54 protein-coding genes and 1 other annotated feature (1 of these 55 running past the window's edge) are annotated in these 57,671 nt (G+C 54.3%); of the genes, 31 read left to right on the forward strand and 23 right to left on the reverse strand.

Translation table 11 applies throughout. The features are described from left to right. On the reverse strand, positions 1 to 1,702 hold the 5' portion of the coding sequence (gene adhE, locus A6U95_RS19745) for a bifunctional acetaldehyde-CoA/alcohol dehydrogenase (RefSeq protein ID WP_065685687.1). The gene continues 974 nt to the left of window position 1, outside the view; only the first 1,702 of its 2,676 coding nucleotides appear in the window; the start codon lies at positions 1,700 to 1,702; its stop codon lies off the left edge, out of view. A gap of 519 nt (positions 1,703 to 2,221) precedes the next feature. On the opposite strand from adhE, the gene A6U95_RS19750 reads away from it, so the two are divergent. From A6U95_RS19750 to oppF, 7 genes are all read left to right on the forward strand, one after another. Further along, positions 2,222 to 2,866 (forward strand): YchE family NAAT transporter, encoded by a 645-nt coding sequence (locus A6U95_RS19750; protein ID WP_021181228.1) that lies wholly within the window; start codon positions 2,222 to 2,224, stop codon positions 2,864 to 2,866. Positions 2,867 to 3,545: 679 nt separating this feature from the next. Beyond that, entirely contained in the window at positions 3,546 to 5,183 is a 1,638-nt protein-coding gene (locus A6U95_RS19755; RefSeq protein ID WP_065685688.1) for an ABC transporter substrate-binding protein, read from the forward strand. A 152-nt stretch (positions 5,184 to 5,335) separates the two neighbouring features. Beyond that, complete coding sequence (gene oppA, locus A6U95_RS19760) at positions 5,336 to 6,973, forward strand: oligopeptide ABC transporter substrate-binding protein OppA (protein ID WP_065685689.1); 1,638 nt, start codon at positions 5,336 to 5,338, stop codon at positions 6,971 to 6,973. An 82-nt stretch (positions 6,974 to 7,055) separates the two neighbouring features. Next, positions 7,056 to 7,976: an oligopeptide ABC transporter permease OppB gene (gene oppB / locus A6U95_RS19765; protein WP_021181231.1), complete on the forward strand. Its 921-nt coding sequence runs from the start codon at positions 7,056 to 7,058 to the stop codon at positions 7,974 to 7,976. A 15-nt stretch (positions 7,977 to 7,991) separates the two neighbouring features. Then, positions 7,992 to 8,897 (forward strand): oligopeptide ABC transporter permease OppC, encoded by a 906-nt coding sequence (gene oppC / locus A6U95_RS19770; RefSeq protein ID WP_021181232.1) that lies wholly within the window; start codon positions 7,992 to 7,994, stop codon positions 8,895 to 8,897. A gap of 11 nt (positions 8,898 to 8,908) precedes the next feature. Next, entirely contained in the window at positions 8,909 to 9,901 is a 993-nt protein-coding gene (locus tag A6U95_RS19775) for an ABC transporter ATP-binding protein (protein ID WP_065685690.1), read from the forward strand. After that, positions 9,898 to 10,896: a murein tripeptide/oligopeptide ABC transporter ATP binding protein OppF gene (gene oppF, locus A6U95_RS19780; protein ID WP_065685691.1), complete on the forward strand. Its 999-nt coding sequence runs from the start codon at positions 9,898 to 9,900 to the stop codon at positions 10,894 to 10,896. The genes A6U95_RS19775 and oppF overlap by 4 nt, the downstream gene beginning before the upstream one ends. A gap of 61 nt (positions 10,897 to 10,957) precedes the next feature. Here oppF and A6U95_RS19785 read toward each other — a convergent pair whose 3' ends face one another. Together A6U95_RS19785 and cls are read right to left on the reverse strand one after the other, a co-directional pair. Then, positions 10,958 to 11,281, reverse strand: a complete 324-nt coding sequence (locus A6U95_RS19785) for an HI1450 family dsDNA-mimic protein (RefSeq protein WP_021181235.1) — start codon at positions 11,279 to 11,281, stop codon at positions 10,958 to 10,960. Between the two features lie 56 nt (positions 11,282 to 11,337). Continuing rightward, entirely contained in the window at positions 11,338 to 12,798 is a 1,461-nt protein-coding gene (cls, locus tag A6U95_RS19790; RefSeq protein ID WP_024487022.1) for a cardiolipin synthase, read from the reverse strand. Between the two features lie 236 nt (positions 12,799 to 13,034). Here cls and A6U95_RS30005 point away from each other — a divergent pair, with 236 nt between their 5' ends. Next, the gene (locus A6U95_RS30005; protein ID WP_004945296.1) at positions 13,035 to 13,211 is read left to right on the forward strand and encodes a YciY family protein; all 177 of its coding nucleotides are present in this window, start codon (positions 13,035 to 13,037) and stop codon (positions 13,209 to 13,211) included. Between the two features lie 48 nt (positions 13,212 to 13,259). Here the strand turns inward: A6U95_RS30005 and A6U95_RS19795 are convergent, their stop codons facing one another. Both A6U95_RS19795 and A6U95_RS19800 read right to left on the reverse strand, forming a co-directional pair. Beyond that, the gene (locus A6U95_RS19795; RefSeq protein ID WP_021181236.1) at positions 13,260 to 13,751 is read right to left on the reverse strand and encodes a Dps family protein; all 492 of its coding nucleotides are present in this window, start codon (positions 13,749 to 13,751) and stop codon (positions 13,260 to 13,262) included. Positions 13,752 to 13,961: 210 nt separating this feature from the next. Continuing rightward, entirely contained in the window at positions 13,962 to 15,446 is a 1,485-nt protein-coding gene (locus A6U95_RS19800; RefSeq protein ID WP_065685692.1) for an MFS transporter, read from the reverse strand. A 121-nt stretch (positions 15,447 to 15,567) separates the two neighbouring features. Here A6U95_RS19800 and A6U95_RS19805 point away from each other — a divergent pair, with 121 nt between their 5' ends. Then, a complete protein-coding gene (locus A6U95_RS19805; protein ID WP_065685693.1) occupies positions 15,568 to 16,125 on the forward strand; it encodes a TetR/AcrR family transcriptional regulator in 558 nt (185 codons plus the stop codon). 115 nt (positions 16,126 to 16,240) lie between these two features. On the opposite strand, the gene A6U95_RS19810 is transcribed toward A6U95_RS19805, so the two are convergent. Then, positions 16,241 to 16,537 carry a YciI family protein gene (locus tag A6U95_RS19810; RefSeq protein WP_021806591.1) on the reverse strand — a complete coding sequence of 99 codons (297 nt, stop codon included), beginning with the start codon at positions 16,535 to 16,537 and terminating at the stop codon, positions 16,241 to 16,243. 319 nt (positions 16,538 to 16,856) lie between these two features. Here A6U95_RS19810 and tonB point away from each other — a divergent pair, with 319 nt between their 5' ends. Next, complete coding sequence (gene tonB / locus A6U95_RS19815; RefSeq protein WP_065685694.1) at positions 16,857 to 17,603, forward strand: TonB system transport protein TonB; 747 nt, start codon at positions 16,857 to 16,859, stop codon at positions 17,601 to 17,603. A 48-nt stretch (positions 17,604 to 17,651) separates the two neighbouring features. Here tonB and yciA read toward each other — a convergent pair whose 3' ends face one another. Beyond that, positions 17,652 to 18,074 (reverse strand): acyl-CoA thioester hydrolase YciA, encoded by a 423-nt coding sequence (yciA, locus tag A6U95_RS19820; RefSeq protein WP_021181241.1) that lies wholly within the window; start codon positions 18,072 to 18,074, stop codon positions 17,652 to 17,654. Continuing rightward, entirely contained in the window at positions 18,074 to 18,613 is a 540-nt protein-coding gene (locus A6U95_RS19825) for a septation protein A (RefSeq protein WP_021181242.1), read from the reverse strand. Before A6U95_RS19825 ends, yciA begins: the two co-directional genes overlap by 1 nt. Before the next feature lie 222 nt (positions 18,614 to 18,835). Here A6U95_RS19825 and A6U95_RS19830 point away from each other — a divergent pair, with 222 nt between their 5' ends. Next, a complete protein-coding gene (locus tag A6U95_RS19830; protein ID WP_065685695.1) occupies positions 18,836 to 20,539 on the forward strand; it encodes a SulP family inorganic anion transporter in 1,704 nt (567 codons plus the stop codon). A 49-nt stretch (positions 20,540 to 20,588) separates the two neighbouring features. Here the strand turns inward: A6U95_RS19830 and A6U95_RS19835 are convergent, their stop codons facing one another. Beyond that, complete coding sequence (locus A6U95_RS19835; protein ID WP_024529248.1) at positions 20,589 to 21,383, reverse strand: YciC family protein; 795 nt, start codon at positions 21,381 to 21,383, stop codon at positions 20,589 to 20,591. A 41-nt stretch (positions 21,384 to 21,424) separates the two neighbouring features. Further along, positions 21,425 to 21,865 carry a YkgJ family cysteine cluster protein gene (locus tag A6U95_RS19840; protein ID WP_065685849.1) on the reverse strand — a complete coding sequence of 147 codons (441 nt, stop codon included), beginning with the start codon at positions 21,863 to 21,865 and terminating at the stop codon, positions 21,425 to 21,427. A gap of 295 nt (positions 21,866 to 22,160) precedes the next feature. Between A6U95_RS19840 and ompW the strand changes: the two genes are divergently transcribed. Continuing rightward, the gene (ompW, locus tag A6U95_RS19845) at positions 22,161 to 22,802 is read left to right on the forward strand and encodes an outer membrane protein OmpW (RefSeq protein WP_098930951.1); all 642 of its coding nucleotides are present in this window, start codon (positions 22,161 to 22,163) and stop codon (positions 22,800 to 22,802) included. Positions 22,803 to 22,844: 42 nt separating this feature from the next. Here ompW and A6U95_RS19850 read toward each other — a convergent pair whose 3' ends face one another. The 7 genes from A6U95_RS19850 to A6U95_RS19880 form a co-directional block, all read right to left on the reverse strand. Beyond that, positions 22,845 to 23,159: a BON domain-containing protein gene (locus A6U95_RS19850; RefSeq protein WP_024529251.1), complete on the reverse strand. Its 315-nt coding sequence runs from the start codon at positions 23,157 to 23,159 to the stop codon at positions 22,845 to 22,847. 225 nt (positions 23,160 to 23,384) lie between these two features. After that, the gene (gene trpA / locus A6U95_RS19855) at positions 23,385 to 24,191 is read right to left on the reverse strand and encodes a tryptophan synthase subunit alpha (protein WP_024529252.1); all 807 of its coding nucleotides are present in this window, start codon (positions 24,189 to 24,191) and stop codon (positions 23,385 to 23,387) included. Next, positions 24,191 to 25,381, reverse strand: coding sequence for a tryptophan synthase subunit beta (trpB, locus tag A6U95_RS19860; RefSeq protein ID WP_024529253.1), 1,191 nt, complete (start codon positions 25,379 to 25,381; stop codon positions 24,191 to 24,193). The genes trpA and trpB overlap by 1 nt, the downstream gene beginning before the upstream one ends. 38 nt (positions 25,382 to 25,419) lie before the next feature. Continuing rightward, positions 25,420 to 26,781, reverse strand: a complete 1,362-nt coding sequence (trpCF, locus tag A6U95_RS19865) for a bifunctional indole-3-glycerol-phosphate synthase TrpC/phosphoribosylanthranilate isomerase TrpF (protein WP_193569054.1) — start codon at positions 26,779 to 26,781, stop codon at positions 25,420 to 25,422. Positions 26,782 to 26,784: 3 nt separating this feature from the next. Continuing rightward, positions 26,785 to 27,783 (reverse strand): anthranilate phosphoribosyltransferase, encoded by a 999-nt coding sequence (gene trpD / locus A6U95_RS19870; protein WP_065685698.1) that lies wholly within the window; start codon positions 27,781 to 27,783, stop codon positions 26,785 to 26,787. Between the two features lie 16 nt (positions 27,784 to 27,799). Continuing rightward, positions 27,800 to 28,381, reverse strand: a complete 582-nt coding sequence (locus tag A6U95_RS19875) for a gamma-glutamyl-gamma-aminobutyrate hydrolase family protein (RefSeq protein WP_065685699.1) — start codon at positions 28,379 to 28,381, stop codon at positions 27,800 to 27,802. Further along, the gene (locus tag A6U95_RS19880; protein WP_065685700.1) at positions 28,381 to 29,940 is read right to left on the reverse strand and encodes an anthranilate synthase component 1; all 1,560 of its coding nucleotides are present in this window, start codon (positions 29,938 to 29,940) and stop codon (positions 28,381 to 28,383) included. Before A6U95_RS19880 ends, A6U95_RS19875 begins: the two co-directional genes overlap by 1 nt. 28 nt (positions 29,941 to 29,968) lie before the next feature. Beyond that, positions 29,969 to 30,073: a sequence feature (Trp leader region), on the reverse strand. A gap of 240 nt (positions 30,074 to 30,313) precedes the next feature. Between A6U95_RS19880 and A6U95_RS19885 the strand changes: the two genes are divergently transcribed. From A6U95_RS19885 to rluB, 3 genes are all read left to right on the forward strand, one after another. Beyond that, on the forward strand, positions 30,314 to 31,201 hold the full coding sequence (locus A6U95_RS19885; RefSeq protein WP_065685701.1) for a PHP domain-containing protein: 888 nt from the start codon (positions 30,314 to 30,316) through the stop codon (positions 31,199 to 31,201). Between the two features lie 48 nt (positions 31,202 to 31,249). Then, positions 31,250 to 31,870, forward strand: a complete 621-nt coding sequence (locus tag A6U95_RS19890) for an L-threonylcarbamoyladenylate synthase (RefSeq protein ID WP_024529259.1) — start codon at positions 31,250 to 31,252, stop codon at positions 31,868 to 31,870. Positions 31,871 to 32,023: 153 nt separating this feature from the next. After that, positions 32,024 to 32,932, forward strand: coding sequence for a 23S rRNA pseudouridine(2605) synthase RluB (rluB, locus tag A6U95_RS19895; RefSeq protein ID WP_024486388.1), 909 nt, complete (start codon positions 32,024 to 32,026; stop codon positions 32,930 to 32,932). Positions 32,933 to 32,979: 47 nt separating this feature from the next. On the opposite strand, the gene cobO is transcribed toward rluB, so the two are convergent. Further along, entirely contained in the window at positions 32,980 to 33,570 is a 591-nt protein-coding gene (gene cobO / locus A6U95_RS19900) for a cob(I)yrinic acid a,c-diamide adenosyltransferase (protein ID WP_024486387.1), read from the reverse strand. A 13-nt stretch (positions 33,571 to 33,583) separates the two neighbouring features. Beyond that, positions 33,584 to 34,345, reverse strand: coding sequence for a YciK family oxidoreductase (locus tag A6U95_RS19905; RefSeq protein WP_065685702.1), 762 nt, complete (start codon positions 34,343 to 34,345; stop codon positions 33,584 to 33,586). A 394-nt stretch (positions 34,346 to 34,739) separates the two neighbouring features. On the opposite strand from A6U95_RS19905, the gene sohB reads away from it, so the two are divergent. Next, a complete protein-coding gene (gene sohB / locus A6U95_RS19910) occupies positions 34,740 to 35,786 on the forward strand; it encodes a protease SohB (RefSeq protein ID WP_024529261.1) in 1,047 nt (348 codons plus the stop codon). 50 nt (positions 35,787 to 35,836) lie between these two features. Here the strand turns inward: sohB and A6U95_RS19915 are convergent, their stop codons facing one another. Continuing rightward, positions 35,837 to 36,088, reverse strand: a complete 252-nt coding sequence (locus tag A6U95_RS19915) for a YciN family protein (protein ID WP_021181261.1) — start codon at positions 36,086 to 36,088, stop codon at positions 35,837 to 35,839. 426 nt (positions 36,089 to 36,514) lie between these two features. Between A6U95_RS19915 and topA the strand changes: the two genes are divergently transcribed. The 3 genes from topA to acnA all read left to right on the forward strand — a co-directional run bounded on the left by topA (position 36,515) and on the right by acnA (position 43,361). Further along, positions 36,515 to 39,124, forward strand: coding sequence for a type I DNA topoisomerase (gene topA / locus A6U95_RS19920; protein WP_021181262.1), 2,610 nt, complete (start codon positions 36,515 to 36,517; stop codon positions 39,122 to 39,124). Between the two features lie 362 nt (positions 39,125 to 39,486). Then, positions 39,487 to 40,461: an HTH-type transcriptional regulator CysB gene (cysB, locus tag A6U95_RS19925; RefSeq protein ID WP_065685703.1), complete on the forward strand. Its 975-nt coding sequence runs from the start codon at positions 39,487 to 39,489 to the stop codon at positions 40,459 to 40,461. Positions 40,462 to 40,688: 227 nt separating this feature from the next. Continuing rightward, positions 40,689 to 43,361, forward strand: coding sequence for an aconitate hydratase AcnA (acnA, locus tag A6U95_RS19930; protein WP_065685704.1), 2,673 nt, complete (start codon positions 40,689 to 40,691; stop codon positions 43,359 to 43,361). 33 nt (positions 43,362 to 43,394) lie between these two features. On the opposite strand, the gene ribA is transcribed toward acnA, so the two are convergent. After that, entirely contained in the window at positions 43,395 to 43,988 is a 594-nt protein-coding gene (gene ribA, locus A6U95_RS19935; protein WP_065685705.1) for a GTP cyclohydrolase II, read from the reverse strand. A gap of 277 nt (positions 43,989 to 44,265) precedes the next feature. Here ribA and pgpB point away from each other — a divergent pair, with 277 nt between their 5' ends. After that, positions 44,266 to 45,030 carry a phosphatidylglycerophosphatase B gene (gene pgpB / locus A6U95_RS19940; protein WP_065685706.1) on the forward strand — a complete coding sequence of 255 codons (765 nt, stop codon included), beginning with the start codon at positions 44,266 to 44,268 and terminating at the stop codon, positions 45,028 to 45,030. A 15-nt stretch (positions 45,031 to 45,045) separates the two neighbouring features. On the opposite strand, the gene A6U95_RS19945 is transcribed toward pgpB, so the two are convergent. Continuing rightward, a complete protein-coding gene (locus tag A6U95_RS19945) occupies positions 45,046 to 45,840 on the reverse strand; it encodes a DeoR/GlpR family DNA-binding transcription regulator (RefSeq protein ID WP_059200948.1) in 795 nt (264 codons plus the stop codon). 379 nt (positions 45,841 to 46,219) lie between these two features. Here A6U95_RS19945 and A6U95_RS19950 point away from each other — a divergent pair, with 379 nt between their 5' ends. The 11 genes from A6U95_RS19950 (at position 46,220) to lapB (ending at position 57,140) form a co-directional block, all read left to right on the forward strand. Further along, positions 46,220 to 47,023, forward strand: coding sequence for a transketolase (locus A6U95_RS19950; protein ID WP_065685707.1), 804 nt, complete (start codon positions 46,220 to 46,222; stop codon positions 47,021 to 47,023). Between the two features lie 2 nt (positions 47,024 to 47,025). Then, positions 47,026 to 47,934, forward strand: a complete 909-nt coding sequence (locus tag A6U95_RS19955; protein WP_024529267.1) for a transketolase C-terminal domain-containing protein — start codon at positions 47,026 to 47,028, stop codon at positions 47,932 to 47,934. Positions 47,935 to 47,946: 12 nt separating this feature from the next. Beyond that, a complete protein-coding gene (locus A6U95_RS19960) occupies positions 47,947 to 48,747 on the forward strand; it encodes a GolD/DthD family dehydrogenase (RefSeq protein WP_065685708.1) in 801 nt (266 codons plus the stop codon). A 62-nt stretch (positions 48,748 to 48,809) separates the two neighbouring features. Continuing rightward, positions 48,810 to 49,742, forward strand: coding sequence for a D-ribose ABC transporter substrate-binding protein (locus A6U95_RS19965; RefSeq protein WP_024529269.1), 933 nt, complete (start codon positions 48,810 to 48,812; stop codon positions 49,740 to 49,742). 59 nt (positions 49,743 to 49,801) lie between these two features. Next, positions 49,802 to 50,419 carry a DUF2291 domain-containing protein gene (locus A6U95_RS19970; protein WP_065685709.1) on the forward strand — a complete coding sequence of 206 codons (618 nt, stop codon included), beginning with the start codon at positions 49,802 to 49,804 and terminating at the stop codon, positions 50,417 to 50,419. Positions 50,420 to 50,428: 9 nt separating this feature from the next. Next, positions 50,429 to 51,928, forward strand: coding sequence for a sugar ABC transporter ATP-binding protein (locus A6U95_RS19975; RefSeq protein WP_065685710.1), 1,500 nt, complete (start codon positions 50,429 to 50,431; stop codon positions 51,926 to 51,928). A gap of 10 nt (positions 51,929 to 51,938) precedes the next feature. Further along, on the forward strand, positions 51,939 to 53,003 hold the full coding sequence (locus A6U95_RS19980; protein ID WP_024529272.1) for an ABC transporter permease: 1,065 nt from the start codon (positions 51,939 to 51,941) through the stop codon (positions 53,001 to 53,003). Further along, positions 52,996 to 54,519, forward strand: coding sequence for an FGGY-family carbohydrate kinase (locus A6U95_RS19985; protein ID WP_065685711.1), 1,524 nt, complete (start codon positions 52,996 to 52,998; stop codon positions 54,517 to 54,519). Before A6U95_RS19980 ends, A6U95_RS19985 begins: the two co-directional genes overlap by 8 nt. Continuing rightward, positions 54,516 to 55,313 carry an SDR family oxidoreductase gene (locus tag A6U95_RS19990; protein WP_065685712.1) on the forward strand — a complete coding sequence of 266 codons (798 nt, stop codon included), beginning with the start codon at positions 54,516 to 54,518 and terminating at the stop codon, positions 55,311 to 55,313. Before A6U95_RS19985 ends, A6U95_RS19990 begins: the two co-directional genes overlap by 4 nt. A gap of 345 nt (positions 55,314 to 55,658) precedes the next feature. Continuing rightward, positions 55,659 to 55,961, forward strand: a complete 303-nt coding sequence (locus A6U95_RS19995; protein ID WP_024486501.1) for a LapA family protein — start codon at positions 55,659 to 55,661, stop codon at positions 55,959 to 55,961. Positions 55,962 to 55,967: 6 nt separating this feature from the next. Next, a complete protein-coding gene (lapB, locus tag A6U95_RS20000; RefSeq protein WP_065685713.1) occupies positions 55,968 to 57,140 on the forward strand; it encodes a lipopolysaccharide assembly protein LapB in 1,173 nt (390 codons plus the stop codon). A 91-nt stretch (positions 57,141 to 57,231) separates the two neighbouring features. Here the strand turns inward: lapB and A6U95_RS20005 are convergent, their stop codons facing one another. Further along, entirely contained in the window at positions 57,232 to 57,519 is a 288-nt protein-coding gene (locus tag A6U95_RS20005; RefSeq protein WP_065685714.1) for an Arc family DNA-binding protein, read from the reverse strand. Positions 57,520 to 57,671 lie beyond the last annotated feature (152 nt).

Consider the following 57,671-nt stretch of genomic DNA (forward strand, 5'->3'; position numbering starts at 1 on the left):
CTTCGAAGTGGGTTTCAGGATGTTCGTACAGCACCCACATGATTTTCGCAGCGTCCATCGGTGAACCACCACCCAGCGCGATGATCACGTCTGGTTTAAAGGAGTTCATCTGCTCGGCACCTTTACGTACGATGCTCAGCGTTGGGTCAGCTTCAACCTCAAAGAACACTTCAGTTTCAATACCGTGCGATTTCAGAACCTTGGTGATCTGATCGGCATAGCCGTTATTGAACAGGTAGCGGTCGGTAACGATGAAGGCGCGTTTTGCCCCGTCGGTAGCCACTTCTTCCAGCGCGATTGGCAGTGAGCCACGGCGGAAGTAGATCGATTTAGGAAGTTTGTGCCACAACATGTTTTCTGCTCGCTTCGCTACAGTTTTCTTGTTGATCAAGTGTTTTGGACCGACGTTTTCAGAGATGGAGTTACCACCCCAGGAACCGCAGCCCAACGTCAGTGACGGAGCGAGTTTAAAGTTGTACAGGTCACCGATACCCCCCTGAGAAGCCGGGGTGTTGATCAGAATACGTGCGGTTTTCATTTTGTCGCCAAAATACTCTACGCGTGCAGTCTGGTTATCTTGATCGGTGTACAGACAAGAGGTGTGACCGATACCGCCCATGGCGACCAATTTCTCGGCTTTGCTGACGGCATCTTCAAAATCTTTGGCACGGTACATCGCCAGGGTAGGTGACAGTTTTTCGTGAGCAAATGGCTCAGATTCGTCAACCAGTTTCACTTCACCGATCAGGATTTTGGTGCTGGCAGGCACTTTGATACCGGCCATTTCAGCGATTTTTGGTGCAGACTGGCCAACGATAGCGGCGTTCAGACCACCGTTTTTCAGGATGATGTCCTGAACGGCTTTCAGCTCTTTGCCCTGCAGCATGTAGCCGCCGTGGGAAGCGAAGCGTGCGCGCACTGCATCGTAGATGGAATCCACTACGATCACGGACTGTTCAGACGCACAGATCACACCGCTGTCGAAGGTTTTTGACATCAGGATGGAAGCAACAACGCGTTTGATGTCGGCAGTTTCATCGACTACAACTGGGGTGTTACCGGCACCAACGCCGATAGCCGGTTTACCAGAACTGTAAGCGGCTTTAACCATGCCTGGGCCACCGGTTGCCAGGATCAGGTTGATGTCTGGGTGATGCATCAACTGGTTGGACAGATCAACCGTTGGCTGGTCGATCCAGCCGATGATGTCTTTTGGTGCGCCAGCAGCAATAGCAGCCTGCAGCACGATATCTGCGGCTTTGTTGGTGGCGTTCTTGGCACGTGGGTGTGGGGAGAAAATGATGCCGTTACGGGTCTTCAGGCTGATCAGCGCTTTGAAGATTGCGGTAGAAGTTGGGTTGGTGGTTGGTACGATACCGCAAATCAGGCCAATTGGCTCTGCAATGGTGATGGTACCGAAAGTTTCATCTTCGGAGAGGATCCCGCAGGTTTTTTCGTCTTTATAGGCGTTATAGATGTATTCTGAAGCGAAGTGGTTTTTGATGACTTTGTCTTCAACGATACCCATGCCTGATTCTTCAACGGCCAGTTTAGCCAGAGGAATACGGGCATCTGCGGCGGCGAGGGCAGCGGCGCGGAAGATCTTATCAACTTGCTCTTGTGAGAAGTTGGCATACTCGCGCTGGGCTTTTTTGACACGTGCAACTAGCTCGTTCAATTCAGCGACATTCGTTACAGCCATGATGCTCTCCTGATAAATGTTAAACTCTTTCAGTAAATAAGCCGTTCGAGGAACTAGTATAGACATCTGTCAGGAAGGCGTCTGTTAGATCATGAGACATTTCCCGCAGTTAGCGACCCATACTGCTGATTTACTTAAAGAGCTTTACCAAGTGCAAGTTGGTAGTAGGCAAGCGAGACAGAAATCGGTATCCATACCTCATACTACCTTTTGACTACGACTAAGAGCTTAACTATTCCTGAGTAGATATTTTGTGATGTAAATCATAAAAATCGCAAGCTGACACCTTTCAGCTTGCTGTTGTTGAGAGTTATTATCAACAAGGTGATTGGTGATGACCTGATGATACTGAATAACAGCAGGTAACACACAAGGAATTAACAATAGCGAATTGTTTTGTAACATTCTGTTGGGGTAGGGAAAAATGCTGGCCGGGTGGATGGATTAGCTGGCGCAATTCCATTACATTAGCGCGCATCGGCAGTGTCTCTTTTTACAGCTATTTATGCGGAGTTTTTCGTGGGCCAATCTCTGTTGGATTTTTCCGGCTACATCAAGTTCTTTGTCGGCCTGTTTGCGCTGGTCAACCCGGTAGGTATTCTGCCGGTGTTTATCAGCATGACCAGCTATCAGGCCGAGGTCGGGCGTAACAAAACCAACCTGACGGCTAACCTGTCGGTGGCGATTATTTTGTGGACCTCGCTGTTCCTGGGTGAGGGCATATTGCGTATGTTTGGTATCTCCATCGACTCTTTCCGTATTGCCGGCGGCATTTTGGTGGTGACCATCGCCATGTCGATGATCAGCGGCAAGCTGGGTGAAGACAAACAGAACAAGCAGGAAAAGTCAGAGAGTGCGATCCGTGAAAGCATCGGGGTCGTTCCCTTGGCGCTGCCGCTGATGGCCGGGCCGGGTGCCATCAGTTCCACCATTGTCTGGAGCTCTCGTTACCACAGCTGGCAGAACCTGTTAGGTTTTACCGTGGCGATCGCTTTGTTCGCTTTCTGTTGTTGGCTCTTGTTCCGGGCAGCTCCGCTGCTGGTGCGTTTGCTGGGGCAAACCGGCATCAACGTCATTACCCGTATCATGGGGTTGTTGTTGATGGCGCTGGGTATAGAATTTATTGTCACCGGCATCAAAGCCATTTTCCCTGGGTTGTTATAACCTTAATAAAGCCGCGGATAATCCTGTTTGCGGCTTAAGTTATTTTTAATTTTTCAAATTATCTCAGCTGATGCATTATTAAAGTGCATAACCTGCCTGCTTTTCATTCTATTGCCCCAGCCTGTGGCACAAATCTCACTTTATCGGTTGATAAAGCACCAAGATGTTATTTTCTCCACTTTTAAAATCCGAGTGACGGGGTTTTTGTCTCCCTATGGGTAAAATTGTTGTTAATTTAATCACATCATTCTGTAGGGCTTGTCTCCGTTTCACACAGGTGTTATTAGTGATTAACCACGCATAGGCAGGTGTTTATTCTCTGAACGGCATTTTTGTTAACTGAATGTTTCTTTTGAGTGGTTTTTTTCATCCTGGAAGAAAAGGTTAAAAGTGAAGCCGCTATTTATCCAATAAAATCATGGCATTAATCGTTGTCTAAGCAGGTGGGAAGGCTAGGTGTCTGTAGGGCTATGGGATAATAAAAGAGAAATGCTTAACATTTCTGTAAAAATTATTAGCTATGAATTTTTGCTTCTGCTAATTTCCGAGCAACTTATCAGAAGGAAAAATCTTATCTTTGGCGCGCCAAGTAGGAATGATTTTTGCTGGTATCCGTATATTTAGCCCGCTTGATAACTATTTCACAATTATTGCTTAGCCGTGAAAAGGAGCCTGTACTATGCCGCAAACCACGAAGCATCAACCGTTGACCGTTATCATCGCCGCCGTGTTGGGGATGATCGCCAGCCAAAACCTGCAGGCCGTTGAGGTTCCGGCCGGTGTGCAATTGGCACCACTGCAGCGCATGGTGATCAACAACGGTTCAGAAGTCGCTTCGTTGGATCCGCATAAGGTCGAAGGAACGCCTGAAAGCAATATTATCCTCAACCTGCTAGAAGGGTTGGTCAGCACCGATGCCAATGGCCATCTGGCCCCTGCGGTGGCGGAAAACTGGGAAAATACCGATTACCAGACGTGGACTTTCCACCTGCGTCCAGGGGCGGTATGGAGTGATGGCTCTCCGGTGACCGCGCAGGATTTCGTGTATAGCTGGCAGCGGCTGGCGGATCCTAAGACCGGTTCCCCTTATGCCAGCTATCTGCAATACGCCCGAATTGAACATATTGACGCTATTCTTGCCGGTAAGAAACCGCCTGAATCGCTGGGTGTCAGCGCCATTGATGAGAAAACGTTGAAGGTGACGCTCAGTGAGCCGGTGCCCTATTTTGTCAGTATGCTGTCCCATACCTCAATGAAGCCGGTCAAACAGTCGGTAGTCGAGAAATTTGGCGATAAGTGGACACTGCCACAGAACTACGTGGGCAACGGGGCATATCGCTTATCTGAGTGGGTCGTCAACGAACGTATCGTGCTCGAACGCAGCCCGAGCTACTGGAATAACAGCAAGACGGTGATCGAGCAGGCCACGTTCCTGCCGTTGTCCTCCGAGGTCAGCGACATTAACCGCTACCGCAGCGGTGAAATCGATATTACCAATAGCGCCATCCCGCCGAATCTGTATGCCAAAATGAAACGCGAGATCCCAGAACAGCTGCACGTTAACCCTTACCTGTGCACCTTCTATTACGAGATCAACAATCAGCGTGCGCCGTTTACCGACGAGCGCGTACGTGCGGCAGTCAAGTTGACGCTGGATCGCGACATTATTGCCAACAAGATCATGGGCCAGGGCCAAATCCCCGCCTACAGCTTTACGCCAACCTTTACCGAGGGGGGTAACTTCAGCCAGCCTGAATGGGCAGGGTGGACGCAGGAAAAACGCAACGAAGAAGCGAAGAAGCTGCTGGCGCAAGCAGGGTTCAACGCTGAGAAACCACTCAAATTTACCCTGTTGTATAACACCTCCGATCAAAATAAGCAGCAAGCCATCGCTGCTGCCTCAATGTGGAAGAAGAACCTTGGCGCCCAGGTCACATTGCAAAATCAGGAATGGAAAACCTCGCTGCAGAGCCGCCATGAAGGGCAATTTGATGTGGCCCGTGCCACCTGGTGTGGTGATTACAATGAACCGAGCGCGTTTCTGAATATGCTGCTTTCCAACAGCAGCAATAACACCTTCTTCTATAAAAGCCCGGCGTTCGATGCGCTCATGGCCAGCACCCTGCAAGCGCCTGACGCTGCTGCACGCGGGGCCATTTATCAGCAGGCGGAGACCTTGCTGGACAAAGATTCTGCGCTGATCCCGGTTTATTATCGGGTCAGTGCGCGGCTGGTCAAACCTACGGTTGGCGGTTTCACCGGCAAAGACCCGCAAGACTATATCGATCTGAAAAACTTTTACATCATCAAACAGTAATCAAGGGTATTTCCGGCGGTGATAGCAGCCGGTAATACACAGGAAAGGCAGCGCCGTTTCGTTCCACGGCGTCCAGCTATAGCAACCCCCGGTTAACGGGCAACGCAGCTCCCACGACGGAGTTGTGATAATAAAAACTGGAGTTTATACACATGACCAACATCACGAAGAAGTCCCTGCTGGCAGCAGGCATTATTGCGGCGCTAGGCTTGACGGCGGCAGGAACTGCTTTTGCGGCCGATGTGCCAGCGGGCGTTCAACTGGCAGACAAGCAGGAAATCGTTAAGAACAACGGTTCCGAAGTACAATCCCTTGACCCGCACAAGATCGAAGGCGTGCCTGAAAACAACGTCACTCGCGATCTGATTGAAGGCCTGGCGAATAACAGCGTGGACGGTTCAGTGGTGCCGGGTGTCGCAGAAAGCTGGGATAACAAAGATTTTAAAGTGTGGACCTTCCACCTGCGCAAAGACGCCAAATGGTCGAACGGTGAGCCGGTAACGGCACAAGATTTCGTGTATAGCTGGCAGCGCTTGGTTGATCCGAAAACGGCTTCTCCTTATGCCAGCTATCTGCAATATGCCCATGTAGAAAACGTAGATGACATTATCGCCGGTAAAAAAGATAAATCGACCTTGGGCGTGAAGGCCATCGACGATCATACCTTCCAGGTGACGCTGACCGAGCCGGTTCCATATCTGGTAGAAATGACCCCGCACTACGCCATGAAGCCGGTGAATAAAGAAGCGGTAGAGAAGTTTGGTGAAAAGTGGACCTTGCCAGAGAACTACGTGAGCAACGGCGCATACAAGCTGAAAGACTGGGTGGTAAACGAACGTATCGTGCTGGAACGTAACCCGCAATACTGGGATAACGCCAAAACTATCATTAATAAAGTCACCTTCCTGCCGATCGCTTCAGAAGTCACCGACGTCAACCGCTACCGCACCGGTGAAATCGACATGACCTATAACAACATGCCGATCGAACTGTTCCAGAAGCTGAAAAAAGAGATCCCGAACGAAGTGCACGTTGATCCCTACCTGTGTACTTATTACTATGAAATCAACAACCAGAAAGCACCGTTCACCGATGCTCGCGTACGTGAAGCGCTGAAGCTGGGGATGGATCGCGACATTATCGTCAACAAGGTGAAAAACCAGGGCGATCTGCCAGCTTACAGCTTTACTCCTCCTTACACCGACGGTGCCAAGTTGACCCCGCCAGAGTGGTTTGGCTGGACGCAGGAAAAGCGTAACGAAGAAGCCAAGAAACTGCTGGCCGAAGCCGGTTATGGCCCGGGTAAACCGCTGACCTTCTCGCTGCTGTACAACACCTCCGATCTGCACAAGAAGCTGGCCATTGCCGCTGCGTCTATCTGGAAGAAAAACCTGGGTGTGGACGTGAAGCTGGTGAACCAGGAGTGGAAAACCTTCCTGGATACCCGCCATCAGGGCACTTATGACGTGTCACGTGCTGGCTGGTGTGCGGACTACAACGAACCAAGCTCCTTCCTGAACATGATGCTGTCTGACAGCAGCAGTAACACCCCGCACTATAAGAGCGCAGAATTCGACAAGCTGATGGGCAACGTCTTGACGGCGAAAACCAAAGAAGAGCGAGCCGATCTGTATCAGAAAGCCGAAGTTCAGCTGGATAAAGACTCTGCTATCGTTCCGCTTTATTACTATGTGAATGCTCGCCTGGTGAAACCTTACGTGGGAGGTTACTCAGGCAAAGATCCACTTGATAACGTTTACGACAAAAACCTGTACATCATCAAACATTGATGCGGCAAGGGCTGGCGGCACAGGTCGCCAGCCCATTTCAAGACAATAAGCCGTTATCAGGCTGAAGCACAGGGCTAGGGCAATGCTTAAATTTATCTTTCGTCGCCTGTTAGAGGCGATCCCGACACTATTTATACTCATCACCATCTCTTTCTTTATGATGCGCCTCGCACCCGGCAGCCCGTTTACCGGTGAGCGTGCTCTGCCACCTGAAGTGTTGGCCAACATTGAAGCCAAATATCACCTTAACGATCCGATCTGGAAACAGTACGGGCACTATTTGGTGCAGCTGTCGCAGGGTGATTTTGGCCCTTCATTCAAATACAAAGATTATTCGGTTAATGACCTGGTCAAGGCCTCGTTCCCCGTTTCAGCCAAACTGGGATTTGCCGCTTTCGTTCTTGCGGTGGTGCTGGGGGTGAGCGCAGGGGTTATTGCCGCGTTGAATCAGAACACCAAGTGGGACTATACGGTGATGGGGTTCGCCATGACAGGTGTGGTGATCCCCAGCTTTGTTGTCGCCCCCTTATTGGTGCTGATATTCGCCATTACCTTGAAGTGGTTGCCCGGTGGGGGCTGGAACGGTGGGGCGCTGAAATTTATGATCCTGCCGATGGTGGCGCTGTCTTTGGCCTATATCGCCAGCATCGCGCGTATCACCCGTGGCTCGATGATTGAAGTGCTGCACTCCAACTTTATCCGTACCGCCCGCGCCAAAGGTTTGCCGATGCGCCGCATCATTCTGCGCCATGCGTTAAAACCTGCGTTGCTGCCGGTGCTGTCCTATATGGGGCCAGCGTTTGTTGGGATTATCACCGGTTCGATGGTGATTGAGACCATTTACGGCCTGCCAGGAATTGGTCAGCTATTCGTTAACGGTGCGCTGAACCGTGACTATTCGCTGGTGTTGAGCCTGACCATTCTGGTCGGTGGCTTGACCATCCTGTTTAACGCGATCGTCGACGTGCTGTATGCCGTGATCGATCCCAAAATCCGTTACTAAGCTGGAGCACGCAAGATGTTGACGAAAAAGAACAGCGAAGCTCTGGAAAACTTCAGCGAACAGCTGGAAGTTGAAGGGCGTAGTCTGTGGCAGGACGCTCGCCGCCGCTTTATGCACAACCGTGCGGCGGTGACCAGCCTGTTTGTGTTAGCGCTGATCACCCTGTTTGTGATCTGTGCCCCCTGGCTGTCGCAGTTTGCTTATGATGACACCGATTGGGCAATGATGTCTGCCGCGCCTAACCTGGAGTCCGGGCACTATTTCGGTACCGACTCCTCAGGGCGTGACCTGCTGGTGCGCGTGGCTATTGGTGGCCGTATCTCGCTGATGGTGGGGGTAGCTGCGGCGCTGGTGGCCGTAGTGTTGGGCACTTTGTACGGTTCCCTGTCTGGCTATCTGGGCGGCAAGACCGACTCGGTGATGATGCGCTTGCTGGAGATTTTGAACTCCTTCCCGTTCATGTTCTTTGTGATCCTGCTGGTGACCTTCTTTGGGCAAAACATCCTGCTGATCTTTGTGGCGATCGGCATGGTGTCGTGGCTGGATATGGCGCGTATCGTGCGCGGGCAGACGCTCAGCCTTAAACGTAAAGAGTTTATCGAAGCGGCGCTGGTGTGCGGCGTATCGACCCGCAATATCGTCCTGCGGCATATCGTGCCAAACGTACTGGGTGTGGTGGTGGTATACGCCTCGCTGCTGGTGCCGAGCATGATCCTGTTTGAATCCTTCCTCAGCTTCCTGGGGCTGGGCACTCAGGAGCCGTTGAGCAGTTGGGGCGCATTGTTGAGCGATGGTGCCAACTCGATGGAGGTCTCGCCGTGGTTGCTGCTGTTCCCAGCCTGTTTCCTGGTTATCACTCTGTTTTGTTTCAACTTTATCGGCGATGGCCTGCGTGATGCCCTCGACCCGAAAGATCGTTAAGGAGTGCAACCATGAGCATTAATTCTCAACCACAAAACGGACTGCTGCTGGACGTCAAAGATCTGCGTGTGACGTTCGGTACGCCAGACGGTGATGTGACTGCGGTGAACGATCTCAACTTCGATCTGCGCGCGGGTGAAACCTTAGGCATCGTCGGGGAGTCGGGTTCCGGCAAGTCACAGACGGCATTTGCGTTGATGGGCCTGCTGGCCAGCAATGGCCGCATCGGCGGCTCGGCAAAATTCAACGGACGTGAAATTCTCAATCTGCCAGAAAGCCAGCTCAACAAGCTGCGGGCCGAAGAGATCTCGATGATCTTCCAGGACCCGATGACCTCATTGAACCCTTATATGCGGGTTGGTGAGCAGTTGATGGAAGTGCTGATGCTGCATAAGAAAATGAGCAAAAGCGAGGCGTTTGAAGAGTCGGTCCGCATGCTGGATGCGGTCAAAATGCCGGAAGCCCGTAAGCGTATGCGTATGTATCCGCATGAGTTTTCCGGCGGGATGCGCCAGCGTGTGATGATCGCCATGGCGTTGCTATGTCGGCCAAAACTGCTGATTGCCGATGAGCCAACCACGGCGCTAGACGTTACCGTGCAGGCACAGATCATGACGCTGCTAAACGAACTGAAGCGTGAATTCAATACGGCGATCATCATGATCACCCATGATTTGGGCGTTGTTGCCGGGATCTGTAACAAGGTCTTGGTGATGTACGCTGGCCGCACCATGGAATACGGCAGCGCCCGCGATGTGTTTTATCATCCGAGCCACCCCTATTCTATCGGGCTGCTCAATGCGGTGCCGCGTTTGGATGCCGAAGGTGAAGCGTTGATGACCATCCCTGGTAACCCGCCGAACCTGCTGCGTTTGCCAAAGGGCTGTCCGTTCCAACCGCGTTGTCCGTATGCGATGGAGCAGTGCGCGAGTGCTCCGCCATTGGAGCAGTTTGGTGAGGGGCGCCTGCGCGCCTGTTTCAAGCCAGTGGAGGCGTTGGTATGACCGCAACCGATAAAAGAGTGCTGCTGGAAGTCGCAGACCTGAAAGTTCACTTTGATATTCATGATGACAAGCAGTGGTTCTGGCAGGCACCTAAAACGCTGAAGGCAGTGGACGGTGTCACCGTGCGCCTGTTTGAAGGCAAAACGCTAGGGGTGGTAGGGGAGTCAGGCTGCGGTAAATCCACCTTCGCACGGGCAATTATCGGCCTGGTGAAGGCGACCAGTGGCCGCGTTGCCTGGTTGGGCAAAGATCTGCTGGGCATGAGCGATGCCGACTGGCGCAAGACGCGCAGCGATATTCAGATGATTTTCCAGGATCCGCTGGCCTCGCTGAACCCGCGTATGACTATCGGTGAGATCATCGCCGAACCGCTGCGTACCTATAATCCGAAAATGCCGCGTCAGGAAGTGAAGGATAAGGTTAAAGCGATGATGTTGAAGGTGGGCCTGTTGCCGAACCTGATCAACCGTTATCCGCATGAATTCTCCGGCGGGCAGTGCCAGCGTATTGGCATCGCCCGCGCCTTGATCCTGGAACCGAAACTGGTGATTTGTGATGAGCCGGTCTCCGCCTTGGACGTGTCTATTCAGGCGCAGGTGGTGAATCTGTTGCAGCAGTTGCAGCGCGAGATGGGGTTATCGCTAATCTTTATCGCTCACGATCTGGCGGTGGTTAAACACATTTCCGATCGGGTGCTGGTGATGTATCTGGGCCATGCGGTGGAGCTGGGCACTTATGATGAGGTCTATCATAACCCGCAGCACCCCTATACCAAGGCGCTGATGTCGGCGGTTCCGGTGCCGGATCCTGACAAGGAGAAGGAAAAGCAGATCCAACTGCTGGAAGGGGAGCTGCCATCACCGATCAATCCGCCTTCGGGCTGTGTGTTCCGCACCCGCTGTCCGATTGCCGGGCCGGAATGCGCTAAAACGCGTCCATTGCTGGAAGGCAGCTTCCGTCATGCGGTATCGTGCCTGAAAGTCGATCCGTTGTAATGGGTTGATTAATAATAAAAAAACCTGCCATTTGGCAGGTTTTTTTATACCGTTAACCGGCTTATTCTTTCCACAAAATGTGGCACAGCTTGTTATCTTTCTCGCGACAGATCAGTACGCGGGCAAAGACATCGTTGATAGGTTCGCCATCGCTGTCCGCCAGGCCGATCACCACCTCGGCAAAGAAGTCCGGATTCAGATCGTAATCCACGTGCTCTTGCCAGTCTTCTGCCGGATCGTACAGCTCGGCACCGCCGCGCTCTTCAAACTGTAAATTGAACAGCAGAATATCCGCGGGATCCAGATTGTCGCCGGCCAGCTCCAGGAAGATGTCGTAGGCTTGTTCCAGCGTTTCATCTTCGGTAAGGCGATTATTCAAGTCCATATAAAAATCCTGATAACAAATGATTTGAGGTTATTAAACCATGCTCGTTGCCGCTTTTACAGCAACGGGCTGAAAAAGTAAAACAGGCGTTCGACCAGGCGGTGCCAGTACGGGCGCTTTAACCATTGCTTGGCGTCCAACAGCTGCGAGCGGGCGATGTAATCATCTTGCACACAGGCCAGATCGGCACCAAAGCCGCTGTCGTCAATCACCAGGGTGATCTCAAAGTTCAGCCACAGGCTGCGCATATCCAGATTGACCGTGCCGACCAGACTGAGCTGGCCATCGACCAACACGCTCTTGGTGTGCAACAGCCCGCCTTCAAACTGATAAATCTTCACGCCCGCTTCCAGCAGCTCCGAGAAGAAGGCACGGCTGGCCCAGCGCACCATCATTGAGTCGTTGTCGCGCGGAACGATAATGCTGACGTCGACGCCACGCAGCGCTGCCGTGCAGATGGCGTGCAGCAGATCGTCGCTTGGAACCAGGTAGGGAGTGGTCATGATCAACTGCTCACGCGCGGAATAGACCGCCGTCAACAGCGCTTGATGGATCATCTCTTCCGGGAACCCCGGGCCGGAGGCAATAACCTGGATGGTGTGGCCGCTTTCCTGTTCAAACGGCATGATATTCACGTCTGGCGGCGGTGGTAGAATGCGCTTGCCGGTTTCGATCTCCCAGTCACAGGCGTAAACAATACCCATCGTGGTTGCCACCGGGCCTTCCATACGTGCCATCAGGTCGATCCATTGACCAACCCCGGCATCCTGCTTGAAGAAGCGCGGATCGACCATATTCATACTGCCGGTGTAGGCGATGTAATTGTCGATCAGCACCACTTTGCGATGTTGCCTCAGGTCCATACGCCGCAGGAATACGCGGAACAGGTTAACCTTGAGTGACTCAACCACTTCAATACCGGCGTTACGCATCATGCTGGGATAAGGGCTGCGGAAGAACTGTACGCTGCCAGCCGAGTCCAGCATCAAACGGCAATGTACGCCACGGCGTGCGGCGGCCATCAATGATTCGGCGACCTGATCGACCAGCCCACCTGGCTGCCAGATGTAAAACACCATCTCGATATTATGGCGTGCCAGTTCGATATCACGCACCAGGGCATTCATCGTTGAATCGGTGGTCGTCAGCAGCTGTAGCTGGTTGCCTTTGACGCCATCGATACCCTGGCGGTGGTGGCAAAGCTGGAAAAGCGGGCGGGCCACTTCACTGTACTCGGTAGCAAAAATCCGGCTGCTTCCTTTAAGCTCATTCAACCAGCGAGCGGTTGAGGGCCACATGGCCTTGGCTCTCTCTGCGCGGCGCTTGCCAAGGTGCAGTTCGCCAAAGGATAAATAAGCAACGATACCGACCAATGGCAGAATATAGATCACCAGCAGCCAGGCCATGGCCGAAGGCACGGTGCGTCGTTTCATCAGAATACGCAATGTGACCCCGGCGATAAGCAGCCAGTAGCCAAACACCAAGAGCCAACTAATTACGGTATAAAAGGTTGTCATAAAGGCAAAAATTTCCGTTCGTAAGCCACCAATAATGAGTGTACGCACAGAACAACAAAGGTGAAACCTTTTCTCGGTAGTTAAGTTACATAAAAATGATTGACGAAAGGGACTTGCTGAAAATAAAAACCGTACTTTCTGTCGCCTGTGAGAGGGATACGGTGATGAACGCACGACTTGGATCGCGCGTTGAAAGGGCTATAATGCCCGCGGTTGGCATTGATGGGTAACGTAAAATGAGACGCAGTAGAAATGAAGTGGGCCGCTGGAGGATGTTACGGCAGAGCCAGCGGCGCAGGCACCGTTGGCTGGAGCGCCAGTCGTGCAGCAATCGGCATATCATTCGTGTTCGCCGTCGTTTGGACGATCAACACCGCAGAGCCTTATTGTTCGTTGTGGCTTACGAGTGGTAAAACAAGAACAGCCCGTTATGGGCTGTTCTGCTATTGGCTGGACCAGGGTTATTTACCCAGATAGGCGTTCAGCATCCACACCTGTTTTTCCTGCTCTTTGATGTAATCACTCATCAGCGAAGAGGTACCCTCGTCACCGGCCTCTGCGGCCAGCGTCAGCAGTTCGCGCTGCTGTTGCAACAAAATGGCGTAACCTTCCAGCAAGCCGCGCAGGGTGCCTTTATCGTCGGTGACATTGGTGTCTTCCTTGATATCCGCCGTTTTCAGATAGTCACTGAAGGCATGGCGAGGCTGGGAACCCAGCGTCAGAATACGCTCTGCCAGTTCATCCACCTTGGTCAGCAGGTCATTGTAGGTTTCTTCAAACTTGACGTGCAGTTCAAAGAAGTGCGGGCCGGAAATATTCCAATGGTAGCCGCGCACGTTCATGTACAGCACCTGGTAGTTAGCCAGTAGGGCGTTTAGTGCTTCAGAGAGTTTTGCTGATTGTTTGGTGTCCAGGCCGATATGAGTCTTGGTCGCTTTCTTTGCCGTTGCCATAATAATCTTCTCCTGATTATTTGTTTCGATTATCTAGATTGATATCCATACAAAACAGGTTAACCGGATCTATCATAAGGTTAAAGTTGCTACTAAGCATCAATTCAATCGCTCAAACCAATTTACCCGTCGTCTTTCAAGTTGCTTACATTCATCAATTGGCTAGTCGGGTAGGGGCGCTGCTGCGCCCACTTAACCTCATCGATTAAATTACACCTGCGCTCTTTTGCGCAAAGCAAATTTTAGCACACCGGCGCTCAGGCTGGTGAGCAATGCGGCGGCGATCAGTACGGCAATAAAGGCCTGATCAAAGGCACCTCTAGCCAGCTGGATCAGCCTTTCTGCGCTGTCTGCGCCCATATTTCCGGCTAACCGTAACGCCTCATCAATGCTGTCATAAGCGAGATCGCCTGCTGGAAGATTGGCAGGCAATACCAGGCTGTGGCTATAGACCGCCGTCATCAACCCGCCCAACAGCGTGACGCCTAACACGCCACCCAACTCCCACGAGACATCTTCAATGGCGGCGACCATGCCCGCCTTGTCTTCTGGGGCGTTGAGCATAATAGCCGTTGAGGCGGCGGTGATGGCACCACCGAGGCCAAAGCCCACCACAAACAGGCAGACCAACTGCATAATGACGTTGCCTTGATACCACAGGGCGACACCCGCAATGCCTAAGGCGGTGAGAATAAAGCCGCCCACCAACATGGAGCGTTCGCCGTAACGCGGTAGCAAGGCCCCGGCCAACGGGCCAGCCAGAGCAGAGGCTACTGGAATAGGTAGAATAAACAATGCGGCCAGCAGCGGCGTCATGCCTAGCACCAACTGTAACCGTTGGCTTAACACCAGTTCGACCCCGATCAGCGCGATCATTGAAACGATCGCTACACCGACACCGCTGGCAAACAGGCGATTACGGAACAGTGAGAAATCGATCATGGGGTATTGCGCCCGTTGCTGACGGCGGACAAACAGGGTCAGGAACAGCGTACCGAGCGCTGCCGCAATGGCGAAGTCACTCAGGGAGAACGCGGGTTTGCTCAGCTCTTTCAGCGCATAGATCGACGCCACCAGGCCGAACATGATCTGTAGCGAGCTAATAAAGTCGCAGGGGCGTTGACTGTCTCCACCGCAACGAGGGATCAGATAGACCGCCAGCGGCAGGACCAGCATCACCACCGGCACGTTGATCAGAAATACCGAGCCCCACCAGAAATAGGACAGCAGAACGCCGCCTACCACTGGGCCAAGCGCGGCGGCACCGGAGGCCACAGCGGCCCAGATGCCAATCGCTAGCGCACGTTCACGCTCATCGGTAAAGACGTGGCGCACGATGGAAAGCGTGGCCGGCATCATCATCGCGGCTCCGATGGCCAGGAAAGCCCGTGACGCAATCAGCAGCTCGGCACTGGGGGAGAACGCGGCGCACAGTGAGGCCAAGGCAAAGACCGGCAAACCGGCGATAAACATTTTCTTGTGGCCAAGACGGTCGCTTAACATGCCAGCGCCGGGCAGCAGGCCAGCAACCACCAACGGGTAGGCGTTAACGATCCACAGTTTTTGTGAGGCTGTGGCATCCAATGCCTGGGTCAGGCGCGGCAACGCGGTGTAAAGCACCGTCATATCGGTAATGATTAAAAATAGCGCACTGGAGATCATTGCCAGGATCAGCCAGCGGTTTTGGGCGTGCATAAAGAGTATCCTAGTAAACCGATGACGCGGCTGCGTCACCTTACGGTAACCACCCGGTAGCACCGGTGGTATACTGCTATAATATAAATCCATACGTACGTATTGAAAAGGGGCTTTCTCAATGGGGCGTCAACGAAGTATCGATCGTGACAAGGTGCTGGATACCGCAGAAGAGATTGTGGCGACCCAAGGTGCGGCAGGGTTAACCATCGATTCGGTGGCTAAAGCCATGGGGATCTCCAAGGGGGGCGTGCAATATTGCTTTGGTAGCAAAGATGCGCTCATCGATGCGATGTTTGACCGTTGGGGCAAGGTTTATGAGCAGGTTTTTGACGATATTGCGGGCAGCGATCCGGACCCTTTAACCATCGTCCAGGCGCATATGCAGGCTACACGCAGTTCCGATCAGGCTTCCAGCGCCAAGGCTGCCGGGTTGATGGCGACGTTAATTCAGACGCCAGAACATCTGGACAGTACGCGAGAATGGTATCGCAGCCGCATAGCAGGTTTGGATCTGACCACCGAAGCGGGGAGAAAGGCGCGCCTGGCCTTCTTGGCTACCGAGGGAGCCTTCATGCTGCGCTTCTTCGGCTTCATGGATATTACTCAGCAGGAATGGGAGGCGATGTTTGCCGATCTACAAAAGTGGGTTCTTACCGATACGGCTCGCAATGGTTGACCTATCACACTGATAGATGGCGATCGCTCCGCTTGGCGAGTATGTTTAGCGAATAAAGATATTCCCTCGAAGAACCCACTTTTAGCCAGCCACCTCCGTGCTGGCTTTTTTTTGCTTAAAATACCTGCTTGAACGGTTTCACCGTGACTTCGCCGTATACGCCAGCGTCTACGTACGGGTCTTGTGCAGCCCAGGATTTTGCCGCCTCCAGCGAAGGGAACTCGGCGATCACGGTAGAACCGGTAAATCCAGCCTGGCCCGGATCGTTGCTATCAATAGCCGGGTTAGGGCCAGCGACCACCAACCGGCCTTCATCACGCAGCGCTTGCAGGCGAGCCAGATGGGCGGGGCGAACGGCCATGCGCTGTTCGAGCGTGCCAGGTACGTCTTGTGCGTAGATCAGATAAAGCATATTTCACCTTTAAAATCATTGCCATACAACGGTAATCACAAAGTAGCGCAAAACCTGTGACAAGGGAATGCCAATCCAGATAAAAATTCATTACCGAGCTGAGGATAGCTGCGTGTGCTGCGATTGACGGATGAGTGGACATATTGGTTAACAATCCGTATGCAAAGCTCAATAAAAGGCTAATTAAACGTTAATATCCCTATGAGTTTGCTGGTTTTAGCGCCTAATGATGCCGATTAAAGCGATAGTTTGTCTTTCGTTATTGAATATGATTGCTATTTGCATTTAAACTTGGCGCACCAGAGGAAACAGAATCATTATGCCGCTAAACAAAATGTTCCTTATTCGCCGAATTTCCGTGCCAATTGCCCTCTCCGTTGGTTTGCACAGTGCCCTGGTGGCCGCCTTGCTCTACGCTTCCGTCAACGAAGTGTTGGAGTTGCCGAAGCAGGAAGATGCCCCTATCAGCGTTATGATGGTGAATATGACCGCGTTGGCAGAACCGCCACCGCCGGCAGCGGCGGAACCGGAGCCGCAGGTAGAACCTGAGCCAGAACCAGAACCGATCCCGGAGCCCGAGCCGCCACCGCCGGTACCGGTAGCCATTCCTAAACCGGAGCCGGAGAAACCCAAGCCGAAGCCAAAACCGAAGCCGAAGGTAGAGAAGCCGGTCAAGCGTGAAGTGAAGAAGACCGAACCGCGTGAACCTTCGCCGTTTGACAGTCAATCCGAAGCCAAGCCGATCGACAAGGCACCGGTTAAACAGGCACCATCAGCACCCGCGCCGGGAACTTCCCGTGAGTTGGGGCCGAAAGCTTTGAGCATCGGCAAGCCGATGTATCCACCGCGCGCCCTGGCATTGCAGATTGAAGGCAAGGTCAAGGTTCAGTTCGATGTCGATAGCGACGGGCGGGTGACTAACGTGCGTATTCTGTCGGCGGAACCACGTAATATGTTCGAACGTGAGGTGAAGCAGGCAATGCGTAAATGGCGCTATGAAGCCAAAACCGCGCAGAATCTGACGAAGACCATCGTCTTCAAAATGGAAGGTTCGACGGTCGAGTAAGCAATAAAAAAGGTCGCGTTTGCGACCTTTTTGCTATCTGGCGTAGGCTTACTCGCCAACGCGGAAGTTCATCTTGCCGTCTGGCAGGGCGCGAGGGCTACCGCCGTCATCTACCGCTACATAGGTAAAGACCGCTTCCGTGGCACGGTAGCGCTGGCCGATTGGGGCAGAAGACACCTTCTTGACCCAAACTTCCACATTGATGGTAATCGAGCTGCGGCCACTGCGGATACAGTTGGCATAGCAGCACACCACGTCACCCACCGCGACCGGTTTGAGAAAGGTCATGCCGTCTACCCGCACGGTTACCACGCGCCCTTCGGCGATCTCTTTGGCCAGGATCGCACCGCCGATGTCCATTTGCGACATCAGCCAGCCGCCAAAGATATCGCCGTTGGCATTGGTATCTGCCGGCATGGCCAGCGTGCGCAGCACCAGCTCACCGCTAGGCAAAGGTCGTTGTTCGGTCATTATTTCTTCTGCTCTTCTGGCATATGACGGTAAATATAGATACCGCTCAACAGGGTGAAGACCAGCGTCAGCACGGTCAGGCCAAATACCTTGAAGTTAACCCAAACGTCCTGCGGCATCCAGAATGCCACATAGATATTGGCCAAGCCGCAGGCCAGGAAGAACAGGGCCCAGGCAATGTTAAGGTGGTTCCAGACGCTGTCCGGCAGGGTCAGCTCTTTACCCAGCATGCGTTGGATCAGCGGCTTTTTCAGTATCAGTTGGCTGATCAGCAGCGCCAGGGCAAACAAGGTGTAGATGACCGTGACCTTCCATTTGATAAACAGGTCGTTGTGAAACACCAGGGTCAAGGTGCCGAATACGGCGACCATAGCAAAGGTGATCAGCGTCATCTTCTCTACCTTGCGATATTTCAGCCAGGTAAAGACCAGTGCCAGGGCGGTGGCGACGATCAAGGCACCCGAGGCGACGTAGATATCGTAAAGCTTATAAAAGGCAAAAAAGACAATCAGGGGTAGAAAATCAAGAAACTGCTTCATAAATCAATCCATCATAGGTTCATCGGGCGACTATACCGGATTTGGCCCGTTCTGTGTATCGCACTAAAGGGCAGATTATCGGTGTTCGTCCGGTAGATTGCTGCTGTAAACACCAGAATTTGCATAAACTTACGATTGTTACCGTCGGTTATTTGCAAGCGCAGGGTGTACGACGCATATTAAGCATAATAATAGCCGCATAATTTACCATGGAAAATAGCTATGCAGTGGAAGTCTCTGCGGGCGTGGACGCCCGGTTTGACGCATTTGTTAGGATATGAACGCAGTTGGTTAAAACCGGATATTCGTGCGGGGTTATCGGTCGCAGCGGTAGCTTTACCGGTGGCGATTGCCTATGCCGAATTGGCCGGTGTCAGCCCGGTGGTCGGGCTTTACTCCTGTATTTTACCGATGATCGCCTATGCCATTTTTGGCTCGTCGCGGCAGTTGATTGTCGGGCCGGATGCGGCAACCTGTGCGGTGATTGCTGCCGTGGTGACTCCGCTTGCCGCAGGAAGTATGGAGCTGCACTGGCAGCTCACCATCATGATGACCGCCATGACGGGGGGGTGGTGTTTGCTGGCCAGCCGCTTCCGGCTCGGGGCCTTGGCAGACCTGCTTTCGCGCCCGATCCTCAGCGGATTGCTGAACGGGGTGGCGGTGACCATCATCGTCGATCAGATCGGTAAAGTGCTGGGGTTCGGTACGCCACCGGCACAGCTGATTGAACGTATTTATGCCTTGCCCGGCAACATTCTGCACAGCGATTGGCCGACGATGGGCATTTCATTGCTTACGCTGACGATGCTGGTGGGGGTTAAAAAGTTGCGGCCTAACTGGCCAGCGCCGTTGTTTGCCATCGTGCTGGTCGCCTTTATCACCTGGGCGTGTAATTTACAGCAGCACGGTATTATTACCGTAGGGGGCTTCAGCGGCATGCTGCCTATTGTCCAGTGGCCGGATTTTCAGCCGGGCTTACTGCGTGACATGGTGATACCGGCGCTCAACCTGGCAGTGGTCAGCTTTGTCAGCATGATGCTCACGGCGCGCAGCTTTGCGGCGAAAAATGGCTACGAAGTTAACGCCGATGCGGAGTTCCGTGCGCTGGGGCTGGTAAACATTGTTTCCGCGCTGTCGCAAGGGTTTGCCATCAGCGGGGCCGATTCGCGTACGGCGGTAAACGATGCCAACGGAGGCAAGAGCCAGCTGGTATCAATTATTGCCGCCATCGTCATTGGCATTGTGCTGCTGTTCCTGACTTCGCCGCTGCAATTTATTCCGGTGGCCGGATTAGGCGTGGTGCTGATGTACGCAGCCTGGTCGTTGATCGACATTCGCGGCATCTGGATCCTGCGCAAGCGCAATGCCCAGGCGTTCAGACTGGCGGCTTTCACCTTCGTCAGCGTGCTGCTGGTGGGGGTGATCAGCGGCATTGGCTTGGCGGTATTGCTTGGCCTGATGCAGTTTCTCCGCACCGTGTTCCGCCCTACGGAGCAATTGCTGGGGGTCAATGAGGAAGGCATGATCCACTCAATGGGCAACAACAACGGGGTGAAGGCGGTGCAGGGCGTGATGATGTACCGCTTTAACTCCCCGCTGACCTATTTTAACGTGGCCTACTTCAAACGGCGCATCCTCAATCTGGTCGACAGTACGCCGTTCCAGCCGCGTTGGGTGGTGGTTGATGCGGTGGCCAGCTTTACCCATGCAGATATCAGCGTGCTGGCGGCCATCGATGAGCTAAAACGTGATTTGTTACAGCGTAACGTAAAGCTGGTGCTGGCCGGACGGCGCACCGAGTTAACACGCTGGTTCCGTATCAATCAGGTGGGGCGTGATAAGGATCTGATCCTGGTGCCCGACCTTTATCTGGCACTCAAGCTGATACAAAGTAAGGAACAGGCCGAACCAGGTACAGCACAGTAAATAAAAAGGGCACGCTAAAAGCGTGCCCTTAAACGTCAACAGACCCTGTTTATCTTTTATCCAGGGACACGCCAGAAGCGGGCGCTGTGTCACGCAGTAGCATATACAGCCGGAACAGATAAATCAGCAGTAGGGCAGAAACCAGATTGCTTAAAGCCGTCAGCACTATGCTGGCAACGTGTGGCGTCAACACAGACAAATGACTGACCATAAACAGCACCAGCAGCTTGGCCGCCAACCACAGCATCATCGCCGGTACGATCACCCGCGCGTTGGCAAAGGCCAGCTTGCAGCTTAGCTTCAGTGAGGCAAACATGCCTTTCCCATCGGCCACAGAAATCACCGGGGCCAACGAGAACGAGATCGCCATGATTACCCCGGGCACGACGAACAGCGTCAGGCCAAGCTGAGTCAGCAAGGTGCAAACAAACAGCAGCAACAGTAAACGCGGCAATAGCGGGGCAGATATCCCGATAGCCCGCAGCGCACTGGTACGCTGGCCTTCAGAAACCAGGCGGATCAGCGTCAGCATGCCCCCTACCAGCAGCACGTTACCCACTAAAGCGGAAATCGTGGCGGCGGCGGACACTTTCAACAGCACCATCTGCTGTTCAGGCGTCATTTGCTGAATGATTTCCTGGATCCCCATGCCGGCACCGGCGTTGGAGGCCAAATCACTTTCCGTCGCGGTCAGGATCTTCAACTGCTCGATATCGGGGCTAAACGCCTGATTAAGCAGCACAGAAATGAATGCGGTCAGCAGTGCCAACAGCACAATGCTGGCAACCTGATTACGGAAAAAGTTAAAACTGTCACGGTACAACGTGTTGGCCGTAATTGGCATGCTTGGCATGCAGACTCCTTGGCGTCGGGAACGTAGTTAAATCAGTGGGCGATTGTACCCTGTTCCGCGCCGCTGTGGCACCCCGCGAATGGCACTGTGCTGATTTCTTGGGCGATTATGGTCTCTGACAATGATAATGGCAGGGGAACCGGCAAGGGCGGCAGGCCGTAGCGCTCACGGGCTCGATCGCAGGCCTCATTGCGCAGGCCGTTTTCCCCGGATTGATCGAATTCGCGGCAGGGACTAGGGCGATTGGGGTAGATCGAACAGGACACCGCCTGACCAATCTCACCCACCAGCGAGGTGCAGCGCGGGGACTTGCTGTTGGTCCCCAGCATACAGCGCAGAAAGGGGCTCAAGGGTTCAGTCAAGGATATAGGTACCACGCCGCCGCCATCTTCTGCTTCGGCCCAATAGAATGATACTCGGAAATAACCGCAGCAGGCGCCGCAGCTGGTGCAGGGATTTTGAATTTCGCTCATCTTGATTGCCACCGACTCCTTACCGGCCCAACCAAAACCAACAGGAATGATGAAATTACGCAGAGGCATTTTTTTTAGCAACTTTTTTTGGTAACAGAAATGTAAACATGCATAAAATTTGCAACAAAAGGCGTTTATTGATTCAGATCAATTATCGATTTATTAACACCTTAGGTGGCTTTGTTTTTGGTGGGAATTTAAATTTTTACACTTAAGATGTGATCTCGATGGGATCATAAATACCTGTTAATAGGTATATTCATCGGGACTGTAAACCACACAAATGGAATGGATAATGAAAAAGACAACTCTGGTGGTGTTAGGGGCTCTGATGGCTCCTATGGTAGCAAGCGCGCATCAAGCGGGTGATTTCCTGTTCCGGGCAGGGACTGCAACAGTTCGTCCTAATGCAGGTTCGGACAACGTTTTAGGCCAAGGATCTTTCAACGCCAATAACAACACCCAGTTGGGTCTGACTTTTGGCTATATGGTGACGGACAATATCGGCGTCGAATTACTGGCTGCAACGCCGTTCCGCCATAAAGTGTCTCTGGGTGGCCCAGCGGTCAACGGGAATATTGCAACCGTTCGTCAACTGCCACCAACGCTGATGGCGCAGTATTACTTTGGCGAAAAACAGGACAAGCTGCGCCCATACCTGGGTATTGGTGTGAACTACACCATGTTCTTCGACGAGAAATTCAACGACAACGGCAAGGATGCAGGTTTAAGCAACCTGGATCTGAAAAATTCCTGGGGTGTTGCCGGGCAGGCAGGTCTGGATTACAACCTGGATGAGCACTGGATGCTGAATATGTCGGTCTGGTGGATGAATATCGAGACCAAGGTGCGCTTTGACGCGGGTGATCAACATCAGAGCGTTGATACGCGTCTGGATCCGTGGGTGTTTATGTTTGGTGCGGGTTACCGCTTCTAAGCCAGCAATAAAGGAGGCGCTGTTCGGCGCCTCCCTCTTCAGTTATTTAATGCGCATATCGTTTTCGACGGATTTAACTCCTGCCACGCCGCGTGTCACCTGAATGGCACGGTTAGCATCGGCACTGGAGCTGACAAAACCGCTCAACTGTACCCGGCCCTTAAAGGTTTCAACGCTAATCTCGGTGGATTTGATGGTTTTATCCGCCAGCAGTGCTGACTTCACTTTGGTAGTGACGACCGTATCGTCAATATAGCCGCCAGTCCCTTCTGATTTTGCCGTTGGAGCACAGGCAGAAACTGCCATAGCCAAAATAGCCGCCATGCACAGCGCTGAAAGGGTTTTAAATAGCTTCATAAATGACTCTCCTTGCATATGTTATTGTTGAAATTAAAGGCTGATTTCAATCAGCTAACGAAATCGTATGCACTGAACCACTGAATATTTAGCGGCAAATATGATTGTGGGGCAGGTTGCTGGTTTGTTCAAATTGTTTGCGAAAATATCTTTGGCAAGATTGAGGGTAAACAAAGTGTTATCACCGGACACTTTCGTAGTATCCGGTGATTGAGGGCGGGGAGATTAAACGCGGGTAGCGGCTTTCATTTCACGTACAAACTTGCCAAGTTTGGCCAGCATTTCTGCCGGTTGTGCCTGATTCTGTTCGATGATTTTAACAATTGCCGAGCCAGAGATCGCCCCGGCGGCCCCGGCTTGCAACGCATCCTTGACCTGTGAAGGTTCAGAGATACCAAAGCCTTGCAACGGCGGTGCCGCATGATATTCGCGCAGCTTATTGACCAGATGGTGCAGCGGTAACTGCGCCCGGCTTTCCGTTCCGGTTACTCCGGCGCGTGACAGCAGGTAAGTGTAGCCCCGGCCGTGGGACGAGATTTCACGCAGTAAATCTTCATCCGCATTTGGCGGGCAAATATAGATTGGTGCAATACCATGGCGAGTTGCCGCCGCGCGGAAAGGCGCTGACTCTTCGAAAGGTACGTCCGCGATCAACACCGAATCTACACCGGCTTGCGCGCAGCGCTGATAAAATGCGTCTATGCCGCCGTGGAACACCAGGTTGGCGTACATCAGCAGGCCAATCGGAATATCAGGGTGTTTCTGACGGATCGCCGCCAGCATTTCAAAACAGTGCGTTGGCGTAACGCCAGAAGCGAAAGCACGCAGCGCTGCACTTTGAATGGTTGGGCCATCGGCCAACGGATCCGAGAAGGGGATCCCCAACTCCAAGGCATCTGCACCGTTCTCCACCAGCGTATCAATAATCTGTAACGATAGCGTCGGGTTTGGGTCGCCAAGGGTGACAAACGGCACGAAGGCGCCTTCTTTATTATTTTCCAACCGCTTGAACAGTTGCTGATAACGTTCCATCAGATTTCTCCCCGTGCTTTAAGAATGTCGTGAACGGTAAATATGTCTTTGTCGCCGCGGCCGGACAGGTTAACTACCAGGATCTGTTCTTTCTGCGGCTCTTCACGGATCATTTTCAGCGCGTGTGCGAGGGCATGGGAAGACTCCAACGCCGGGATAATCCCTTCGTGGCGGGAAAGCTCCTTGAAAGCCTCCAGCGCTTCATCATCGGTGATCGACACGTATTCTGCGCGGCCGATGCTGTTGAGATAGGCGTGCTGTGGGCCAACGGAAGGGAAGTCCAAACCGGCGGAAATCGAGTAAGACTCCTCGATCTGGCCTTCAGAGGTTTGCATCATCGGTGATTTCATACCGAAGTAGATCCCCACTTTGCCGTGTTTCAGCGGCGCACCATGCTGGCCGGTTTCGATCCCCAGGCCGGCAGGTTCAACGCCGATCAGGCCAACGCTGACCTCATCGATAAAGTCGGCAAACATGCCGATGGCGTTGGAACCACCGCCAACGCAGGCCAATACGGCATCCGGCAGACGGCCTTCACGCTCCAGCACCTGAGCTTTGGTTTCTTCGCCGATCATGCGTTGGAACTCACGCACGATGGTCGGGAACGGGTGCGGGCCTGCGGCAGTGCCCAGCATGTAGTGGGCCTTTTCGTAAGAGCCAGACCAGTCGCGCAGCGCTTCGTTACAGGCATCTTTCAGCGTGGAAGAGCCGCTGTGCACCGGGATCACTTCTGCGCCCATCAGACGCATACGGAAAACGTTCGGTGACTGGCGTTCGATGTCCTTGGCGCCCATGTAGATACGGCACTTCAGACCGAGCAGGGCACAGGCCAGCGCAGAGGCCACACCGTGTTGGCCAGCGCCGGTTTCCGCGATGATCTCGGTCTTGCCCATGCGTTTGGCAAGCAGTGCCTGGCCCAATACCTGGTTGGTCTTATGGGCACCGCCGTGCAGCAGATCTTCACGCTTCAGGTAGAGTTTGGTTTTGCTACCGGCAGTCAGGTTTTTGCACAGCGTCAGTGCCGTTGGGCGGCCCGCGTAGTTTTTCAGCAGATCGATAAACTCTGCCTGGAACTCTGGGTCACGCTGGGCGCTGACGAAGGCCTCTTCCAGTTGTTTCAGGGCTGGCATCAAAATTTGCGGCACGTACTGACCGCCAAATTCGCCGAAGTAAGGGTTAAGCAGCGTCATTATTTTTCCCGTTATTATCCGTTAAATGAGGTTCGAAATCAGTAGGCGCGCAGGGTTTGGAACACCGCCGCCAGACGCTCGGCATCTTTGATGCCGGGTTGGCTCTCTACGCCAGAGTTGAAATCGAGGCCCGCACAGCCCAGTTGGGCCGCATCTACGCAGTTGTCCGCACTCAGGCCTCCTGCCAGCATCACGTTGTCCAGCGTTTGCCCCTGCAACACCGACCAGTCAAAGCGAACTCCGGTACCGCCAGCACCATTATCCAGCAGGTAACGATCGACCTGTTGCAGATCGCGAGCGGGCAGGCTGTCCTTCACGCTCAAGGCTTTCCAGATCTGACAGGTGGCTGGCAGCTCGGCACGCAGGGCGTTGATATAAGCCTGGTCTTCCGCGCCGTGCAGTTGCACCGCATGCAGACCAAGGCGCTCGGCAGTTTGCGCGACCGTAGCGGTCGGCGCATCACAGAAAACGCCCACGTATTTCAACGGTGCTCCGGCGATCACTTCCCTGGCGCGGGCAATGTCCACGTTACGCGGGGAACGGCCAACGAAGATCAGACCGCCGTAGTTGGCACCTGCCTGATAAGCGGCTGCGGCATCTTGTGGTCGGGTCAGGCCGCAGACTTTGTTGTCGCCCAGGATCACGCGGCGTACCGCGCTGCGCAGGTTGGTTTCCGACATCAACGCGCTGCCGATCAGAAAACCGTTGGCATAGCGGCTGAGTTCGCGGATCTGGCGATAGTTGTTGATGCCGGACTCGCTGATCACCGTCACGCCATGTGGCACTTTAGGAGCCAGAGTGCGGGTGCGATCCAGATCAATAGACAGATCGCGCAGATCGCGGTTGTTAATGCCGATCACTTTGGCTTCGAGCTGTACCGCGCGCTGTAATTCCTCTTCGCTAATCACCTCGGTCAGCACGCCCATATTCAGGCTGTGTGCCACCGCGGCAAGTTGGCGGTACTGTTCGTCATCGAGCACCGACAGCATCAACAGAATGGCGTCGGCCTGGTAGTGACGTGCCAGATAGATCTGGTAAGGGTCGATCATAAAGTCCTTACACAGCACCGGCTGGGACACGGTTTTACTCACCAGAGGCAGAAAATCGAAGCTGCCCTGGAAGTATTGCTCATCGGTCAATACCGAGATCGCTGAGGCGAAGTCCTTATACACCGAGGCGATTTCTACCGGGTCAAAATTCTCGCGGATCAGCCCCTTGGAAGGAGAGGCTTTCTTGCATTCGAGAATAAATGCCGTTCTGGCGCCTTGTAGCGCATGATAAAAGCTACGCTCGCTTGGCACGATTTCGTTTTGAAAGCTGGCTAATGGCTGTTGTTGCTTACGTGCCGCGACCCACTGCGCCTTGTCACGAACAATCTTGTTGAGCACGGTTTCCTGCATCATTTATCCTCTTGCTGCCAAAGCAGTGACACGCTGGTAAGCCTGCCCACTGTGGATCATTTCCAATGCCTGCTGCGCGTTCTGGCGCAGGTCTTCCTGTCCGAATAGTTTCAGCAACAGTGCGACGTTGGCGGCGACCGCCGCGGCGTGCGCTGGCTCGCCTTTACCTTGTAACAACCTTGCCAGAATGTCACGATTTTCTTCCGGCGACCCGCCTAGCAGGGAGCCCAGCGGGTGGCTTTCCAACCCAAAGGATTTAGGTGTCAGCTGATAACTTTCAATTTCGCCGTCATTCAGTTCGGCTACGTGAGTGGTGGTGTGGATCGCCACTTCATCCATACCGCCACCGTGTACGACGGCAGCGCGCTGATAACCCAATACGCGCAGGGTTTGGGCGATTGGCAGCACCAGCTCCGGGCTGTAGACCCCAATCAGCGCCAACGGTGGGCGAGCCGGGTTAATCAACGGCCCGAGGACGTTGAACACCGTGCGGGTCTTCAGCTGCTGGCGTACCGGCATCGCATGGCGAAAACCGGTGTGATACTGCGGCGCAAACAGGAAACACACGCCCAGTTCGTCCAATGCTTTGCGGGATTCTTCAGCAGGCAGATCCAGGCGGATCCCGAAGGCGGCCAACAGATCGGATGAACCGGAACGGCTGGAGACACTGCGGTTGCCGTGCTTGGCCACCTTGACCCCACAGGCTGCGGCGACAAAGGCGCTGGCCGTGGAGATATTGATGCTGTTGGTGCCGTCACCGCCGGTGCCGACGATATCCGCGAAGGCATAATCCGGGCGTGGGAACGGTAAAGCATCGGCCAAGAGCGCCTTGGCTGCTCCGGCGATTTCTTCCGGGTGCTCCCCGCGGATCTTCATGCTGATCAATGCTGCCGCCAGTTGGCTAGGTTCCAGCTCACCGCGCACGATAGCGCTGAATAACTGCTGGCTTTCTTCCTGGCTCATCGACTCCGAGCGATACAGTTTTTCAAGAATAGGTTGCATAGTCGGTTCCCCTTGATTATTTCGCCAGCGCCCAGGCCAACGTCTGCTCAAGCAAACGCGCGCCCTGGGTGGTCAGAATGGATTCTGGATGGAATTGGAAACCACATACGCGGTGTTCATCGTGACGCACTGCCATCACCATGTCGCCGAAGCGAGCATTGACGGTCAGTCCTTCAGGGATATTGCTGCCGACCAGCGAATGATAGCGGGCGACCGGCAGCGGGTTAGCCATACCGGCAAACATCCCCTGGTTATCGTGAGTAATGGAAGAAGCCTTGCCGTGCAAGATCTCACCGGCCTGGCCAACGTGGCCACCATAAGCTTCCACAATCGCCTGATGGCCGAGACAGATACCGATGATTGGCATCTGGCCGTGCAGGCGTTGCAACAGTTCGGGCATACAGCCAGCGTCGGCTGGAGTACCTGGGCCAGGGGACAGCATCAAAATAGGCTGCTTCATCTGTTGCAGGCGCGCGATGATGACCTCGGCAGCAATCTGGTTACGGTAAATCACGACCTGATGGCCGCTGGCACGCAGCTGATCGACCAGGTTGTAGGTAAAGGAGTCGACGTTATCGAGCAGTAAGATATCGGCCATTAGAAAATCTCCTTGGCCTGGTGCGCGCTGGCGATGGCACGCAGCACGGCACGTGCCTTGTTACGGGTTTCATCGGCTTCCGCCTGCGGAACGGAGTCCAGCACCACACCGGCACCGGCCTGCACGGTGGCAACACCGTCCTCAACATACGCGGAACGAATGACAATACAGGTATCGAGATCGCCGTGAGCGGTAAAGTAGCCCACTGCACCGCCGTAGCTGCCACGACGGGTGCCTTCAGAGGCGGCAATCAGTTGCATGGCGCGCACTTTCGGCGCTCCGCTCAGCGTGCCCATATTCATACAGGCCTGATAGGCATGCAGCACGTCGAGATCACTACGCAGCTTGCCGACCACGCGGGAAACCAGGTGCATCACGAATGAGTAACGGTCTACCTTGGTCAGGTCGGCCACGTAGCGGCTGCCAGCTTCACAGATGCGGGCCAGATCGTTGCGGGCCAGGTCGACCAGCATCAGGTGTTCCGCCAGCTCTTTATGGTCGGTACGCATTTCCAGTTCGATGCGGCTGTCGAGATCCAGATCCAGCGAACCGTCGGCGCGGCGTCCGCGAGGACGAGTACCGGCGATCGGATAAATTTCGATTTGGCGGCTGGTAGCATCATATTTCAGCGCGCTTTCCGGCGAGGCTCCGAACAGCGTGAACTCGTTGTCCTGCATAAAGAACATGTAAGGGCTTGGATTGTTTTCCTTCAGCGTCTGGTAAGCCGCCAGCGGGTTAGGGCAAGGCAGAGAGAAGCGACGAGAAGGCACCACCTGGAAAATCTCACCGTGGCGGATGGCCTGCTGCAACTGGCTGACTACCGCGCCGTACTCTTCATCGCTCTGATTGCAGCTTAGCTGCATGTCTTCCAATTTCTGATGAGGAATGGCGATTGGAGTTTGTTGCAATTGCACCTGAAGCTGTTCGAGACGCTGCTGCAAACGCAGTGTTTCAGCGTTGTCACCGGTGAATACGCTGGCTTGCAAACGCGCCACACCGCGTTGGTGATCCAGCACCAGCAGCGTTTCCGCCAGATAGAAACAGAAGTCTGGGCAGCGCTGGTCTTGGCGCAGTTCTGGCAGGTCTTCAAAGCCAGCAACCAGGTCATAGGCAAACAGGCCGCCGAGCAGCATGGCTTCACGCTCATCGGCGGGGGCATCGACCAAAGTCAGCATTGTGCGTAACGCATCAAACACCGACAGTGAACGCAAGCGGGCATCTTCGTCTTGTACCGTATCAATTGCCGGGAAGGTCAACTCACGGCCATCAGGGCGAGCCTGGATTTGTACGTCGGCAGGCAAGGCTTCATCCAACAGTGGCAGCAGGGCTGCGCCGTTAGCGGTCAGCGCCTGAAGGCTGACCTTACGGCCCAAAGCGGTAATGCGCAGGGCACTGTCGACAATCAGCAGGCTTTTCAGGTTTTGCTTGCTGTTGATTTCCGCCGAGTCTAGCAACAGGGTGGCAGGACGGGCGCCGCACAGCTGATGAAAAATCGCCGTCGGATCGCTGCGGTAACCGGCCTGTGCCGTGAGTAGTTTGAGCTGTGGTTTGATGTTCATCTTCAGTAGTTCCAGTCAAATCTTGTCCATTAAAAAGCCCGCTATAATGAGCGGGCCTAGGGAATCTGCAGTGTCAGATGACAGGTATGCGTGATTACTCGACCCTTGATTGGGAAGTACGCCACCAGCGAAGAAGAGAAGTGTGCTTAGTCATCATGTTGCTCTCTGTATTTTCATCCAACACGGTTATTGCCGTGAACTTGTGTACTAGTTAACTGGAACGAAGGGGCAATGTCAACTCTCTTTTTGCACAATATGTTAGCGGCTAATGTGAAAACGTTAATCTGGCGGGAGCGCCATCGGCAGAATAGATTTCCGTCCGGCCAACCTTAACGGGTATGATAGAAAGCCAAGCCATCGCAGGATATCCCTTTTGACAGACAGCAGCCCACAATCCTCCGCTTTTACCCTGTACGATCTCCACAGCCACACCACCGCTTCGGACGGTTACTTAACGCCGACTCAACTGGTGCAGCGAGCCGTTGAGATGCGCGTTGGTGTGCTGGCTATTACCGATCACGACACCACCAACGGATTGGCAGAGGCTGCGGCCGCGATAGCCGATCTTGCCTTGCCTTTGCAGCTGGTTAACGGCGTCGAGATTTCTACCCTGTGGGAAAACCATGAGATCCACATTGTCGGGCTGGGGCTCGATATCGCCCACCCGGCACTGTTACAGCTGCTGATCGAACAGACCGAGCGCCGTAATCTGCGAGCGCAAGAAATCGGCGTTCGGTTAGCGAAAGCGCGTATTCCCGATGCCTATGCCGGAGCACAACAACTGGCAGGGGACGGAGCGGTCACCAGAGGGCATTTTGCCCGTTTTCTGGTGCAGCAGGGCATGGCCGCCAACATGGCGCAGGTGTTCAAGAAGTATCTCGCCAAAGGGAAAATCGGCTATGTTCCGCCACAGTGGTGTACAATAGAACAAGCCATTGATGTCATTCATCAATCCGGTGGTCAAGCGGTGATGGCGCATCCGGGCCGTTACGATCTGACGGCCAAATGGCTGAAGCGTCTGCTGGCCTATTTTGCCGAACATGGCGGCGATGCGATGGAGGTGGCGCAGTGTCAGCAAGCCCCTCATGAGCGTACGGTGTTGGCTAAATATGCGCAGGACTATCAATTATTGGCGTCTCAGGGTTCGGATTTTCATCAGCCCTGTTCGTGGATTGAGTTGGGTCGCAAACTGTGGTTACCCGGCGGTGTTGAACCGGTGTGGCGCGATTGGCCACAGCCCCAACAGAACTTAGTAGATTGATTTAACGCGGGCGTTGTTTTGCGCGTGCATCATTTTCAGGAGTTAGAGATGAGCCAGCTATTTTATATTCACCCGGACAACCCGCAGCCGCGCCTGATCAATCAGGCCGTAGAGGTGCTGCGCAAGGGCGGTGTGATCGTCTATCCAACAGACTCTGGCTACGCGCTGGGCTGCAAACTTGAAGAGAAGGCGGCTTTGGAGCGTATTTGCCGTATTCGCCAGTTGGACGGCAACCACAACTTTACGCTGATGTGCCGCGATCTGTCCGAGCTGTCGACCTATGCCTATGTGGACAACTCGTCGTTTCGCCTGATCAAGAACAATACGCCGGGCAATTACACCTTCATCCTGAAAGCGACCAAAGAAGTGCCTCGTCGCCTGATGAATGACAAGCGTAAAACCATCGGCCTGCGTGTGCCATCTAACCCGATCGCTCTGGCATTGCTGGAAGTGCTCAATGAGCCAATGATGTCGACTACGCTGATGTTGCCGGGCAATGATTTTGCCGAATCCGATCCGGAAGAGATCAGCGAACACCTTGGCAAGCAGGTGGATCTGGTGATCCACGGCGGTTTCCTGGGCCAGCAGCCGACCACGGTTATCGATCTGACTGAATCCTCTCCGGAAGTGATCCGTGAAGGGGCTGGCGATCCAGCGCCATTCCGCTAAACAGCAGGACGAAGTCAGTGCCAAGGAGGGATAAAGCCTGTATAATAAGCGGTTGGTTTTGACCAAGTGCTAATCTTTGCGGCCGTCTCTCCTTGCTGAGAGTGGCGGCAAAGTCCCCCCGACGCCTGTGAAGGCGACATTAGAGGTTGCTCAATGAGCGAAAAGTTACAGAAAGTATTAGCGAATGCTGGCCATGGCTCGCGTCGTGAAATAGAAACCATGATTGAGGCGGGTCGCATCAGCGTCGACGGCAAGATCGCCAAACTGGGCGACCGCGTTGAAGTGGTCGCCGGGATGAAAATTCGTCTGGACGGTCATGTTGTCTCGATCAAAGAATCCGAAGAAGCGGTTTGCCGTGTGCTGGCGTATTACAAGCCGGAAGGCGAACTCTGTACCCGTAGCGATCCAGAAGGTCGCCCAACGGTCTTCGATCGCCTGCCAAAACTGCGAGGCTCTCGCTGGGTAGCGGTAGGGCGTTTGGACGTGAATACCTCAGGCTTGCTGCTGTTTACTACTGACGGTGAACTGGCTAACCGCCTGATGCACCCAAGCCGCGAAGTTGAACGCGAATACGCCGTGCGCGTGTTCGGCCAGATCGACGATGAAAAGCTCAAGCAACTGAGCAAAGGTGTCCAACTGGAAGATGGCCCAGCGGCATTCCGCACCATCACCTTCCAGGGTGGCGAAGGGATCAACCAGTGGTACAACGTCACGCTGACCGAAGGCCGTAACCGTGAGGTGCGTCGCCTGTGGGAAGCCGTTGGCGTGCAGGTAAGCCGTTTGATCCGCGTGCGTTACGGGGATATCGATCTGCCAAAAGGCCTGCCTCGTGGCGGCTATACCGAGCTGGATCTCAAGGCGATCAACTATCTGCGTGAGCTGGTGGAGCTGCAACCGGAAACCGTCAGCAAACTGCCGGTGGAACGCGATCGTCGCCGTGTGAAAGCCAACCAGATCCGCCGTGCGGTAAAACGTCACAGCCAGGTTGCTCCCGGTAGCCGTCGTGGCGCACCAGGCAGCAGCAAACCGGGTAAACCGGCCAAGTCTTCCAAGCGTAGCTAAATTTATCACCGTGGCCTTGCCTTCTGGCTTGGCCACGGATTATTCAGTTACCAGTCAATGCCCTGCTGAGCCTTGATCCCCGCTTCAAACGCGTGCTTCACCGGCCGCATCTCCGTCACGGTATCCGCCAGCTCCAGCAAATCGCGATGACAGCCACGACCAGTGATAATCACCGTCTGGTGCGCAGGACGCTGCTCAAGCGCCTCCAGCAGCTCAGCCAGCTCTAAATAGCCGTAACTCACCATATAGGTCAACTCGTCCATCAGCACCATATCCAGGCTGCTGTCGGCCAACATCCGCTTACCATGTTGCCAGACGGCCTGACAGGCGGCGGTATCGCTTTCCCGATCCTGAGTTTCCCAGGTAAAACCGGTTGCCATCACCTGAAATTCCACGCCGTGCTGTTGCAGCAGGTTTTTCTCGCCGTTGGGCCACTGGCCTTTGATGAACTGGATCACTCCAGCCTTCATACCGTGGCCGACGGCGCGGGTGACGGTGCCAAATGCAGCGGTGGTCTTGCCTTTGCCATTGCCGGTAAAGACCAGCAATAGGCCACGCGTTTCCTGCGCGGCGGCAATGCGGGCATCCACCTGTTCTTTGAGCCGTTGCTGGCGTTGCTGGTGACGATCTTCAGCCATGTTAAAAGCTTCCTTATTCGGCGGCGCCGGGTTTACGGTTGGGCTGAGCATCGAAGCTCATGCCGGTTTTACGGCGGCTGTCATCGCCCATCAGATACAGATAGAGTGGCATGATATCGGCCGGTGTTTTCAGCTTGTTTTTATCTTCCTGTGGGAAAGCAGATGCACGCATTTTGGTGCGAGTTCCGCCAGGATTGATGCAATTTACCCGCAAGTTACGGTTTTTATACTCATCGGCCAATACCTGCATCATCCCCTCGGTAGCAAACTTGGAAATGGCATAGGCCCCCCAGCCGGCACGGCCGGTGCGGCCAACGCTGGAGCTGGTGAATACCAACGAGCCCGCATTTGATTTTAGCAGCAACGGCAGCAGCGCCTGGGTAAGCATGAAGGTGGCATTCACGTTGACCTGCATCACTTCGTTCCACATGGTCATCGAAAGCTCGGCCATTGGGGCGATATCGCCTAACAGACCGGCGTTTTGCAATACGCCGTCCAAGCGTGGCACCTTGGTGGCCAAGTCCTCCGCCAGGGTTTGGCACTGCTCTGGCGTGGTGTGTAACAAATCCAGCGTAACGATATGCGTCGGGGCGCTGGAGATGGCGGCAATTTCAGCCTGAACGGCCTGCAGTTTGCTTTCCGTGCGGCCAAGCAGCACCAACTGTGCGCCGTAACGAGCGTAAGTCAGCGCCGCTTCACGGCCAATGCCGTCGCCCGCCCCGGTCACCAGAATAATTCGTTGTTCGAGCAGATCCTGCTTAGGTTGGTAATGCACAATAGTTCCTCGCGCCTGGTTGGCGGCTCCCGCGCTATGGCTGGGAGCTTGGGTGGATTGCGGATCGCGGGCAGGAGCAGAGTTGCTCAACCACAATGGCGATCCGCTGCGAATTTTTGTCAGTAATTTGATGAATAATGTCTGTTATATGCCTGAAATGGATCGCATTTTCAATGAGTAACCTACAGAAACGGCATTCTTTTGTAACAAAAACGGTACAATAGCGGCTTGGTTACCGCTGCGGGCAACCCCATAGCACGGAGGTGCGCCGCATGCTCATCAATCTGAATTTTCATTTAGGCGCGACAGCCGTGGTGCCATTTGCTAAAAAGTAGGTAGGGGCGCTGCATGCTGCTCCCGCTCAACTAACAAACTGTAAATAAAGGCGGTATCTGTGGAGTTTATATCTGTTTATGGCCTTTTCCTGGCCAAAGTTGCCACGGTGGTGATTGCTATTGCCGCGCTGGCGTTGCTGGCGGTGAGCCTCGGGCAGCGCAAGAGCCAGCAGAAAGGGGAACTACAGCTTACCGACCTGGGTGAGCAATATCGTGAAATGCAACGGGAAATGCGCCTTGCCCGCATGGGGGCGGCAGAGCAGAAGGCCTGGAGCAAGCAATTCAAAAAGCAGAACAAGGCCGACGACAAGCTGAAAAAACAGCGTGCCAAGGCCGGTGCGGTAGAGGCAGTCAAACCTTGCCTGTATGTGCTGGACTTCAAAGGAAGCATGGATGCCCATGAGGTCAGCTCACTGCGTGAAGAGATCTCTGCCGTATTGGCGGTAGCTACGGCCAAGGACGAAGTGCTGCTACGTTTGGAGAGCCCTGGTGGGGTGGTACACGGCTATGGCCTGGCAGCGTCGCAGCTGGAGCGCCTGCGCAAGGGCGGTATCCGCCTGACGGTGGCGGTGGATAAGGTTGCGGCTAGCGGCGGTTACATGATGGCCTGCGTGGCCGACCGCATTGTGGCAGCCCCGTTTGCCATCATTGGGTCGATCGGCGTGGTTGCGCAGATCCCCAACTTCCATCGCCTGCTGCAAAAGAGCAACATCGATGTGGAATTGCACACCGCTGGCCAGTTCAAACGCACCTTGACCCTGTTTGGTGAGAATACCGAACAAGGGCGGGAAAAATTCCGTGAAGATCTGAACGAAACCCACGAGTTGTTCAAACAGTTTGTTCATCAGCAACGCCCTTCATTGGCTATCGAAGAGGTCGCGACCGGTGAGCATTGGTATGGCACTCAGGCGAAAGATAAAGGGCTGGTTGACGCGGTCGGCACCAGTGACGATCTGTTGATTGCCGAGATGGAAAACCATGAGGTGGTGGGGGTGCGTTATGCTCGCCGTAAACGCTTCATCGATCGCTTTACCAGCAGTGCGGCAGAGAGCGCCGATCGTCTGCTGTTGCGCTGGTGGCAACGCGGCGAAAAACCGCTGTTGTAAGCCAGCAAGGCTTATGTTTACACGGGGCCAGATGGCCCCGTTTTTAATGGTTAATCCACCAGATGATATTTCTCGGAAAGCACATGGGCCAGGTGCTTAAACATATTAAATACGGCGGTGGTTTTTGCCGTTGGAAGACCCTCGGGATCTAAAAAAAACTCGCCGCGGAAAACCAACACGCTGCCTTTCTGCTCAACGTCGGTGGCCACCATGCCGTGCATATAATCTTCGTGTTGGCGGATGATGTTATTTGCTTCAGTAAGCAGATCTGCTCGTTCGATGGGTTGAGTATTGTTACGCATTTATTTCTCCTGCAAGCGAAAATTCTGAACGTATTCTAGCGCGGGTTCGCGTTTGTCCGCAAACCAGCTAAGGTTTAATTGCCGTCTGGACGGCCAGTGATTTGGCCCACCATAGCGAAATGAGGTTTTCCGCGCTAATTAAGTTGCGTCGCGTTTGTTATCAGGTAGAGTGTGGGATTTTGCGGCTTCCGGTGGAAGGATTTGTTTACGCTCAACGCAGGTCATAGCTGGCCTGGCCTCTGGGGTTCGGCGTGAACAGGTTAGGCTGGCTAAATGCGTTCAGGTTGACCAGTTAGGCAATCATTAGAAAAAAACAGGTTGATCTCTTGCCAGAGTACCGCAATATAAATAAGAGATACGAATTGCCGCGGTACGGCGAGACAAATGGCTTCTTTTTAGAAGTATTAAATTCAGGTAAAGGTAATTATGGGCAAAGCTCTCGTAATAGTTGAGTCCCCGGCAAAAGCCAAAACTATTAATAAATATTTAGGTAATGACTACGTGGTGAAGTCCAGCGTCGGTCATATCCGTGATTTGCCGACCAGTGGCTCAGCTAGCAAAAAGAGCGCTGAGTCAACCGAAGACAAAACCAAAGACAAAGCCAAAAAGAAAGTCAAGAAAGATGAAAAGACCGCGCTGGTCAATCGCATGGGCGTCGATCCTTACCACGGGTGGGAAGCGCAATATGAGATTTTGCCCGGTAAGGAAAAAGTGGTCGCCGAGTTAAAGTCGTTAGCCGAAAATGCTGACCACATTTACCTCGCAACCGACCTTGACCGCGAAGGGGAAGCCATCGCCTGGCACCTGCGGGAAGTGATCGGTGGAGACGACAAGCGCTTTAGCCGCGTGGTGTTTAACGAAATCACCAAAAACGCGATCCAGCAGGCGTTCCAAGCGCCAGGCGAGCTGAATATCGATCGTGTCAACGCACAGCAGGCGCGTCGCTTTATGGACCGCGTGGTGGGCTACATGGTGTCGCCACTGCTGTGGAAAAAAATTGCCCGTGGCCTGTCCGCTGGCCGGGTGCAGTCCGTTGCGGTACGGCTGGTGGTGGAGCGTGAGCGCGACATCAAGGCGTTCGTACCCGAAGAATACTGGGAACTGCATGCGGATCTGCTGGCGAAAGGCGAAATCGCGCTGCAGATGGAAGTCACCCACGCCCACGATAAGCCGTTCAAACCGGTTAACCGTGAGCAGACTCATGCCGCGCTTAACCTGCTGGAAAAAGCCCGTTATACGGTGCTGGACCGCGAAGACAAGCCAACCAGCAGCAAACCGGGTGCACCGTTCATCACCTCCACGCTGCAACAGGCTGCCAGTACTCGCCTGAGCTTCGGCGTGAAGAAAACCATGATGATGGCGCAGCGTCTGTATGAAGCCGGTCATATCACCTATATGCGTACCGACTCCACCAACCTGAGCCAGGACGCGGTCAACATGGTGCGTGGTTATATCGGTGACAACTTCGGCGACAAGTACCTGCCGAAGGCGCCTAACCAATACAGCAGCAAAGAAAATTCCCAGGAAGCACACGAAGCGATCCGTCCTTCCGATGTCAGCGTATTGGCTGAACAGTTGAAAGATATGGAAGCGGATGCGCAGAAACTGTATCAGCTGATCTGGCGTCAGTTCGTCGCCTGTCAGATGACACCGGCGCAATACGACTCCACCACGCTGACGGTGAAAGCCGACGACTTCCTGCTGCGTGCCAAAGGCCGTACGCTGCGTTTCGATGGCTGGACTAAAGTGATGCCTGCGCTGCGTAAGGGTGATGAAGATCGCACCTTGCCGTTTGTCGAAGTGGGCAGCGAGCTGGATCTGCAAAAGCTGATCCCGAGCCAGCACTTTACCAAGCCACCGGCACGTTACAGTGAAGCTTCGCTGGTTAAAGAGTTGGAAAAACGCGGAATTGGCCGTCCATCTACCTATGCCTCGATCATCTCGACCATTCAGGACCGTGGTTATGTGCGGGTAGAGAGTCGCCGGTTCTACGCAGAAAAAATGGGTGAGATCGTCACCGATCGCCTGGAAGAAAACTTCCGTGAGCTGATGAATTACGACTTCACTGCACGCATGGAAAATGGCCTGGACCAGGTCGCCAACAATCAGGCGGAATGGAAAGCAGTGCTGGACGAATTCTTTGCCGAATTCAGCGAGCAGTTGGAAACCGCCGAGAAAGACCCTGAAGAGGGCGGTATGCGCCCGAACCAGATGGTGATGACCAGCATTGACTGCCCGACCTGTGGCCGCAAGATGGGTATCCGCACCGCCAGTACCGGCGTGTTCCTTGGTTGCTCCGGTTATGCGTTGACGCCGAAAGAGCGCTGTAAAACTACCATCAACCTGGTGCCGGAAGCGGAAGTGCTGAACATCCTCGAAGGGGATGATGCAGAAACCAACGCCCTGCGTGCCCGTAAGCGCTGCCAGAAGTGTGGCACCGCGATGGACAGCTACCTGATCGACAACCAGCGCAAGCTGCACGTGTGCGGTAACAACCCGGCCTGTGATGGCTACGAAATCGAGCAGGGCGAATTCCGCCTGAAAGGTTACGACGGCCCGATCGTTGAGTGTGAGAAGTGTGGTTCCGAAATGCACCTGAAAATGGGGCGCTTTGGTAAGTACATGGGCTGTACCAACGAAAACTGCAAGAATACCCGTAAGATCCTGCGCAGCGGTGAAGTTGCTCCGCCGAAAGAGGATCCGGTCCCGCTGCCAGAGTTGCCGTGCGAGAAATCGGACGCCTACTTTGTGTTGCGTGATGGGGCAGCAGGCGTGTTCCTTGCGGCCAACACCTTCCCTAAATCGCGTGAAACCCGTGCGCCGTTAGTGGAAGAGTTGCTGCGCTTCAAAGATCGTTTGCCGGAGAAGTTGCGCTATCTGGCCGATGCGCCGGTGGCCGATCCGGAAGGCAACAAGACGATGGTGCGCTTCAGCCGTAAAACCAAGCAGCAGTATGTCTCATCAGAGAAAGACGGCAAGGCCACCGGTTGGTCCGCATTCTTCGTTGATGGCAAATGGGTTGAAGGCAAGAAGTAACCCAGGTGCAAGGCAACAGCAAAAAACCAGCTCAGTGAGCTGGTTTTTTATTGGCGAAAATCGGCTGGCGGATCTATTCTTCTCTGCTTTTTCTTATTTTTATCGGCAGGGTGCGGCGTTGATAATCATGCGAAAAGATCGTTATCATCTTGTGAAGCGGCTCTATACTTGGTGGCGCGACATGATATAATGGTTATATAAAAACGTTTTTTATGATTAAAGCTTATTAGCAACGGCGTTTTCATCAGCATCTGGGCGAAATCACTGTGTTTAAGGCTTGTGAGAATTAAGCATACCGGGACAACACCGAGATACCTGGCTGCGGCAGGCCGCAGTGTTTTAACCTAGGATGGTATTCAAATATGAAATTGCAGCAACTTCGTTACATCGTAGAAGTGGTGAATCATAACCTCAACGTCTCTTCCACGGCTGAAGGTCTTTATACCTCGCAACCGGGTATCAGCAAGCAGGTGAGGATGCTGGAGGATGAGCTAGGTATCCAGATTTTCGCCCGTAGCGGTAAGCACCTTACCCAGGTGACGCCTGCTGGCCAGGAAATTATCCGCATTGCTCGCGAAGTTCTGTCCAAAGTGGAGGCCATTAAGGCCGTTGCGGGGGAACATACTTACCCGGACAAAGGTTCGCTGTATGTGGCAACCACCCATACCCAGGCACGCTATGCCTTGCCCAATGTGATCAAAGGCTTTATCGAGCGTTACCCGCGCGTGTCGCTGCATATGCACCAGGGCTCGCCAACGCAGATTGCCGAAGCGGTTTCCAAAGGCTCGGCAGACTTTGCCATCGCTACCGAAGCGCTGCACCTGTATGACGATTTAATCATGCTGCCGTGCTACCACTGGAACCGGGCGGTAGTAGTGAAGCCCGATCATCCTTTGGCGGGCAAGGGCCATATCACCATTGAAGAGCTGGCCGAGTATCCTATCGTCACCTATACCTTCGGCTTTACCGGGCGCTCAGAGCTGGATACCGCGTTTAACCGGGCGGGGTTGACGCCGCGCATCGTGTTTACCGCTACCGATGCTGATGTGATCAAGACTTATGTACGCTTGGGGCTGGGCGTTGGCGTGATCGCCAGCATGGCGGTCGATCCGGTGCAGGATCCGGATTTGGTGATGGTGGATGCCCGCGATATCTTCACCTATAGCACCACCAAGATTGGTTTCCGTCGCAGTACCTTCCTGCGCAGCTATATGTACGACTTTATCCAGCGTTTCGCACCGCATCTGACGCGCGACGTGGTCGATACCGCCGTGGCTTTACGTACCAATGACGAGATCGAGGCGATGTTCAAGGACATCAAGTTGCCGACCAAATAAGCGCTAACGTGAGCCGCATTAAACATTTTAAACCGTCGAAAGGCGGTTTTTTGTTGTCTGATGCCTGCTAACTCATTGACCTACCAGTAGCTTCCCGCCTTTGATTGTTCCTGCCTATCGTTATGATCAATACGTGTTGTTATCAAAACGTTACATGGCGTTTGTGTTATCTTTAAATAACACCTCAGAAATCACCCTGGTTTGACATAATAAAAAATGGAGGAGCTATGTCGTCCGATCTTCGTAAAACGAGTATGGATAAGCTGGTAGCACTGGGTAGTGAGTATCACTATTACAGTTTGCCACTGGCGGCCAGACAGTTAGGGGATATTGACCGGCTGCCGAAATCGATGAAAGTGTTACTGGAAAACCTGTTGCGCCATGTGGATGGTGATACGGTACAGGTTGACGATCTGAAGGCGATCGTAGGCTGGTTGCAAACCGGCCATGCCGATCGTGAAATTGCTTATCGCCCGGCGCGGGTGCTGATGCAGGACTTCACCGGCGTGCCTGCCGTGGTGGATTTGGCGGCAATGCGTGAGGCCGTTCTGCGCCTGGGCGGAAAAGTCGATCAGGTGAATCCGCTGTCACCGGTCGATTTGGTCATTGACCACTCTGTCACTGTCGATGAGTTTGGCGACGATGACGCCTTTGGCGAAAACGTGCGTATCGAAATGGAGCGCAACCACGAGCGCTACACCTTCCTGCGCTGGGGGCAAAAGGCCTTCAACCGCTTCCGCGTGGTGCCACCCGGCACTGGCATCTGCCATCAGGTGAACCTGGAGTATCTGGGGCAAACCGTTTGGCATACCGAAGAGAACGGCCAACGCATCGCTTACCCCGATACCCTGGTGGGGACCGACTCCCACACCACCATGATTAACGGCCTTGGTATTCTGGGCTGGGGCGTTGGCGGTATTGAGGCCGAAGCAGCCATGTTGGGCCAGCCGGTCTCCATGCTGATCCCGGATGTAGTGGGCTTTAAACTCAGCGGTAAGTTATCCGAAGGTATTACAGCCACCGACTTGGTGCTCACCGTTACCCAAATGTTGCGTAAGCATGGCGTCGTCGGTAAGTTTGTTGAATTCTATGGTGATGGGCTGGCTGATTTGCCGTTGGCAGACCGGGCAACCATTGCCAACATGTCGCCAGAGTTCGGGGCAACCTGTGGCTTCTTCCCGGTGGATGACGTGACGCTGGGCTACCTGCAGTTAAGTGGTCGTAGCGCTGAGCAGATCGCATTGGTGGAGGCCTATGCCAAGGCTCAGGGGATGTGGCGTAATCCAGGCGATGAACCGGTGTTTACCAGCACGCTGTCGCTGGATATGTCGACGGTTGAGGCCAGCCTGGCAGGGCCGAAACGCCCGCAGGATCGCGTCGCGCTGCCGCAGGTGCCAACAGCATTCACCGCCGCGACCGAGCTGGAAATTGGTGGTCAGAAAGATAAGCAGGAAGTGAAAAGCTTCACGCTGGGTGGCAAAAACCTGGAGCTAAATACCGGCGCGGTGGTGATCGCAGCCATTACCTCCTGTACCAACACCTCCAACCCGAGCGTGATGATGGCCGCTGGCCTGTTGGCGAAAAAGGCCGTTGAAAAGGGCTTGAAGACCAAGCCTTGGGTAAAAACCTCACTGGCACCGGGTTCCAAAGTGGTGACCGAATACTTCGACCGCGCCAAACTGACGCCGTACCTGGAGCAATTGGGCTTTAACCTGGTTGGCTACGGTTGTACGACCTGTATTGGTAACTCTGGCCCGTTGCCTGAGCCGATTGAGCAGGCGATCAAGGAAGGGGATCTCACCGTAGGGGCTGTGCTGTCCGGTAACCGTAACTTTGAAGGGCGCATCCATCCGCTGGTAAAAACCAACTGGCTGGCTTCGCCGCCACTGGTGGTTGCCTATGCGCTGGCAGGTAACATGAAGGTTGACCTGACCAAAGATGCGTTGGGCGTAGGTCGCGACGGGAAACCGGTCTATCTGAAGGATATCTGGCCTACCAGCCAGGAGATTGCTCAAGCCGTGGCCGAGGTAAGCACCGAAATGTTCCATAAGGAATATGGTGCAGTGTTTGATGGCGATGCCAGTTGGCAAGCGATCCAGGTGACCGGTTCCGCAACCTACGAATGGCAAGCCGATTCTACCTATATTCGCCATCCACCATTCTTCAGTACCATGAAAGCGCAACCGGATCCGGTGCAGGATATTCACGGCGCACGTATTCTGGCAATCCTGGCAGACTCGGTGACCACTGACCATATCTCGCCTGCGGGCAACATCAAGCGCGACAGCCCGGCGGGGCGTTATCTGAGCGAGCGTGGCGTCGAGGTGAAAGAGTTCAACTCTTACGGTTCGCGCCGCGGTAACCACGAAGTGATGATGCGGGGCACCTTCGCCAACATCCGTATCCGTAACGAAATGGTTCCGGGCGTGGAGGGGGGGTATACCCGCCATCTGCCTTCGCAGAATCAGATGGCGATCTATGATGCCGCCATGCAGTATCAGCAGGAGCAGGTGCCACTGGCGGTGATCGCCGGTAAAGAGTATGGCTCCGGCTCCAGCCGCGACTGGGCAGCCAAAGGCCCTCGTTTATTGGGGGTACGAGTGGTGATCGCGGAATCCTTTGAGCGTATCCACCGTTCCAACCTGATCGGTATGGGCATCTTGCCGCTGGAATTCCCGCAGGGAATAACGCGCAAAACGCTGGGTTTGACGGGGGAGGAACTGATTGACGTGAGTGGTTTGCAGGCGTTGCAACCCGGCCAGACGGTTCCGGTTAATATCACCTATGCCGATGGCCGGAAGGTGGTGGTGAATACCCGTTGCCGCATTGATACCGGCAATGAGCTGACTTATTACCAGAACGACGGCATTCTGCACTACGTTATCCGTAAAATGCTGTAGAGAGAACAAGGGCGCCAAAAGGCGCCCTTGTTGCTATTTTTTGTCCAGCAAGTGGCCCATTTTAGCGGCCTTGGTGGCCAGATAACGCTCGTTCTTCGGGTTACGGCCAACGATCAATGGCACGCGCTCGGAGATATTAATGCCCGCTTCGCTCAGGATCTTGACCTTCTTCGGGTTATTGGTCAGCAGGCGCACCGCATCCACCCCCAGCAGTTTGAACATATCGGAGCACAGTGTGAAGTCTCGCTCATCGGCGGCAAAGCCTAGCTGATGGTTGGCTTCCACTGTGTCCGCCCCTTTATCCTGCAAGGCATAGGCGCGTATCTTGTTCAACAGACCGATATTACGGCCTTCCTGGCGGTGGTACAGCAGAATGCCACGGCCTTCCTCGGCGATCTGTTCCAACGCGGCTTCCAGTTGAAAACCGCAGTCACAGCGCAGGCTGAACAACGCATCACCGGTCAGACATTCGGAATGAACCCGTGAGAGGACCGGTGTTTCGCCGGTAATATCGCCGAAAACCAGTGCCAGATGATCGTGCCCGGTGGCCAGTTCTTCGAACCCCACCATCAGAAAATCACCCCATGGTGTTGGCAGTTTGGCTTCCGCCACACGTTTAAGCTGCATGTCACTCTCCAAAAACACTACCTGTCAAATCGCTGCGTGCATCCTACGACTGGAACAGGGGACTGACCAGCATTAAAACAGACGGCGACGATCGCTATTTCATTCTTTACCGGCTATTTTGCCATAACTTGTGGCCGAGCGGTGCTCAGCAAAGCAGCATATGGCGTTTTACCGCTCCTATTGTTGCAATAGGTCATTTATCTATCTAATTTCTCTTGTTTTGCTGAGTTAGCAAGATTGTTACACTGCGGGTTAACCACAGTGGAAGGATAATGGGATGTTAAAGATAGCAAAACGCACGGCGGGCGGAGCGATTGTGCTGATGTTGTTGCCGCTGGCGGTCTGGCTTTTTGGCTGGCACTGGCAACCCGGCGGAAATGACAGCCTGTTAAAAGCGCTGTTCTGGGTGACGGAAACCGTCACTGCGCCCTGGGGTATTCTCACCAGCCTGATCCTGTCGGCCTGGTTTCTGTGGTGTCTGCGCTTTCGGCTGAAAGCGGCGGTGGGGCTGTTCATCCTGTTGTCTGCGGCGATCGGAATTGGCCAGGCGGTCAAATCCTCCATCAAAGAGCAGGTACAGGCACCGCGGCCGTTTGTCGTGTGGCTGGAGTCGACCCATCAGATTGATGAAAAATACTTCTACTCGTTGGACAGGAAGCAGCGTAGCGCCCTGGTCAAAGAGCAGTTGCTGGACCAGGCGCTGGTGCCTGAATGGTTGAGCAAACACTGGCAGTTTGAAACCGGCTTCTCGTTCCCTTCAGGCCACACGATGTTTGCCGCTATGTGGGCATTGCTGGGGATCGGGCTGTTGTGGCCACGACGGCATTATAAAACCGTCGCGGTGTTGATGATTTGGGCGTTTGGTGTGATGGCGAGCCGCCTGATGCTCGGCATGCATTGGCCGCGGGATCTGGCGATGGCGATTGTCATTAGCTGGCTGCTGGTTACCCTGGCCAGTTGGCTGACTCAGCGTTGGTTTGGGCCACTCACCATTCCCCCGCAGGAGCAGCAGGAAATCGGCGAGCGGGAACGCGAGCAGTAATTTTCAGGTGCCTGTTCAGGCACCTGCAATCAGCACTTTCACTCCCAGCTTTTCAAATGCCTGCACAGCCGTAGGACTGATCCCTGCATCGGTGATCAAGTAGTTGATATGGCTCCAGTCACAGGGCAGTGCAAACATCGAAACCTTATCGATTTTGCTGGAGTCCGCCACCACATACACCGTAGTGGCCGCGTTAATCATCGCCATCTTGACCTTGATATCGGTTTCACTGGGAAAACTCAGCCCCAGGCGCGGTGAAATGCAGGCTGTAGCCAGAAACAGTTTCTGCGCCAAAACATTTTCGAAGAAGCTGGCGGCCTTGTCCCCGGAGGTCGACAGCGTTGGGAATTTGAACGTACCACCAGTCAGCAGAATGTTTACGCCTGGTTCGCCGCCGAGTTGTAAGGCGATATTGACCCCTGTGGTGATCACCGAAAGCTTTTTGATATGGCTAAGGTGGTTGGCAATCGCAGTGGTAGTGGTACCCGAGTCCAGAATGATGGTATCGCCCGGTTCGATAAAGCTTGCCGCCAACTCCCCAATACGATCCTTTTCCGTCAGATTGATCTGCCGCTCCAACAGCAGCGCATGGGTATTTTGTTTGCCATCAACCAGCGTGGCTCCCCCATGAAAGCGCTGCACATATCCTTGCTGTTGTAACACGCGTAAATCGGTACGGATGGTGGCCTCGGTAAGATTGAAGGTTTCCGTCAACATTTTTACCGTGGCTGAGCCGTCCTCACGGATCATGTCGAGGATCTTCTCCCGCCGGTGTTGCATTTCCGCCAGCTGTTCACTTTTGCTTTTCAATCGAAATACTCCCTCGCGTGCCGTGGGCTGCCCGGTGCCGGATATCACCGCTGATGCGCCGGATTTTAGCCCGCTTGCAGTGATAAAGCCATTGATAACTAGGGATACGTCATTGGTTTTTGTTTGAAAATGATAATGCCAAAAAAGTTAATAAACTAGAGACTCAAACCGGTTTAAGCTCATGTAAATGGACGTAATAGCACCATTTATCTGTTTTTATTGGCTTTTAATTATCGATTCACTTTTGTTTGTAATTTGATCTACTGCACAACAATTATCGAATTTGCGATATATGATTTCGTTCGAAAATCAATGATTCGTTTTTATCGGCTGTTCATGGTGTCAGAGCGATGAAACGAAAAGCCAACATGAGGTGATGATGGACATTCAGACGATTAACCAAACGGCGCGGCAGGCTCGTCGCTACGTTGTGACCATGAACCATAAAGCGGGCAAGGGCCACACCGGTGCCGATCTGTCAGAAATCGACATCATCTGCACGCTGTATATGGCGGTGATGGATCGCTCCCAGGCTCGCCCCGATCAGGACCGTTTTATCCTGTCGAAAGGCCACGGTGCCGGGGGTTTTTATTGCAGCTGTGCCGCCATGGGGCTGCTTGATCCCGCGGTACTCGATCAATACATGGGGGACGACACCCTGCTGGCCGGGCATCCCATCCATCAAAAACTGCCTGAACTGGTGGAGATCAACTCTGGTGGTTTGGGGCATGGCCTGCCGATTGCCGTCGGATTGGCATTGGGCAACAAGCTGGCAGGCCGAGCGCATCGCCGTGCCTTTGTACTGCTTGGGGATGGTGAACTGGCGGAGGGTTCTAACTGGGAAGCTGCCATGTCCGCCAGCAAATTCAAACTGGATAACCTGATTGCCATTGTCGATCGCAACCGGCTGCAACTGGCTGGCAAAACCGAAGATATCATGCCGCTGGAGCCACTGGTCGATAAATGGCAAGCCTTTGGTTTTGAGGTGGTCGAGTGTAACGGACACGATCCGCAAGCGCTGATCGAAGCCATCACTCGTCCTGGACAGGATAAGCCTCGGGTGATCCTGGCCAATACCGAGAAAGGGCATGGCGTGTCATTTATGACCAATGTTCCTGCCTGGCACCATTCCGTCCCTGACGCTCAACAGCTGGCGCAGGCGCTGGCAGAACTGGAGGATTAATCATGCAGGATTTACGTGATGCAGTGATCGCCACGCTGATTGAACAACAACAGGCTGGCGCCGATCTGACTGTGATGGTGGCAGACTCGACGTCAACCTCAAAAATTGGCCCATTCGAACAAGCCTATCCAGAGCGGGTGGTTAACGTCGGTATTGCCGAACAGAACATGGTGGGCATGGCTGCCGGGATTGCGCTCAGCGGTCGTACCGTGTTTACCGCCAACGCCGCACCGTTCCTGTTCGCCCGCTCAAACGAACAGATGAAGAACGACATCTGCTATTCGGCCACCAACGTAAAGATGCTGGGGCTTAACGCCGGTTTTGGTTACGGCCCACTGGGTGCCACTCACCATTGTATGAATGACATCGCTATTGCACGCACCTTGGGCAATCTGGCGGTTTATGCCCCGGCCGACGGGCGGCAGGCGGCGGAGATTGTGCGCCACGTGATCGCCAATCCAGGGCCGGCTTACATCCGCATGGATAGCGACAAACTGCCACTGCTACATGGGGATGACTACCGCTTGCGCCCAGGGCAGCCAGAAGTGTTGCACGAAGGGACGGGCAGCGTGGTGTTCTGCCTGGGAACTCTGGCACATGAGGCGATGAAAGTGCTGGCGATGGGAGACGATCCTACAGTGGTCTCACTACCTTCGTTGTGGCCATTGGATGAATTGGCGGTGGTGGCGTTAATGCGTGAACACCAGTGTGTGATCACCATAGAAGAACATGTTCTCAGCGGTGGGCTGGCCACCATCATCAGCGAACTGCTACTCAAACATCAACTGCGCCAGACATTCGTTCCATTGGGCGTACCGGCCTATGAGTTTACCCACAGCAGCAGCCGTGCCGCATTGCGCCAGCAATATGCGATCGACGCCGCAGGTTTGCATCAGCAGTTGAAAAAATAACAGGAGAGTGCGATGAGCCAAAACGAATACGACGTCAACTTACGCTACGGTGTCGATACGCAGATGTCCTTGGCTGGCAAAGTGGCGGTGGTGACCGGTGGGCTTGGCGGTATTGCCATGGCGGCCAACCAGATGCTGCTGGAGAAAGGCGCCAGGTTGGTTTTGCTGTATCCGGCTTTTGAGCAGGAAAGAGTAGCGGTGATAAAGCAGCAACTGGGGGAGGAGAAGGTCGCATATCAGGTCTGTGATGTCGCCGATCCTCAGTCGGTGGCCACGGCCTTTAGCGCGGCACAGCAATGCTGGGGGCGGTTGGACATTCTGGTGAACTGTGCCGGATACGTTAATTTGCAGCCTGCCACCGAGATTGCTTTCAGCGAATGGCAACAGCATCTTGCCGTCAACCTCACCGGGCCATTCTTATGTTCACAGGCCTTCGCTCAGCGTCTGATCGTGGCCAGGCACGGCGGCAAGATCATCAATATCGCCTCTCAGGCCGCTTCTATCGCCATTGATAACCACTGTGCCTATACCTCGGCCAAGGCGGGGCTGCTGGGCATGACCAAGGTGATGGCTAAAGAGTGGGCCGCACATGGGATCACGGTCAACACCTTATCGCCAACCGTGGTGCTGACGCCGATGGGTGAGAAAGCCTGGCGGGGGGAGAAGGGCGAGGAAATGAAAAAACTGATCCCGCTGGGGCGCTTTGCTTATACCGATGAAATTGCAGCGGCAATCCTGTTCTTCGCCAGTAACGGCAGCGACATGATCACCGGTGCGGACCTGATGATCGACGGCGGTTTTACCATCTGGTAACCGGCACCGATCCGTACGCCAACACCAGACGATGTTCAACACAACGATAAGAGAACAACATCATGAAAAAGATAGCAGCTTACCTGACACTCCTTGCTGGCTGTACCCTGATGCCCGTTCAGGCCGCGGAAAAAGGCACCATTGCCATTTTGGTTAACTCACTGGATAACCCTTATTACTCTGCCGAAGCCAAAGGGGCCGAAAACAAGGCCAAAGCGCTGGGCTACAGCACGCTGGTGCTCTCCCATGGCGAAGATGTAAAACGCCAGGGGGAACTGATCAGCCTGGTTATAGGCCGCAAAGTGCAGGGCATTGTACTGGACAATGCCGATTCTCAGGCCAGCGTTGCGGCGGTGCAGCAGGCCAAGAACGCGGGTATACCGGTGGTGCTGATCAACCGCGAAATCCCTGTGGATGGGGTAGCGTTGGCGCAAATTACCCATAACAACTTCCAGGCAGGTTCCGACGTGGCCAACCAGTTCGTTGAGAAAATGGGGGAAACCGGCAAATACGCCGAGCTGACCTGCAACCTGGCCGACAACAACTGCGTGACGCGCTCACAATCCTTCCACAACGTCATCGATCAGTATCCTGAAATGGTCAGCGTAGCGCGGCAGGATGCCAAAGGTAACCTGCTGGAGGGCAAACGCATCATGGACAGCATTTTGCAGGCGCAGCCGGATATCAAAGGTGTGATCTGTGGTAACGGGCCAGTGGCGTTGGGGGCGGTGGCCGCGCTGAAAGCGGCAGGACGTACGGATGTGACCGTGGTGGGTATCGATGGCAGCAACGATGAGCGTGATGCGATCCTCAATGGCAGCCTGTATGCCAGCGTGATGCTGCAAGCCCAGGCGATTGCCAGCCAGGGCGTCGAGATCCTCGATGGCTATTTCAAGTCCGGTAGTTACACCGGCAAGGAACGTATCATGTTCCGCGGCATTCTGATCGACCAGAAAAATGCCAGCAACGTCAACGAGTTCAACTATAAGCAGTAACCAACAGGGTCATGGCAATTTTTACACCCCGTTACGGCAGGGTGTAAATGGAGGTTTTTATGTCCAAGCGTATTGCGCTGGCAATGGCTGCTGTCATGGTTCTGAGCGGTTGCCGCATTGTTTCACAAAAGGAGTTGGCGGCGCTGCAAAGCCCGGTAAATCCGCATCTGGCGCAGGCCGGGGCGATTTACCATGAGCAGATGGTGCCGCAGGTGATGAAAAGTGCCGTGCCGCTGGCAAACCTGATCGCCCAGATTGAACAGGCCAAGGATTTTGACACCGCCTGTCAGCAATTGGGTTATCGCGCTCAACCGGAGTTCCCTTGCCATTTCAGCACCCAGGTCAGTGGGGAAATTGTGGCCATCAATACGCAATCTCGCAGTGGCCGCCTGACGCTCAAACTCGCCACTGGCCCGATCGAAAGCGTGGAGGTGCAGATTGGCCCCGTGTACCGCGGCACGGTATTGCGCGACAGCTATCGTGGCCTAGGCTATGGCGATTTTAACGATCAGACCCTGTTTGGGGATTTTGCCAAAGCCATTAATCAGGCGTCGATGGCCGAACTGGCCGGTTTTACCCCAAAGGTGGGCGATAAGATCACCGTCTATGGCGTGTTCACCAGTTGGCAACTGCCTGCGCCCCCTTTGCTGATCACGCCGGTACGCATCCAACCCTGAGGAGCGGTTATGAGTAACCCTGTCATTATCCAGACCCATAACGTTTCGCGGTGCTATCCCGGCGTCACGGCGCTCGACAGCGTCAACTACCAGGTGTTTCGCAATAAAGTCAACGTGCTGATTGGTGAAAATGGTGCTGGTAAATCCACCATGATGAAACTGCTGGCGGGAGTGGAGCGGCCTTCTTCCGGCAGTATTGAGCTGGAGGGGCAGGAGATCGACCTGCACTCCACGCACCAGGCGGAAAAGCACGGTATCAGCATCATCTTTCAGGAATTGAACCTGTTCCCCAACATGTCCGTAATGGACAACATCTTTATGGGCAACGAGTTTTTCCAGCGTGGCCGGATCAACGTGAACTATCAGTACCAGTTGGCCAAAACCCTGCTGGAGCGGCTGGAATTGAATGTCGATCCTCATACCTTGTTGGGCAGTTTGGCGATTGGCCATCAACAACTGGTCGAAATCGCCCGCGCTCTGGCGAAGGATACGCAAGTACTGATCATGGACGAGCCAACCTCGGCACTTAGTCAGGTGGAAGTTCGTACCTTGTTCAAGGTGATTGCCGATCTGAAAAAACGCGGGGTAACGCTGATCTACATTTCTCATCGGTTGGAAGAACTGATGGAGATTGGCGATCGGGTTACGGTATTCCGCGATGGCCGCTTTGTGGCGGCGGAGGAAATCGCCAACGTCAGCATTCCCTGGATCATTGAAAAAATGGTCGGCGAGAAGAAAAAACACTTTGATTATGTCCCGGCAGAAAAGGGCGAAGAAGTGCTGTGGGTGAGCGGTCTGACGCTGCCGCATGAGAATGGCGGTTACCGCTTGAACGACGTGAGTTTCTCGGTGCGTCGGGGGGAGGTGATTGGCATTTATGGTTTGCTGGGGGCTGGGCGAACCGAACTGTTCAAAGTGATCAACGGTGTGATGCGCCAAACCTCCGGCCAGATCCTGCTTAACGGCAAGAATGTGGAGCGCACCAGCTTTGGCGATCGGATGCGCGGCGGCATGGCACTGGTGCCGGAAGACCGGCAAGCGGAAGGTCTGGTGCAGATGATGTCGATCCAGGCCAACATGACACTGTCCAGCCTGGGACGCAATGCCATCAAGCCGATCGGCGATCAACGTGAAACCGCTATCGTCAACGGGATGATCGAAAAGCTGGCAATCAAGGTCAGCGACGCGGGATTGCCCGTCACCTCACTGAGTGGCGGTAATCAACAGAAGGTGGTGCTGGGCAAGGCGCTGTTGACCGATCCGCAGGTGGTATTCCTTGACGAACCGACACGCGGGATCGATGTAGGAGCGAAAACCGACGTTTATCACCTGATTGGGGCCATGGCGCGTCAGGGGCTGGCGGTGATGTTTTCGTCCTCTGAACTGGATGAGGTGATGTCGCTGGCCGATCGGGTGATGGTCATGGCCGATGGCAAGCTCACGGCCGATCTTCCCCGTGAACAGGCCGACCGAGAACTACTGATCCGTGCTTCAACCCCTCATGCTTAAGGATAACAAGATGCAAACCAAATACCGGTTGTACATGTATTTGCTGCAGGCGCGCACCTTTATCGCCTTGCTGCTGGTGGTGCTGTTTTTCAGCAGCATGGTGCCCAATTTCCTGACGGTGTCCAACCTGCTGATCATGACTCAGCACGTGGCCATTACCGGGTTACTGGCCGTGGGGATGACGCTGGTGATCCTGACCGGTGGCATTGACCTTTCGGTGGGGGCGGTGGCCGGTGTTTGCGGCATGATCGCTGGCGCATTGCTGACCGTGGGCATCCCGATTGGTGGCGGCAACCTGTTATTTCTCAATGTGTACGAAGTATTCATCGTGGTTGCCATTGCTGGGATCGCTATCGGCCTGGTTAACGGCACCCTGATCACCAAACTGGGAGTGGCGCCATTTATCTGCACTCTGGGGGCAATGTATGTGGCCCGTGGTGCGGCGTTGTTGACGGCAGACGGCAAAACCTACCCCAATCTGGTGGGGGTGGAATCGCTGGGGAATACCGGATTTGCCACGTTGGGCTCCGGCACCTTCCTGGGCATTTACAATCCGATCTGGCTGATGGTGGTAGTGGTGTTATTGGGGATTTATATCACCAAGAAAACGCCACTGGGCCGCTACATCTACGCCATTGGCGGCAATGAGTCGGCGGCCCGGCTTTCCGGCGTACCGATCGTCAAAGTGAAGATGTTTGTTTATGCCTTTTCCGGTATGTGTGCCGCTCTGGTTGGGCTGGTTATCGCCTCGCAGTTGCAAACGGCGCACCCGATGACCGGCAACATGTTTGAAATGGACGCCATCGGGGCAACGGTGCTAGGCGGTACCGCGCTCAGCGGTGGTCGCGGGCGGGTGTTTGGTTCGATCATTGGTGCGTTTGTTATCGTGTTCCTGGCGGACGGCCTGGTGATGCTGGGCGTCAGCGAATTCTGGCAGATGGTGATCAAAGGGCTGGTGATCGTGACCGCCGTGGTAATTGATCAGTTCCAGCAGCGGTTGCAGAGCAAAGTGACCCTGATGCAGCGCCATGAAAAGAAAGCGGCACAGCCGCTGGCCGAGGTGAGCCATGGATAAGCGCGATTGTGTGGTGGCATTGGATGAGGGAACCAGCAATGCCAAAGCAATAGTAGTGAATTCAGCGGGTAAGGTGATTGCCACCAGCAGCCGACCTCTGACGTTACTAACGCCACACGCGGGCTGGGTGGAACAGCGCGGAGAAGCCCTGCTGGAAGCCTCGCTGACGGTGCTACGCGAGGCGATTGCCCAGGTCGGTGAGAACCGCGTTGCTGCCATCGCCATCAGCAACCAACGTGAAACGGCAATGGGCTGGTATCGTCATGATGGCCAGCCGATCGGCCCGGCCATCACCTGGCAGTGTTCACGCAGTGCCGCATTTTGCGATCAATTACGCCGCGATAAACAAGACGACTTTATCCGTCAGGTTACCGGGTTACCCGTAGCCCCGCTGTTTTCCGCCTCTAAAATGCGTTGGCTGCTGGACAATACGCCACAAGGGCAACTGCGGGCAGAAAAGGGCGAGGTGTGTCTGGGCACGGTAGATGCCTGGCTACTGTGGCATCTGACCGGCGGCCAGCAGTTTTGTTGCGATCGTTCCAATGCGGCCCGCACGCAATTACTTAATCTGTCTACCGGGCATTGGGACCAGGGCATGCTTAAGTTATTCGGCATTCCCGAACTGGCGCTGCCGCAGGTATGCCCTTCAAGCCATAATTTTGGCGTCACACACGGGGTGGCAGGGATCGCCGACGGTATTCCCATCTGCGCCATGATTGGCGACTCCCATGCCGCGCTGTATGGGCATGGCTTAGGACTGGCGGGCAGGGTCAAGGCGACCTACGGCACCGGATCTTCGGTGATGGCCCCGGTAGACGATCTCTGTCACGGCATCACCCAACTGGCTACGACTATCGCCTGGCACGATGGAAACCGCTCGCAATATGCCCTTGAGGGCAACATTCCCCATACCGGGGACGCCGTTGCCTGGATGTTGGGCATTACGCACACGGAGCTCACCGAGCAGCGTTTACTCAGTGAGCTGCCAGCCAGCGTTGCAAGTACCGAAGGGGTCTACTTTGTTCCTGCCCTGACCGGCACAGGCGCTCCCTGGTGGGATGACCGTGCTCGTGGAGTGATCTGCGGCCTAAGTCGGGGGACTCAGCGTGCTCATGTGATCCGTGCCTCGTTGGAAGCGGTGGCCTATCAGATCGCCGATGTGATCGGGGCACTCCGTCAGCATCCGGGGTTCCAACTGCAATGCCTGATGGCCGATGGTGGACCAAGCCGTAACGATTGGCTGATGCAATTCCAGGCCGACTTGCTGGGTTGCCCGGTCGCGCGCAGCAATACGCCGGAGCTTTCGGCCATCGGGGCCGCACTGTTGGCCATGCGGCAACGCTTTGCGTTGTCAGACAGGCAGTTGCTGGCGTTGCTGCCCGAACATGACGAATTCCAACCTGATATGCAGCGGCACCTGTTGCTGAAAGAAAGTTATCTGGGCTGGCAGCTGGCGGTGCAACGCACGCTATGGCAACCAGAATCGATATTTTGCGTAACCGAGGGAGCAGCATGAAACAGCAATTTAACGGTAAATCGGTAGTAGTGACCGGCGCTTGCCGGGGCATCGGTGCTGGCATAGCAGAACGCTTTGCTGCGCGTGGGGCCAACCTGGTGGTGGCATCGAACAGCGATCGCATTTTTGAAACGGCCGAACAGCTACGTCAGCGGTATCCGGTGCAGATTGTTGCGGTAAAACTGGACGTCACCGATGAGGCACAGGTTAGCGATATGTATCGGCAAGCCTGGGAGACCTTTGGCCGTATTGACGTATCAATCCAGAATGCCGGGGTGATCACCATCGATCGCTTTGATGAAATGCCCAAAAGCGACTTTGAAAAGGTTTTGGCGGTCAATACTACCGCCGTGTGGCTATGCTGCCGCGAAGCCGCTAAATATATGGTGAAGCAGGGCAGTGGAAGGTTGATCAACACCTCTTCCGGTCAGGGACGTAACGGATTCATTTATACGCCGCATTACGCCGCCAGCAAAATGGGGGTGATTGGCATCACGCAGAGCCTAGTGCTGGAACTGGCCTGCCATAACATCACCGTCAATGCGTTCTGCCCGGGGATTATTGAAAGCGAGATGTGGGAATATAATGATCGCGTGTGGGGCGAAATTCTCAGTACCCCGGAAAAACGTTACGGCAAAGGGGAGTTGATGGCGGAGTGGGTAGAAGGCATTCCCCTCAAACGAGCAGGGCAACCTGAAGATGTGGCCGGGTTGGTGGCGTTTCTGGCCTCTGACGATGCCTGCTATATTACCGGGCAGACCATCAACGTGGATGGTGGTTTGATTATGTCCTAGCGTGACGTTGTCACACTTTAGCGGCTCTAACTCGGGGCCGCATCAACGCTGGTTTTTACCCTGCATTGCAATCTGTTCTTTCGCCCCCATATCTTATCAAACCCGTGTTTTTGAGAAGCTTTCTCATTAATTTGCTCAGGCGCTGCATTTCTTGCTGAATATCCCAGCAGATCTACGGTTTTATCGTCTGCCAGGGTTTCCCTGCTACGACGGGAAATGCTAACTTAAGTCATAGGGACGCCACTTAGCGGCAATTACCCGTGGGCTGCAAACCCTGTATTGGGTTCCGGTTTGTGGCCTTGAGGGTAGAGTTCATCCGATTCACTCGGCATTGCGGGAAAGAATGTGAAATATTTACTGATTTTTTTATTGGTTCTGGTGATATTCGTGGCTTCAGTCACGCTGGGCGCGCATAACGACCAGGTGGTGACGTTTAACTATTTGGTTGCTCAGGGCGAATATCCGGTATCAACCCTGTTGGCCACCCTGTTTGGTGCTGGCTTTGTGCTGGGTTGGATTATTTGTGGGTTATTTTATCTGCGCACACGTATCGCTCTTGGGCGTGCAGAGCGGAAAATCAAAAGGCTGGAACTGCAACTCGAAGCACCTGTCGAGCCGGCACCGTTGCCCGCAGTCAGCAAGGAATAATCTGTTATGTTAGAGCTGCTGTTTCTGTTGCTGCCTGTAGCTGCCGCGTACGGTTGGTACATGGGGCGCAGAAGTGCTCAGCAGGATAAACAACAGGAAGCCAACCGCCTGTCGCGTGAATACGTGGCTGGGGTTAACTTCCTGCTTTCCAACCAGCAGGATAAAGCAGTCGATCTGTTTCTCGACATGTTGAAAGAGGACAGCAATACCGTTGAAGCCCATCTGACGTTGGGCAATCTGTTCCGCTCTCGTGGTGAAGTCGATCGCGCCATCCGCATCCATCAGGCCTTGATGGAAAGCGCTTCTTTAACCTTCGAACAGCGTCTGCTGGCGATACAGCAACTGGGGCGTGACTATATGGCCGCCGGGTTGTATGACCGCGCCGAGGATATGTTCAGCCAGTTAATCAATGAAGAAGACTTCCGTGTTTCCGCGCTGCAGCAATTACTGGTGATCCACCAGGCCACCAGCGACTGGCAGAAAGCCATCGAAGTAGCAGAAAAGCTGGTCAAGCTGGGTAAGGAAAAGCAGCGCGTCGAGATCGCACATTTTTATTGTGAGCTGGCCCTGCAGGCGATGGGCAGCGATGACCTGGATAAGGCGATGGGCCTGCTCAAGCGCGCGGCCTCGGCGGATAAACAGTGCGCTCGCGTGTCGATCATGGTTGGGCGTATCTTCATGGCGCAAGAGGAGTATGCCAAGGCGGTAGAAACGCTGACGCGCGTATTGGATCAAGACAAGGAGTTGGTCAGCGAAGCATTGCCGATGCTGCAGGAATGCTACCAGCACTTGCCTCAACAAGAGCAAGACTGGGCAGACTTCCTCAAACGTTGTGTGGCGGAGAATACCGGTGCCACGGCGGAGTTGATGCTGGCGGAAGTGATCGAGCAGAAGGAAGGGAGCGATGTGGTGCAGGTGTACATCAATCGCCAGTTGCAGCGCCATCCGACCATGCGCGTGTTTTATCGCCTGATGGATTATCATCTGGCTGATGCAGAAGACGGGCGCGCCAAAGAAAGTCTGCTGTTGCTGCGGGATATGGTGGGCGAGCAGATCCGCACCAAACCGCGCTACCGCTGCCACAAATGCGGCTTTACCGCCCATTCACTTTACTGGCATTGCCCTTCGTGCCGGGCCTGGTCTTCGGTTAAACCTATACGCGGGCTAGATGGGCAATAATTGCGCCTCATCCCAACTCGGTCGGTTCCCTCTCCCTGTGGGAGAGGGGTAGCACTGAGTTAATGCTCATCGCCTACAAATTCATTTAGCCTTATTTTTTCTTGCTGCCTTTCGCGCCGCCTTTCAGCAGTTGGCGCAGCTTCTTCAGCTCTTTCTGGCTAAGAGGTTGTTCAACCTCCTCTTCGGTACCCTGGTTATCGATATCGTCATGATGCAACGGAGCCGCTTTCTTGCTGGCTTTGGCCGGGACTTCGAAGCTATGTTCCAGCCGTTGGCAAACCTCTGCACTCAATGAAAGCTGGTTCTCCAAGGCAACCGCCTTGATTTGCTCTTTCAGTGCCAGAGGGATCTTGATGGTCAGTGTCGATATCTCGCTCATTTTGCTGCCTTTTACGCGGGAGGTTACCATCAAGCTAAGTCAGCCGTGCAGATCTGTCTAGTGTGTAATAAAAATTTAATAATTTTGTAACACAAGTGAGCTACACAAATGCGCCACGCTTTCCTCATTTATCTGGTCGAGATACTATGAGC

It is taken from the genome of Serratia sp. 14-2641, assembly GCF_001692375.1.
In the GTDB taxonomy this organism is placed as follows: domain Bacteria; phylum Pseudomonadota; class Gammaproteobacteria; order Enterobacterales; family Enterobacteriaceae; genus Chania; species Chania fonticola_C.

Coding starts and splice junctions, on each gene's coding strand:
- oppF (WP_065685691.1), top strand. CDS start 9,898: ATGACCGCAACCGATAAAAGAGTGCTGCTGGAAGTCGCAGACCTGAAA.
- A6U95_RS30005 (WP_004945296.1), top strand. CDS start 13,035: ATGAGACGCAGTAGAAATGAAGTGGGCCGCTGGAGGATGTTACGGCAG.
- A6U95_RS19830 (WP_065685695.1), top strand. CDS start 18,836: ATGCAGTGGAAGTCTCTGCGGGCGTGGACGCCCGGTTTGACGCATTTG.
- acnA (WP_065685704.1), top strand. CDS start 40,689: ATGTCGTCCGATCTTCGTAAAACGAGTATGGATAAGCTGGTAGCACTG.
- A6U95_RS19800 (WP_065685692.1), bottom strand. CDS start 15,446: ATGCACGCCCAAAACCGCTGGCTGATCCTGGCAATGATCTCCAGTGCG.
- cobO (WP_024486387.1), bottom strand. CDS start 33,570: ATGGCTGAAGATCGTCACCAGCAACGCCAGCAACGGCTCAAAGAACAG.
- A6U95_RS19875 (WP_065685699.1), bottom strand. CDS start 28,381: ATGGCCGATATCTTACTGCTCGATAACGTCGACTCCTTTACCTACAAC.
- trpD (WP_065685698.1), bottom strand. CDS start 27,783: ATGCAACCTATTCTTGAAAAACTGTATCGCTCGGAGTCGATGAGCCAG.
- A6U95_RS19825 (WP_021181242.1), bottom strand. CDS start 18,613: ATGAAGCAGTTTCTTGATTTTCTACCCCTGATTGTCTTTTTTGCCTTT.
- ribA (WP_065685705.1), bottom strand. CDS start 43,988: ATGCAGCTTAAACGTGTGGCGGAAGCCAAACTGCCAACACCATGGGGT.
- A6U95_RS19950 (WP_065685707.1), top strand. CDS start 46,220: ATGGACATTCAGACGATTAACCAAACGGCGCGGCAGGCTCGTCGCTAC.
- A6U95_RS19985 (WP_065685711.1), top strand. CDS start 52,996: ATGGATAAGCGCGATTGTGTGGTGGCATTGGATGAGGGAACCAGCAAT.
- A6U95_RS19805 (WP_065685693.1), top strand. CDS start 15,568: ATGGGGCGTCAACGAAGTATCGATCGTGACAAGGTGCTGGATACCGCA.
- A6U95_RS19970 (WP_065685709.1), top strand. CDS start 49,802: ATGTCCAAGCGTATTGCGCTGGCAATGGCTGCTGTCATGGTTCTGAGC.
- trpA (WP_024529252.1), bottom strand. CDS start 24,191: ATGGAACGTTATCAGCAACTGTTCAAGCGGTTGGAAAATAATAAAGAA.
- A6U95_RS19880 (WP_065685700.1), bottom strand. CDS start 29,940: ATGAACATCAAACCACAGCTCAAACTACTCACGGCACAGGCCGGTTAC.
- A6U95_RS19990 (WP_065685712.1), top strand. CDS start 54,516: ATGAAACAGCAATTTAACGGTAAATCGGTAGTAGTGACCGGCGCTTGC.
- A6U95_RS19795 (WP_021181236.1), bottom strand. CDS start 13,751: ATGGCAACGGCAAAGAAAGCGACCAAGACTCATATCGGCCTGGACACC.
- trpCF (WP_193569054.1), bottom strand. CDS start 26,781: ATGCAGGAAACCGTGCTCAACAAGATTGTTCGTGACAAGGCGCAGTGG.
- A6U95_RS19775 (WP_065685690.1), top strand. CDS start 8,909: ATGAGCATTAATTCTCAACCACAAAACGGACTGCTGCTGGACGTCAAA.
- tonB (WP_065685694.1), top strand. CDS start 16,857: ATGCCGCTAAACAAAATGTTCCTTATTCGCCGAATTTCCGTGCCAATT.
- A6U95_RS19975 (WP_065685710.1), top strand. CDS start 50,429: ATGAGTAACCCTGTCATTATCCAGACCCATAACGTTTCGCGGTGCTAT.
- A6U95_RS19960 (WP_065685708.1), top strand. CDS start 47,947: ATGAGCCAAAACGAATACGACGTCAACTTACGCTACGGTGTCGATACG.
- trpB (WP_024529253.1), bottom strand. CDS start 25,381: ATGACGCTGCTTAACCCTTACTTCGGCGAATTTGGCGGTCAGTACGTG.
- A6U95_RS19890 (WP_024529259.1), top strand. CDS start 31,250: ATGAGCCAGCTATTTTATATTCACCCGGACAACCCGCAGCCGCGCCTG.
- oppB (WP_021181231.1), top strand. CDS start 7,056: ATGCTTAAATTTATCTTTCGTCGCCTGTTAGAGGCGATCCCGACACTA.
- oppC (WP_021181232.1), top strand. CDS start 7,992: ATGTTGACGAAAAAGAACAGCGAAGCTCTGGAAAACTTCAGCGAACAG.
- oppA (WP_065685689.1), top strand. CDS start 5,336: ATGACCAACATCACGAAGAAGTCCCTGCTGGCAGCAGGCATTATTGCG.
- topA (WP_021181262.1), top strand. CDS start 36,515: ATGGGCAAAGCTCTCGTAATAGTTGAGTCCCCGGCAAAAGCCAAAACT.
- cysB (WP_065685703.1), top strand. CDS start 39,487: ATGAAATTGCAGCAACTTCGTTACATCGTAGAAGTGGTGAATCATAAC.
- A6U95_RS19980 (WP_024529272.1), top strand. CDS start 51,939: ATGCAAACCAAATACCGGTTGTACATGTATTTGCTGCAGGCGCGCACC.
- A6U95_RS19840 (WP_065685849.1), bottom strand. CDS start 21,865: ATGAGCGAAATTCAAAATCCCTGCACCAGCTGCGGCGCCTGCTGCGGT.
- A6U95_RS19965 (WP_024529269.1), top strand. CDS start 48,810: ATGAAAAAGATAGCAGCTTACCTGACACTCCTTGCTGGCTGTACCCTG.
- A6U95_RS19955 (WP_024529267.1), top strand. CDS start 47,026: ATGCAGGATTTACGTGATGCAGTGATCGCCACGCTGATTGAACAACAA.
- pgpB (WP_065685706.1), top strand. CDS start 44,266: ATGTTAAAGATAGCAAAACGCACGGCGGGCGGAGCGATTGTGCTGATG.
- A6U95_RS19915 (WP_021181261.1), bottom strand. CDS start 36,088: ATGCGTAACAATACTCAACCCATCGAACGAGCAGATCTGCTTACTGAA.
- A6U95_RS19850 (WP_024529251.1), bottom strand. CDS start 23,159: ATGAAGCTATTTAAAACCCTTTCAGCGCTGTGCATGGCGGCTATTTTG.
- A6U95_RS19755 (WP_065685688.1), top strand. CDS start 3,546: ATGCCGCAAACCACGAAGCATCAACCGTTGACCGTTATCATCGCCGCC.
- A6U95_RS19835 (WP_024529248.1), bottom strand. CDS start 21,383: ATGCCAATTACGGCCAACACGTTGTACCGTGACAGTTTTAACTTTTTC.
- ompW (WP_098930951.1), top strand. CDS start 22,161: ATGAAAAAGACAACTCTGGTGGTGTTAGGGGCTCTGATGGCTCCTATG.
- A6U95_RS20005 (WP_065685714.1), bottom strand. CDS start 57,519: ATGAGCGAGATATCGACACTGACCATCAAGATCCCTCTGGCACTGAAA.
- A6U95_RS19785 (WP_021181235.1), bottom strand. CDS start 11,281: ATGGACTTGAATAATCGCCTTACCGAAGATGAAACGCTGGAACAAGCC.
- A6U95_RS19810 (WP_021806591.1), bottom strand. CDS start 16,537: ATGCTTTATCTGATCTACGCACAAGACGTACCTGGCACGCTCGAACAG.
- cls (WP_024487022.1), bottom strand. CDS start 12,798: ATGACAACCTTTTATACCGTAATTAGTTGGCTCTTGGTGTTTGGCTAC.
- yciA (WP_021181241.1), bottom strand. CDS start 18,074: ATGACCGAACAACGACCTTTGCCTAGCGGTGAGCTGGTGCTGCGCACG.
- lapB (WP_065685713.1), top strand. CDS start 55,968: ATGTTAGAGCTGCTGTTTCTGTTGCTGCCTGTAGCTGCCGCGTACGGT.
- rluB (WP_024486388.1), top strand. CDS start 32,024: ATGAGCGAAAAGTTACAGAAAGTATTAGCGAATGCTGGCCATGGCTCG.